General features: G+C 44.8%; 37 protein-coding genes, 1 tRNA gene, 1 other RNA gene and 1 pseudogene. 16 read left to right on the top strand and 24 right to left on the bottom strand.

Translation table 11 applies throughout. The features are described from left to right. Window positions 1-742 precede the first annotated feature (742 nt). Window positions 743-1,300 (top strand): hypothetical protein, encoded by a 558-nt coding sequence (locus EO92_RS03980; protein ID WP_156165724.1) that lies wholly within the window; start codon window positions 743-745, stop codon window positions 1,298-1,300. Window positions 1,301-1,439: 139 nt separating this feature from the next. On the opposite strand, the pseudogene EO92_RS03975 reads toward EO92_RS03980, so the two are convergent. The 9 genes and pseudogenes from EO92_RS03975 to cofD form a co-directional block, all read right to left on the bottom strand. Further along, window positions 1,440-1,706 (bottom strand): annotated as a pseudogene (locus EO92_RS03975) (DUF2148 domain-containing protein); the annotation flags it as partial. A gap of 172 nt (window positions 1,707-1,878) precedes the next feature. Further along, a complete protein-coding gene (gene pscS / locus EO92_RS03970; protein WP_048169473.1) occupies window positions 1,879-3,039 on the bottom strand; it encodes an O-phospho-L-seryl-tRNA:Cys-tRNA synthase in 1,161 nt (386 codons plus the stop codon). Window positions 3,040-3,359: 320 nt separating this feature from the next. Further along, a complete protein-coding gene (locus tag EO92_RS03965; protein WP_048134721.1) occupies window positions 3,360-3,638 on the bottom strand; it encodes a DNA-directed RNA polymerase subunit L in 279 nt (92 codons plus the stop codon). A 116-nt stretch (window positions 3,639-3,754) separates the two neighbouring features. Beyond that, window positions 3,755-4,765 (bottom strand): exosome complex RNA-binding protein Csl4, encoded by a 1,011-nt coding sequence (locus EO92_RS03960; protein WP_048169471.1) that lies wholly within the window; start codon window positions 4,763-4,765, stop codon window positions 3,755-3,757. Between the two features lie 439 nt (window positions 4,766-5,204). Next, on the bottom strand, window positions 5,205-5,798 hold the full coding sequence (locus EO92_RS03955) for an METTL5 family protein (protein WP_048134719.1): 594 nt from the start codon (window positions 5,796-5,798) through the stop codon (window positions 5,205-5,207). 62 nt (window positions 5,799-5,860) lie between these two features. Continuing rightward, the gene (dph2, locus tag EO92_RS03950) at window positions 5,861-6,868 is read right to left on the bottom strand and encodes a diphthamide biosynthesis enzyme Dph2 (RefSeq protein WP_048169469.1); all 1,008 of its coding nucleotides are present in this window, start codon (window positions 6,866-6,868) and stop codon (window positions 5,861-5,863) included. Continuing rightward, complete coding sequence (hpt, locus tag EO92_RS03945; protein ID WP_048161920.1) at window positions 6,849-7,418, bottom strand: hypoxanthine/guanine phosphoribosyltransferase; 570 nt, start codon at window positions 7,416-7,418, stop codon at window positions 6,849-6,851. The genes dph2 and hpt overlap by 20 nt, the downstream gene beginning before the upstream one ends. 506 nt (window positions 7,419-7,924) lie before the next feature. After that, on the bottom strand, window positions 7,925-9,082 hold the full coding sequence (locus tag EO92_RS03940; protein WP_235283171.1) for an FmdE family protein: 1,158 nt from the start codon (window positions 9,080-9,082) through the stop codon (window positions 7,925-7,927). A 334-nt stretch (window positions 9,083-9,416) separates the two neighbouring features. Next, window positions 9,417-10,340 (bottom strand): 2-phospho-L-lactate transferase, encoded by a 924-nt coding sequence (gene cofD / locus EO92_RS03935; protein ID WP_048161890.1) that lies wholly within the window; start codon window positions 10,338-10,340, stop codon window positions 9,417-9,419. A gap of 130 nt (window positions 10,341-10,470) precedes the next feature. Between cofD and EO92_RS03930 the strand changes: the two genes are divergently transcribed. From EO92_RS03930 to EO92_RS03910, 5 genes are all read left to right on the top strand, one after another. Then, window positions 10,471-11,676 carry an HD domain-containing protein gene (locus EO92_RS03930; RefSeq protein WP_048161888.1) on the top strand — a complete coding sequence of 402 codons (1,206 nt, stop codon included), beginning with the start codon at window positions 10,471-10,473 and terminating at the stop codon, window positions 11,674-11,676. 18 nt (window positions 11,677-11,694) lie between these two features. Then, on the top strand, window positions 11,695-12,075 hold the full coding sequence (locus EO92_RS03925; protein WP_048161886.1) for a hypothetical protein: 381 nt from the start codon (window positions 11,695-11,697) through the stop codon (window positions 12,073-12,075). Further along, window positions 12,075-12,626 carry a UbiX family flavin prenyltransferase gene (locus EO92_RS03920; RefSeq protein ID WP_048134714.1) on the top strand — a complete coding sequence of 184 codons (552 nt, stop codon included), beginning with the start codon at window positions 12,075-12,077 and terminating at the stop codon, window positions 12,624-12,626. The genes EO92_RS03925 and EO92_RS03920 overlap by 1 nt, the downstream gene beginning before the upstream one ends. A 152-nt stretch (window positions 12,627-12,778) precedes the next feature. Next, window positions 12,779-12,853 (top strand) — tRNA-Pro (locus EO92_RS03915). Window positions 12,854-13,249: 396 nt separating this feature from the next. Then, window positions 13,250-13,678: a hypothetical protein gene (locus tag EO92_RS03910; RefSeq protein ID WP_048134713.1), complete on the top strand. Its 429-nt coding sequence runs from the start codon at window positions 13,250-13,252 to the stop codon at window positions 13,676-13,678. Between the two features lie 179 nt (window positions 13,679-13,857). Here EO92_RS03910 and EO92_RS03905 read toward each other — a convergent pair whose 3' ends face one another. The 3 genes from EO92_RS03905 to EO92_RS03895 all read right to left on the bottom strand — a co-directional run bounded on the left by EO92_RS03905 (window position 13,858) and on the right by EO92_RS03895 (window position 17,961). After that, the gene (locus EO92_RS03905) at window positions 13,858-15,903 is read right to left on the bottom strand and encodes an ATP-binding protein (RefSeq protein WP_235283170.1); all 2,046 of its coding nucleotides are present in this window, start codon (window positions 15,901-15,903) and stop codon (window positions 13,858-13,860) included. Continuing rightward, entirely contained in the window at window positions 15,893-17,233 is a 1,341-nt protein-coding gene (locus EO92_RS03900) for a DNA double-strand break repair nuclease NurA (protein ID WP_048169484.1), read from the bottom strand. The genes EO92_RS03905 and EO92_RS03900 overlap by 11 nt, the downstream gene beginning before the upstream one ends. 230 nt (window positions 17,234-17,463) lie before the next feature. Then, window positions 17,464-17,961, bottom strand: a complete 498-nt coding sequence (locus tag EO92_RS03895; RefSeq protein WP_048169464.1) for a hypothetical protein — start codon at window positions 17,959-17,961, stop codon at window positions 17,464-17,466. A 564-nt stretch (window positions 17,962-18,525) separates the two neighbouring features. On the opposite strand from EO92_RS03895, the gene EO92_RS03885 reads away from it, so the two are divergent. The 9 genes from EO92_RS03885 (at window position 18,526) to EO92_RS17495 (ending at window position 27,764) form a co-directional block, all read left to right on the top strand. Continuing rightward, complete coding sequence (locus tag EO92_RS03885; protein WP_200896732.1) at window positions 18,526-19,530, top strand: PHP domain-containing protein; 1,005 nt, start codon at window positions 18,526-18,528, stop codon at window positions 19,528-19,530. A gap of 476 nt (window positions 19,531-20,006) precedes the next feature. After that, window positions 20,007-21,791 (top strand): ABC transporter substrate-binding protein, encoded by a 1,785-nt coding sequence (locus EO92_RS03880; RefSeq protein ID WP_048169457.1) that lies wholly within the window; start codon window positions 20,007-20,009, stop codon window positions 21,789-21,791. A 14-nt stretch (window positions 21,792-21,805) separates the two neighbouring features. After that, window positions 21,806-23,455, top strand: coding sequence for an ABC transporter substrate-binding protein (locus tag EO92_RS03875; RefSeq protein ID WP_052734261.1), 1,650 nt, complete (start codon window positions 21,806-21,808; stop codon window positions 23,453-23,455). A gap of 132 nt (window positions 23,456-23,587) precedes the next feature. Then, window positions 23,588-24,535 carry an ABC transporter permease gene (locus EO92_RS03870; RefSeq protein WP_048169450.1) on the top strand — a complete coding sequence of 316 codons (948 nt, stop codon included), beginning with the start codon at window positions 23,588-23,590 and terminating at the stop codon, window positions 24,533-24,535. Then, window positions 24,532-25,446, top strand: coding sequence for an ABC transporter permease (locus tag EO92_RS03865; RefSeq protein ID WP_082107937.1), 915 nt, complete (start codon window positions 24,532-24,534; stop codon window positions 25,444-25,446). Before EO92_RS03870 ends, EO92_RS03865 begins: the two co-directional genes overlap by 4 nt. Beyond that, complete coding sequence (locus EO92_RS03860; protein ID WP_048169449.1) at window positions 25,443-26,495, top strand: ABC transporter ATP-binding protein; 1,053 nt, start codon at window positions 25,443-25,445, stop codon at window positions 26,493-26,495. Before EO92_RS03865 ends, EO92_RS03860 begins: the two co-directional genes overlap by 4 nt. Further along, the gene (locus EO92_RS03855) at window positions 26,486-27,178 is read left to right on the top strand and encodes an ABC transporter ATP-binding protein (RefSeq protein ID WP_235283169.1); all 693 of its coding nucleotides are present in this window, start codon (window positions 26,486-26,488) and stop codon (window positions 27,176-27,178) included. The genes EO92_RS03860 and EO92_RS03855 overlap by 10 nt, the downstream gene beginning before the upstream one ends. A gap of 40 nt (window positions 27,179-27,218) precedes the next feature. After that, entirely contained in the window at window positions 27,219-27,359 is a 141-nt protein-coding gene (locus EO92_RS17500) for a hypothetical protein (protein ID WP_156165723.1), read from the top strand. Between the two features lie 87 nt (window positions 27,360-27,446). Beyond that, the gene (locus EO92_RS17495) at window positions 27,447-27,764 is read left to right on the top strand and encodes a hypothetical protein (RefSeq protein WP_156165722.1); all 318 of its coding nucleotides are present in this window, start codon (window positions 27,447-27,449) and stop codon (window positions 27,762-27,764) included. Here the strand turns inward: EO92_RS17495 and EO92_RS03850 are convergent. The 4 genes from EO92_RS03850 to EO92_RS03835 form a co-directional block, all read right to left on the bottom strand. Then, window positions 27,711-28,430: a dihydromethanopterin reductase (acceptor) gene (locus EO92_RS03850; RefSeq protein WP_048169445.1), complete on the bottom strand. Its 720-nt coding sequence runs from the start codon at window positions 28,428-28,430 to the stop codon at window positions 27,711-27,713. The genes EO92_RS17495 and EO92_RS03850 overlap by 54 nt on opposite strands. Before the next feature lie 111 nt (window positions 28,431-28,541). After that, window positions 28,542-29,171, bottom strand: coding sequence for a DUF447 domain-containing protein (locus tag EO92_RS03845; protein WP_235283168.1), 630 nt, complete (start codon window positions 29,169-29,171; stop codon window positions 28,542-28,544). Next, window positions 29,168-30,214 carry a triphosphoribosyl-dephospho-CoA synthase gene (locus EO92_RS03840; protein WP_048169443.1) on the bottom strand — a complete coding sequence of 349 codons (1,047 nt, stop codon included), beginning with the start codon at window positions 30,212-30,214 and terminating at the stop codon, window positions 29,168-29,170. The genes EO92_RS03845 and EO92_RS03840 overlap by 4 nt, the downstream gene beginning before the upstream one ends. Continuing rightward, a complete protein-coding gene (locus EO92_RS03835; protein ID WP_048169442.1) occupies window positions 30,201-31,340 on the bottom strand; it encodes a methanogenesis marker 9 domain-containing protein in 1,140 nt (379 codons plus the stop codon). The genes EO92_RS03840 and EO92_RS03835 overlap by 14 nt, the downstream gene beginning before the upstream one ends. A gap of 418 nt (window positions 31,341-31,758) precedes the next feature. Between EO92_RS03835 and rnpB the strand changes: the two genes are divergently transcribed. Further along, window positions 31,759-32,119: RNase P RNA component (rnpB, locus tag EO92_RS16625), an RNA gene on the top strand. 202 nt (window positions 32,120-32,321) lie between these two features. Here the strand turns inward: rnpB and EO92_RS03830 are convergent. From EO92_RS03830 to EO92_RS03790, 8 genes are all read right to left on the bottom strand, one after another. Then, the gene (locus EO92_RS03830; RefSeq protein WP_048169440.1) at window positions 32,322-33,491 is read right to left on the bottom strand and encodes a geranylgeranyl reductase family protein; all 1,170 of its coding nucleotides are present in this window, start codon (window positions 33,489-33,491) and stop codon (window positions 32,322-32,324) included. Between the two features lie 530 nt (window positions 33,492-34,021). Continuing rightward, window positions 34,022-35,020, bottom strand: a complete 999-nt coding sequence (locus EO92_RS03825) for an NAD(P)/FAD-dependent oxidoreductase (protein ID WP_048169438.1) — start codon at window positions 35,018-35,020, stop codon at window positions 34,022-34,024. Window positions 35,021-35,670: 650 nt separating this feature from the next. Further along, window positions 35,671-36,294: a DUF116 domain-containing protein gene (locus EO92_RS03815; RefSeq protein ID WP_048169434.1), complete on the bottom strand. Its 624-nt coding sequence runs from the start codon at window positions 36,292-36,294 to the stop codon at window positions 35,671-35,673. Then, window positions 36,287-36,922, bottom strand: coding sequence for a DUF116 domain-containing protein (locus EO92_RS03810; protein ID WP_048135690.1), 636 nt, complete (start codon window positions 36,920-36,922; stop codon window positions 36,287-36,289). Before EO92_RS03810 ends, EO92_RS03815 begins: the two co-directional genes overlap by 8 nt. Before the next feature lie 100 nt (window positions 36,923-37,022). Beyond that, entirely contained in the window at window positions 37,023-38,267 is a 1,245-nt protein-coding gene (gene hdrD / locus EO92_RS03805) for a dihydromethanophenazine:CoB--CoM heterodisulfide reductase subunit HdrD (protein ID WP_048161866.1), read from the bottom strand. Window positions 38,268-38,269: 2 nt separating this feature from the next. Continuing rightward, window positions 38,270-39,052 (bottom strand): dihydromethanophenazine:CoB--CoM heterodisulfide reductase subunit HdrE, encoded by a 783-nt coding sequence (hdrE, locus tag EO92_RS03800; protein WP_048169432.1) that lies wholly within the window; start codon window positions 39,050-39,052, stop codon window positions 38,270-38,272. A gap of 598 nt (window positions 39,053-39,650) precedes the next feature. Beyond that, entirely contained in the window at window positions 39,651-40,328 is a 678-nt protein-coding gene (locus tag EO92_RS03795) for an NAD(P)/FAD-dependent oxidoreductase (RefSeq protein WP_048141966.1), read from the bottom strand. 482 nt (window positions 40,329-40,810) lie between these two features. Next, entirely contained in the window at window positions 40,811-41,194 is a 384-nt protein-coding gene (locus EO92_RS03790; RefSeq protein WP_048135681.1) for a ferritin family protein, read from the bottom strand. Window positions 41,195-41,484: the final 290 nt, after the last annotated feature.

Genomic DNA, 41,484 nt, shown 5'->3' with positions numbered 1-41,484 from the left:
AGAAAGAAGTTTGCAGAATCAATAACAGCAGAACGTGAGGAAGTTGACGCTTATATCCCACGAAGCTGAAGACTTCGGGGTTTTACGCTCCTTCCCATAAATCCGCCTTTGATTTTATTGACCAATATGTCGATGAGGAAGTAATTTATCCTGCCGCAACGGAGCCTGAAAAGACCCCAATGCATCAAGATTTAATCAGTAGCCTGGAACCGATAAATTCCCGTTGTATTTATTCTGTAGCCTAAAATGTTTCCATGCTCCAAAAACCAAATGCTGCAAGGGTAATAGAGTAATTGCTCAAAAATTCAAAGATCCAACGTAAGGGGATTCATACTCATTTAAAGAATTTGGATAAAGGTGAAATACTCTGAAAGTATGGAGCTCAAGAACTCCCGTCTTCTTCTTTAATTTATAATCCAAAATATGCGGCATCATAGTATAAAAGAAAAGAAAAATGATGTCGCCGTTAACTTAAATTGTAGCGAACGTTCTCACTGAAAAATGAAAAATATTATTGGAAGAGGAGCCTGAAGATTACACCAAAAAAATATCAAAAGACGTATTATAAGGAGAATTCCTTCTGAATATAATTTCCAAAATTATATCGTTGGCAGGAATAATTCAAACAACAAAAACGGAATTCAAACAATAAAAACAGTAAATTAGTGAGTGGGAAAACATAGAGGAGGCTAAAATGAAAACTAAAAGAAATATAGCAATTTGTCTTGGATCTTTACTGATTTTGATGGGCATGTTTGCATCTACTGCAGCTGCAGAAGAAATAACATTGGGCCTTTCGGTTTCACCGGAAAATCTGGTGATCGGAACGAATGCCAAATGGACGTCAGTAGTTTTCCATGTGGAAGATTATAACGCGGATTATAAGGCTGGTGACATCAATCCTGGATCCATCACCCTAACAATCACTGACAGCGCAGGTAATTCTAAACCCATCACTGCAGGTGAGTACGATCGGAGTGAGATAACAGATGCGGATGGGGATGGTCTCGAAGAACTTGTTTTGATCTATCTGGCATCAGATCTGCTAGACACAGATTATCTCACTCTTGATGGCAACGGCTTGCAATTTGAAGCAGCTGGATCAGTCGGCGAAGAAGACACCTTCAGGGCAAGTGGTTTTGCCAAAACAATGATGATAGGTGATAAAGCAGGAGAAAAGTCAAAAAGACCTGCTGATAAAGGATCCGGAAGTGGAGGATCTGGAGGTAACGGACCTGGAAGTGGAGGATCTGGAGGTAACGGACCTGGAAGTGGAGGATCCGGAGGTAAAGGAAAGTAAAACTTAAGCCAGAGGAATTTTTCATTTTTGACAAATTTAGGGCAGGATTTGAGAAAATTTTAAGCTCAAGTCCTGCCTCAAAAATATAAAAAACGTATACTTTTTTTATTCAGTTTCGTAGAATTCAGCCCTTTATCGGTCAGGATTTGGCTTTCCTCGTAGACTCCCTGTCAAAGAAAATATTCTTCCCCTTAACGCTCAGCGGGAGCCCCATTGCCACATCCGCATCGATCATCTCAAAATAACAGGCTGCAGCCCCTGCCGAATAGAGGACACGGTTGTCGATGCAGAGGTCTTTTGCTTTTGCGGCAGCCGAGCCCACGGCAATCCCGAGGTCAAGGTACTTGATCATGCACTGAGGACCGAGAAACTCTTTCTGCACCTTTTCGTGTTCAAGCATCTTTTCAGAGAAATCCATCATTCGGAATAAGACCTTTTCAGAGAAATCCATCATTCGGAATGAGAGTCTAATCCCGGTTTCAAAAGGTAGATTCAAAAAAAGTAATCATGATGCCCGGATTTCGGGACAGACTGTCAGATTACTCCCGGGCATCAAAAACGATCTGATTTCGCGGATTTTAAATAGTTTCGTACTTTTTCAGGATATCCTCGAAGGCTTCCGCAACAACACCGAGCTTTTCCTTTCCGACCCCGAAGGTGCTGAGCTTGAAATACTTTGTCAGCCCGGACTTGATGCCGTGGATGTTGCGGCTCTTCAATTCCTTGTATAGGAAGTACCTGCCGTTCTTTACCTTCTGGGATATCTCGTAGAAACCCGGTGCTTCGAAGAACATAAGGTCGTGAGAATGGGGTTTCTGTCCGCGCTGGATAAAGCCCAGATCCTCAAGCTTTGCAGAGAACCAGCGGGCGTTTTCGACTTCCTGGTCCCAGTTCCGGACGCGCTTTACAACTTCGGGGAAAGATGCCATCAGGGTCATAACCGTAGCCCCGCGGGCAGTGCACCCGAGAAGTTCGACTTCCTTTGCCTTATTGTACTCGGACTTCCTGAACACTATCGGAGCATACTCTTCACTTACCCCGAGCACTCCAACCGGCCCGGACGCTGCCATGGACTTGTGCCCGCTGCCCACAATGAAGTCAGCCCCGATTTCTTTTGCGGAAACAGGCATCCTTCCAACACAGTAAGCCCCGTTCAGGAGGAGAGGAACATCGTATTCGTGGCAGACGGACGCTATCTTTCCGGCATCCGGGATGTTTCCGTAGCTCCCGTCAGGATATGTTACAAGGGCAAGAGCTGGAGGTTTTCCACTTTCTTTTATGACTTCTTCAATTGCAGTGCCGTAACCTTCCGGATCCATGCGATATTCGGGGCTGCCTGCATGTGGTACGGCTTTGATATTCAAGCCGGCTCTTTCAGCTGCAACGTAAGAGGAGTAGTGGGCAAGCCCGTCAAGCACGATCCAGTCCCCGGGCTTTCCCATAGAGTGCATAACTGCAAACTTGGACTCTCTTGCCCCGTTTGTGACCCTTGCCTCATCACAACCCAGGAACTCTGGAAGAGCCTGGTGTACGAAATCATGAATAGGGGGTTTTTTGATCTGGTCCAGAACCCCTCCACAGAAGTCGCAGACAGAGTAACCGTCTCCCCATTCAACAAGAGTCTGCCTGGCAGCCTCGGTCAAAAGCCCGCCAGTCTGAAGAGGGTCAATATTTATGCTGCCAAGGGTTTCTCGCTTTATGAAACCAAACTTCTGTAAATATGAGTCGTCAAGTGTCATATTATGTATACCTCAGTGATAACTGTAAATTTATGATTTAACCTGCTTAGAGCTCTACGTACCAGTGGTATTATCACGAATTAATAAAAATGTATTCCAGAAATAGCTATAAAAAGGACAGTGAACTACCGTAGAAGTAAAATTCCGTAGAAGAAGACTGCCATAGAAGTGTTAGGCGAATTTCATTTATATAAAAGCGTAAAATGAAAAAGGAAATACTATCCAAAAACCTTTACCTGAAAGTACAGAGCAGGAAAGGGTTCCTGATAAAGAAAAAGGAGCAAAACGTCTATTAAAGAGACGTCCTGCAGTCATAGGCTTCAGGCATTTACTGCCTTGCCGAAGACCTCAATAAACTCATCGCACTGAGCAACAATTATTGCTGCCGTTTCCTTTAAGATCAGAATCGGGTCCGTACCATCGGTTTTGATGTAAAGGATAGGATCACTGATGCTCACGTGTTTCATATCGTAAAAAGCTGCTTCAACCCTTTCATCTTTAATCAGGAGGTCCTTGAGAAGATTGAGAAGGGTATGAGTTTCGCCTCTGAACTCGACTTCGAGCTCGTTATTTGTTTTGTTAATGATGTTCAGTTCCATTGGTGACCACCTGTAAATGGTGAATAATATAGCCTGCTATAAACAGCCTGCCATAAAATACATAATTTATCATAAAATGTCGAAACCTGCATAAAGTAAGATAGGGAAAGAGAAATTTACCTTATTCCTTTCCCGTACTCGGTTGAAATCTTACGGGTTTCAGTCATATTGCAGACAGGGCATTTAAGCTTTTTCCCTTCCAGCACAAGTTCCCCTCTGCAGTTTGAACAGTAAGCTTTTACAACTCCAAGGGAATCTTCGGCTGTGGTAAGGCGCATTCTGTCAACTTCAATGACTTTGGCTCTTATAAGATCAGACGGTCTGAACTCATCTAACAGTCTCTTGACATAGGCATCCCTTACATTTGAAACGTGGACATCTCCGGGCCTTGAGCTGACAATTTCCCTGTTTTCTTTTCCTTCAATTGCTGCAACTTCCACCATTGCCCCGGACTCGCGGACGTCAGTGATCCTGCCGTAAATTATGTTTCCTACTTTAAGGAGATTTGGAGTAAGAGTATTTGGCTTAACCAGGACCACTCTGGCTTTTCGGTCAATGAGTACATTGCCTGTAGCAGTAGAATAAATATCTCCAGCAATTACCGCTGTTCCTTCGCCTGGTTTGAATTCCTCTGTAGTTCCGACAAGTTCTCCCGGAAGAACAAAACCTCCTTTTTCAAGGTCTTCTTCAGATCTCACGGCTTCTTCGACAGGAGGCCTGGATCCTGACATTTCCTTCCTATCTCGGGGAGTTTTCTTAGGATATGGGAACCTTCTCTTTTTGTTAGGGTCGCCTTTGAACTGATCTGTGGGCTGGTCTCTAGACTGACCCTTGAACTGATCCCTGGGCTGACCTCTGGATTGGCCCCTGGGTTGACCTCTAAACTGGTCCCTTGCCGGACCCTTGAACTGATCCCTGGACTGGGTTCGGGGCTGGCTTTTAAACTTGTCCCGGGACTGCTCCCTTTGAGGGCTCCTTGACGGGTCCCTTGACTGGTCACTTGACTGGTCCCTTGACTGATCCCTGCTTTCTGCAGTTGCAGGGACCGATTTATCAGCAATCGTCTTTCCTTCACCAGGACCTGTTAATTTTTTCCTAGTAGTTTTATTTTTTCGGATTCTAATCATGATCCCTCATTCGAATTATCGCTATTAGTGGATAGATAAGTCGTTTTAATGGTTTTTCAGTAATCTTTAGAGAGTTTTCTTTATAGAGTTTTTGGCGGCAATTGAACTCATAGAGAACTCATCTTCGGGAGGAATAGGAGTAATTTCCTTTCTTAATATCTTCAAGTTAATTCTTCCCTTGCAGCATGGCATACATTTCAATACATACAAATTAGATTATTGTAAAGTACCCCAGCTTATTTATTTCAGATTATCTGTCCCAAAGTATCTGTCTACGCCATGGATTTGTTCTATGTATTACGGATTTATTCTTAACACCATGACCTGTTCTCTATACAATACTCTATACAATAGAGTTATTAATTCCGCCTTTTAAAATGAAATCTGAAGATGTAAAGCTGTAAAACATGAGGCCTTAAATGGCTCCTGAACACAGGCTTTATTCATGAACAGCAACCCTGTAAATCTCTACCTCAATAATTTCTCTTTCTTTTTGATGGAAATCGAAAGTCCTTTTTAGAGGGAATTTCGCAACGTAAGAGTGTGTAATGACCGCAGGCTTAATGAACTTTTGGATAAAAGCAAGGCTTCCGCGGTTGTGGATGGAATATATTACCTCACTTGTTCTTAATGCTGACGAAAGAAAGGGTCTGTCCCTGCCTTTAACTCTTGCCCCGAATGGAGGGTTCATAAGTGTGGTTTTTACATGCCCTGAGACTTCCGTAATATCGGAGCAAACGAACTCCACCTCCACTCCAAGTTTTTCGGCATTTTTTTTTGCAACCTCAAGCGCCTTCGGGTCCGTATCATATCCCACGACCTCCCTGGCTCCCAGAAGTTTTGCCCCTATTGCAAGAATACCGGTACCACAGCCCAGGTCCTGGACTGATTCTTCAAGGTCTCCCTGCATATAAGCAAAATGGAGTATTTCCGCAGCAAGGGGAGAAGGAGTCTGGTATTGTTCCAGATCAAGTTCGGGATCGGAAAAACCTTCGACTTCTTCAAGCAGCATTTCAAGTTTTCTCTGTTTCATATCTTTTGTTTTCTTCTCTGTTTTATATCTGGCAAAAAGTTATACAGGCATTTGGTAAAAGGTTATACAGGTTCCTCGGTAATTTCATCCAGCACAAGCTTTTCCCATTCACGTTCTCCAAGCACGATCTCAAACTCCTGTGGGGTCAGCATAGGGGAAGGAAAACGTCCCACTTCATCCACAGCAAGCCTGGGACAGGCGGTGTTTACGAAAGCGTCTACCTTGAACTGAAGCAGCTGATCAGGAGTTACGAGATCGATAAGGATCAGGTGTGCTTCTTTTCCATGTTTCCTTGCAAGTTCTTTGAGAGAAGAAGCAAGTTCTATCCTCTTCTGCCCATTTTTGCTTGAGACAATGATCCCGAAAACCTGCGCATCCAGAGACTTTGCAATTACCGCACTCCGCTGGCGGAGAACCTTTGAAGGGTTAACCTCGCGGACTTCACCGGAAAAGGGATCAGCTGCAAGGACACGTTTTTTTGTGGAAAGGGATACCCCGAGGGGATGGAAATCCCCACTTCCGATATAAAGGTACTCATCACAATCTTCATCCCTCGCTGCCGAAAAATTGCAGCCGAGCACCTGCCCTGCATAGGCAATCCTGGAGTCACCACGTCCGATAACACAGGTTTTTCCCAGTTTTTCAAGCACACTGCATGCATCCGGAAGCTTATGGACATGCTGGACAGTGGTGATCAGACCTATTCTCTCTCCTTTAAGTTCCCGGACAGCCTTCTCAACAACAGGCCGGACATCAATTGAGGAGCGGGTTTCGATAAAGTACACTTTATCTGAAAGCTTGACATCTTCCAGTTCCGCATGCCCGAAGTGGAAAAGAATATCAACATGATCAAGGAGAGTCCGATCAAGGTCACATGCCCCAAAACAGGGGTCTCCTGAGATGAGAACCTCAGCTCCGGTAGCCTCCTCAACGGCTTTTGCAAGTTTCGGACCTTTGCGTTTCAGCCCTTCAGGAAACTGAAAGCCCACAAGCTTTGCTTTCGTATCCTTAATTACGCTGATTATATAGTCAGGCCTTAAATCGAATGCTTCACTGATCCCCAAAGACATCCTTTATCTCCACGCCTTTCTCACTAACATCAATTGTGACGAGAACCTTGGGTTTAAATCCGAGTTCCTTTAGCTTAAGATAGCCGTCTCCGCGCCCTATAACGGAAATTACATCTTTTACTTCGACGCCCATATTTTGTAACGCTCTTACAAGTGCAAGAAGAGTTCCACCCGTACTGATAACGTCGTCAACGATAATTATTCTGTCTCCCTTTTTGAGCCCATTTATATAGAGGACACCTTTCGAATAGCCTGTGCTCTGGGAGAGTTCCACTTCTCCTTCAAGGAAGTAAGGGCGCTTCCGGACGATGGTAAGAGAGATTCCGGTTTTAAGGGAGAGGGCATTTGCAACCGGGATGCCCATAGCTTCCACAGTCAGGATAGTGTCAACGTTCATATCTGCTATCTCTGCGATGTAATCGGAAATCTCTTCTACCATATGGGGATCGATGGAAGGTACACCATCAGAAATAGGATGGATAAAATAGTTATATTCCCCTCGCTTTATCACAGGGGAGTTAATTAGTGAATCTTTCAGTCTTTCAAGCATGGTTTTAACCTTTTTTGGCTGTCTCAATATTCCGGGAAGTAAAAAACCCTGAAATAATATCCTGCTCCCTTGAGGATACTGCCCCCCGAAGCGGATACGGATATACAAACACGCTACCGGGAAAGATAAATCAATTTCAGGAAACATTGAAGTACTTGATATAACTTTGGTTTTCCAGTTCCATTTACATCCGGGATGCAGGAGAATTTGTAATAAATAGTTATGTCAGTATTAATAAATTTAAGGATAATAAAGGTAAAGAATTCTGGAAAAAATAAGAGAGCTATAAAAAAGAATAGTTTGACTGTGGAAAAACGAAGACGGAAAAAGAAAAAACAAACATGAAATTATTCAAATAACAAGCACAAAGAAAAGAAAGTACCTTTCAAATTACGTATCTTCATACCAAAGAAAAAAAAGCAAAAAAAAAGCAAAAAGAAAAAGGGTTAAAAAACCCGTTAAAAGCTCTCAACTATAAAATATCAGGCTTTCATTCAGGCTTTCATTCAGGCTTTAGATTTATTCATCCATCTGCCGATGCCAGGAAACCCGTTTCTTGAGGGATTGACATTTCCTGCCGGGTTGAGCAGCCCAAGAACAACATAGGGATTGGCACCCGCCTGTTTCATTTCGCTCAGGGTACCCTCATCAATGTCAATGACTGCGATTTCCGTAACAAGTCCTTCCTTATCCCAGTTTTTCCTGTCCATAAGACAGAGATCTCTCAGATATTTAGAAACCCAGGCAGGATCATCTTCTTTTGCCCCACATTCCGCACTCAACGCATCAAAGTCAAACCCGAGTACCACTGCCTGCATAGTTCCGGCGTTTTTATCCGTAACCACGAAGATTCCGGCAGGAGAGCCACCAATGGCTTCTATTTCTTCGGCTGTCAGCGCAGATACCCAGACCCCTCCTTTTCCAGGAGATGCATCCCAGCGCTTTACAAAAACATCTTCTTTACACCAGTTGGGGCAGGAGAAAACCGTATAACTTACCCCTTCTTCAAGCGGGTAATTCTCTTCCATCCAGTTTGCAAGTACATAACCGCTGGAAACCCCGGGACAGAAGTGGTTGTGCAATTCCAGGCACTGCATCAGTTCATAATCTAAACTCCCGGTAGCCCAGCCGTTAGAGATTGTAAGGATGGCAAATTCACGCCCATCAAAAACCTTTGAGCCTACTTTTTCATTCCAGGCTGCTACGGACTCCGGGCTTTCGGAAAGGGCATCAAAGTTTATATTTTCCGTTACCTGGTAGCTGACCTTATTTTCATCTCCATATGAAACCTCGATAAAAGTACAGTCTCCACTGGATTTGTCAAAGAAAGCAAACCAGAGAGGGGCATTCCTTGCGTTCTGGACTATAAGCAGGTTCTTTGTGTACAGTAACTCCCTTCCATAAAACTCCGAATAGAAATCGTCCAGAAAAACATAAGACTCCGCAGGAGAACCGATGTCCGTGATTATAAGGGTGTCTTCAGGTCCGATGTCTCCGAGGCTTTCTTCGGCTGCGGCAAAAACCCGAGTCATCAACTCCTGGTTATCGGCTTCAGCTGCCATCCCTTGAATAGAACCAAGGGAGAAAACAAGTATTGTAAGTAAAACAAAATCTATGATTTTTGTTTTGATTTTCCTGTTAGCAATTACACTTCTTCCAATCATGCTTTTTCCTCTACTACCCGTTAATAAGTTATTTAATCGGGAAAAATAATGGCATTTACCACAGAATTAAACTTAAAAATTAAGACAAAATTCCAATTTTATGTTTTTTAGTGTTACAAAAGAAGAAAAAAGGGTACATAAAACTTTCGAATTATGTTAACATTGAAGACCATATAAGTAGAAAAAAGAGAAAGAAAAGGAATTTGCGGGAAAAAGAAAAGAGAGAAAAAAGTTAAAAAGAAAATTTAGGGGAAAGAAAAGAGAGAAAAAAGTTAAAAAGAAAATTTAGGGGAAAGAAAAGAAAGAAAAAAAGTTAAAATGGAAAATTGAAAAATCAGAATACGGTGTCAAAAAGTCCGACTACGAACTCTGCCAGTTCCCTGCTTTTCTCTGTTGAGGTCATCAGGGTATCAGCACGACAGGCACGGCAGCCAAGTCTCTCGAAAGCGAATTCGTCTGCCCTGTCCCTTTCATCGAAAACAAAGACGTCAAGGAATTCCTGATAGTACTCTGCAACTCCCATGGAAGAGACTTCAAGCCCGCAGGCCTGCATCAGCTTCCCTGCAGGCCCGCTGACAGGAGCATTGCCTATTATAGGGCTGACTGCGACCACCTTTTTCTTTTTCAGCAGTTCCCTCATCCCCGGCAGGGAAATAATAGGACCTATGCTGGTTATGGGGTTGCTCGGGCCTATGAGGACTCTGTCATCCGTCTCAAGGGCTTCCAGGACCTTTTTAGCAACTGAAGCTTCGGAGACGCCTCTTATGTCAACTCCAAGCACATCGGGCTCTCCGTGTTTTCCAACCCAGAAGTCCTGAAAATGCATAACCCCATTCAGGGTCTCGATACAGGTAGAAACCGGGTCATCTGACATAGGTAGAATGCTTGCATCGATCCCTAAAAGGGATGCAAGCTTTACTGTAGCTTCCGTAAGAGATGCCCCATCCCGGATGAGGTTTGAACGGATAATATGGGTTGCACGATCCCGATCCCCGAGCCTCAGGCTTTCTTCAACCCCGAGTTCCTGCATGCGCTCATAAGTCCGGAAGGTATCGTTTTCTATACCCCACCATTTCTTCCGGTCGATCTGGTCTGAGAAGAGATAGAGCACTGTATCGAGGTCTGGAGAGATCAGGTTCCCAGAAACCCACAGGTCTTCGGCAGTGTTTACAACAACGGTCAGTTCCTCCGGCGGGAGGATTTCCTTGAGCCCGTCAAGGAGTTTGGGAGTTCCGGTGCCTCCTGACAATATGATCATGATAATACCTTTTCCCTGATTTTGTTTCAGCCTTCGGGTAGGCAGGTGCTTCTGTAACTTATGCAGTATCAAAGTAATAGCATCAAAGTAATAGATACAGCAATATATAATGACATCTGTCTAAAGAATAATGAAAGTTGTCCTTGATCCCGTACACGGTTACATCGAAATGGATGAAATCGTCCAGGAACTTCTGGCTACCCCACAGATGCAGCGCCTCAGAAGGATCAAGCAGCTTGGCTTTTCAAACCTTGTATATCCGGGAGCAAACCATACCCGTTTTGAACACTCCCTCGGGACCATGCACCTTGCCTCCATGCTGATGAAAAACCTCGACTCTATTGAAGAGGATAAAAAAAAGGAGATAAGAGCTGCCTCCCTTTTGCACGATGTAGGGCATGGGCCTTTTTCCCACGTAACCGAGAATGTTATCGACAAGTATACCCGGCACAGGCATGATGATGTAAAGGAAATTGTAGGGAAAGGGGAAATAAAAGAAGTGCTGAAAAAGCACGGGATTTCCCCCGGAGACCTTGCAAAACACGTCAAAGGCGAGACATCTTTAGGGCAGATCCTCAGCAGTGAGATCGATGTGGACAGGATGGACTACCTTGTCAGGGACGCTCATTACACAGGCGTTGCTTTCGGGGTCGTTGACTACAACCGCCTGATCAACCAGATGCACTTTTACGAAGACAGGCTTGTTGTCGACTACGGAGGATTGAAAGCTGCCGAATCCCTTCTGGTTTCCCGTTTCTGGATGAATACCTCGGTTTACTATCATCACGTGACCAGAATCTCGGAAGCAATGTGCTCAAAAGCCGTGGAGTACATGATCAAAAATAGGGAACTTGACCCGTCCAGGCTCAGGCAGATGGATGACACCGACCTGATAGCAGCAATGCGAAACGCAAGCGGATATGCAGGAGAACTTGCAAGGCGGCTGGATGCGCGCAAACTCTATAAGCGGGCGCTTTATACAGGGCTTGAAGATGCAGGAAAAGGTGTGCTCAAGCACCGTGATAAAATTGAGAGAACTGAAAAGGAGATTGCAGAACTTGCAGGAGTAGACCCACAATTCGTGATTGTGGATATTCCAAAGACTCCTGAAATGCTGGAAATGAAAGCAATGATAAAAGCAGATCACAGGATGATCCCGCTTAATGAAGCTTCACATTTCGTATCAATCCTGCAGGAAGCCCATATGGATAACTGGAGGATGGGAGTATACAGCCCGAAAGAGCACTGCGAAGCCGTGGGAAAAGCTGCAAAGGAATACTTTAACGTGAAAAAAACCACAAAACAATTTAAGCTGAGTGATCTGGAAAAAACTTAAAATACAGGAGTAAAACTTTTGTTTAAAACCACAAGGAAAGTTGGCAGTGTAGAAATCATACTCGAAGCAAAAAAGCTAGGGGAAGACTACCTGCTGACCCTTACCGGCGGAGAGGAGCATGCAGGTGCAGTTGCGGTCGGGCTATTTGATGAAAAAAGCAGGAGAGCCAGCTCTTCTGTGATCACACTGCCCGGACACAGGGAAGAGCAGCTTGCCCTGGACAGCGCAAGGCGGGTAAGCAGGGCAACAGGAAAGACATCGGTATTTGTTGCCGGAATTCATGTGGATAATATCAGCCAGGAAGAGATAGGGGAAATAGTCTCAGCCGCAGAGGAGATGGTTGGAAGCTTCATCGCCTCCTGTGAAAAAAGTGACATGACAGCAAGGAGAAGCGAATAATGGAAATAACTGTAGGAATTAGCGGGGCTTCAGGGGTACAGTATGGGATCCGCCTTCTTGAAGTGCTGGCGGAAAAAGGGATTAAGACCCATCTTGTACTGACTGAAGCTGCAAAACAGATAATCGAGATCGAAACTGATTATTTACCCATTGAAGTGGAAAAACTTGCAACCTGGAATTATTCCCAGAAGGACTTTTCAGCGCCTATCGCAAGTGGTTCCCATAAAACGGCAGGCATGGTTATTGCTCCCTGCAGTATGAAAACTCTCGGGGCAGTTGCAAACGGAATATCTGACACCCTCCTCACAAGGGCTGCAGACGTCTGCCTGAAAGAAGAGAAGAAACTTATCCTGATGACTCGCGAGACCCCTCTTAATCTCATACACCTCGAAAACATGCTGAAGGCTAAAAAAGCAGGGGCAAGTATTCTCCCGGCATGCCCGGGCTTCTATTCCAGACCGAAAACCCTGGATGACCTCATAGACATCATGGCTGGCAGGGCGCTTGACCTTTTAGGAGTGGAAAACGACATCTATCAGCGCTGGGAGTGACGGAAAAAGGCTGAGGATCAGGGGGATCCCAACACAATGGCAAGAATTAATGAAAGTGGGGCTGGAAGTTTTGAGTCGTAAAGTCAGAGTACAGATGCATGTTCTAACGAAAGCTATATAAAGGATAATAACCTTTGAGAGGAAGTACCCTTGGGATAGTAGGGTAGCTTGGTCCATCCTCGAGCGTTTGGGACGCTTGGACCGCGGTTCAAATCCGCGCTATCCCATCATTTTTTATCTTTTTTATAAAATGTTTAATCTTTTAGATAAAATCCTGGATTTTTTAGATAAAATGTTTAATCTTGTAGATAAAATCCTGGAAAGGAAATGTCTGTTTAATAGTTAAATTACTTCAGTTTACAGCATAAAAGATATTATTTTTGAGAATTACAATAAAAAGATATTAATTTTTAGGTTATATCTTTATAAATGACGGGTAATTTTAATACAGAAAACAGATAATCCTGTTTTAGGTGTGAGTTAATAACTCACAGAACTAACTGATTTAGAATCATTTTAATATAGAAAACTTACTACTTATTTTAGGTGTGAATGAACTACTCCCTGGAACTCACCCTTAAAAATAAGACTATGTGAGCCATATTATGTAGGGGTAACATATCATGAAACAGACTCTTGAAACATTAAAAGGAAAGATAGCCGAAAAAACCCTGACATCCGACGACCTCTTTGCATTTACGGAAAGGCTGAAAGAAAGTATGCGAGAAGGAGCCCCGATTGTCAGGAACGTCTCGCCTGCAAACATCGACCTGCTCGAGATATATGCATTTGCCCTGCAGAAGATGGAAATGGCAAACGCAGACAGAGACAGCGGACTGAGGGCTGCGGACTGGAGAGAAAGTATCGATGACTTCAGCAAACTCAAAGCGTTCGTAGACAAACTGCAAGAGAGCGAACTTATCAAAAGAGTTTCCTGGAATGTCGGAGGCATGGCAATTTACGACATCGTCGACTCCGAAGCCTATAGAACTTATGTATACTGGAATATCCAGGCTGTTCTGGACAATATGCTGCTTTTCGAAAAACTCTGAAACGGCAAAAAGAAGATAAAACCTGAAAAAACAAAACCTGAAAGAAAATGCCGGGAATAAAAATTGCCCGGCAGAGAGGAAAAAGTACATGCCTGCCCAGTAAGGGCATGTGCTGACATCCCCTTTCAGGATCAGGTTTTAAACATTTTGGAATTTCCTTTTTTGTGGACTGTATTCTCTTAGCGGTGTCTCACAACGCAGTTTGAAAGCCCGAGGATTTCCACAATATCACTGTTGTCAGGGCTGTGGATTATCATCTGCCCTTTTTTGAGATAGGGAATCCTGCGTTCGTATTCTTTAGGGACTTTTAAGGCTGAGATTGCAGCATCATTATTGAGGTTAAGGATCAGCTTTGTGTTGACCTGCTTGAAGACGGTGTCATCAATATCCTGAGGGTCCTGAGTGATCAAAAAGAGCCCCAATGCTTCTTTTCTTCCCTGGCGGGCTGCATCTGCGAAACGGGAGATGATAAGGCGGGAATGTTCACCGTTTGCACTGGAAAGATAGCGGTGAGCCTCATCAAGTGCCAGGATTATTGGAGTTTCTTTGATCGCTTCTACACCCGAGGTGCTGAGTTTATTGTCAACAATCAGGCTCATGATTGTGAGCACTATGAGGTCCCTGATTCTGGGAGAACTTATGTACTCGGTTGGGAAAACCGAAACCTGCCCTGGCTTGAAGATTTTATCCAGAATTTCGGTGATTGGAGTTGCATCCTGGTCAAAAACCTTTGAGAAAAAGCGGCTTTTTACTCTCCGCACGATCCCGTCATAAGAGGACTCATGCAGTTTTCCACTGTCAACATAGTCGGAACGAGTACCTTCATTTTCAATATGGCTAATGAAGTTCAGGTAGGTATGGGGAACGCTTGATTTAAAAAAGTCCCCGAGGAGCACTTCAAGCCCTATATGCTGAAGTTCGGACATCCCGGCTGCCGCAATCAGCCAGGAGTTGTATTCCACAAGAGAAAAAGGAATTGTAAACTCGACCTGTTCTGCCCTTGACCTATCTCCGGGATATTTCTGCCCTTCGACCTTTGCTACAAAAGCCTTTGTGGACTGAATCCTGCCATAAGTGACATTTTCAGACTCGAACCTGAATTTGTCCTCTTCGGTAAGGGTTTCGTTATCCTCAAAAAACTGAGAATATTCATCCTGAGGGTCCATGATTACCAGGCAGGGATTTTTCTGGGCTTTATCGGGAGAATTCCGCAGCCGATACCTGTTGTCTTCAGTCATGAACTGGCGCAGGATGTTTTTTGAGAGGAAAGTCTTTCCTGTCCCCGTGCTCCCGCAGATCAGCATGTGCCTGAAAATAAGGGGGTCGCCCAGCAAATAGTCGTTTCTAAGGTAATAAGCAACTGTTTCGGGCTCTGAGTGGGTCTTTACAAGTTCTCCTCCAACGCTGAGGTGCCCGAGGAAAACCCCCTCTTCCGGAATGTTCAGGCCCGTCTGGACTTCAAGCCTGTCCGTAACAGGCAGTATGGGAGTGTTCGGACGGGGAATTCTGTCTGCCATCCTGCGCGTGAGTGCACTCTCTGCTTTTTTCCGGTACAGGATGCAAAGGGGGTCAAGGCAAGCAAGGAACTTGTAGTCTGCCTCATTCATAGGGCTTGCCCGGGCATTCAGCATGCGCCTCGAGTGGATTTCAGTTGCATCATCTACGGCAAACTCCTGCCTGTACTGAAGTTTTCCTACCCTTGCAAAGAGTTTATCTCCACCCTCATACGGCACAACAACATATGTCCCGAGCCGGATCTCACTCCTGCGGGCAGAAGCAATGTATCCTGTAATTGTAGCTCCGGAGGGGGTTATTTCAAGAGGTTCTATGCCGGTTGTGACGATCCCGAAAGCTTCATCCAGAGATGGAGTAACTCCGGAGGTTCCGATATCATAGTCATCAAATGCTTCAAATGGAAGTTCGTCTTTTTCGGAAGGCCGGGAAACGGAAGAGCCGTCCGGAAAAAAAGAGTTCTGCGGGTCATCTTCCATGGGAGCCTCAGCTGAAGGAACAGGGAATTCTTCAAAAGCTGGCAGAGAGTCCGGACCGGAGGCTTCCGTAAGCAGATCCTTTTCCAGGCATTTATTTTCCTGGCCTTTCGCCTCATTCTCGGGACTTTCCTTTGATCCTGCATTTTCTTCTGATCCGGTGTCCTTTTCAGGAGCAGAAGTCGGTTTTGACTTGTTAGAAATAAAAGCCAGAATATCGGAATCTTCATATTTCATTGATATTACCCCACCGAGTGTCATTATAAGTGATATCAGGACTCATATTTTCAAAGAATTTATCGATCTCTCCCCTCTCCACTTTCCTGATTTTTGCGAGGTGGTCTGCCTTTGTGAGGGTAAGGGGAAACCCATGCAGAGAAAGGTCAAAGAGCACTTTTTTGGTAATTTGCATGCGCAGGGAATCATCCTTAATAAGCCCATAAGGAGCTTCAACCTTAAAAACCACATCTGTGGAAGGCACGTAAAGCATGAAGAAACAGAGGGCATAATCCTCAGGCGAAAACTTATGCCTGAGCTTTTGCTGGAGCGTGTCCCCGGCTGCAAGAGGGGAAGTCCCATTAAGCAGCTTCTCGTAAAACCTGTTGGGCTGTAAAAACCAGTTGGTGTAAGTAATATAAGTATTTCTGGAACCGTTAAACTTACCGTTTTTCCCGTTATTTTTGGAATTTCTTCCATCATGCCCCTGCCCGGATGGGCTATCAACTTTCTGAGGGGAGAGGAGGTTTCGGAAAAACTGAGCGTCAAGCATCCAGGGCAGGTCAAAAGCTTCCCTTTTCTTCCGGACACCGTCCATGATCTGCTTGTCAGTCGGATTTTTGACAAATCCTATCACAGGTTTCTGCTTTTCCAGGAAATGATCCATAATATCAATGTAATTCTGAAGGATTTTTCGGGCATCATTGTTCTGCCGGACTTGCACTTCCTCGTCGTCCAGCACCATCCAGTACATGAGCTGTTTCGGATAAATAGGCCCGTCAATTATGAAAAAGCTCTCCGGCTCCAGCATGTCCTTCATGAAAAGCATGTGCTCGGATTCTGCCAGGTACATGGCAAAACTATGCACCATGTCAGGAGCCTTTCTTTTCAGCTCGTCCGGAGCAATTGTGACCAGCTTTGCCCTCCCAAGCCCTTCATCAAAAGTTTCCCAGCCTGATGTCGCCTGCATTGCTATCCTCTGCGAAGAGGAATAAGCGGCACAAACAATTGTTCTGCACCTCTGTAGATCAAGATCAGTAGGTGTTGCAGCCAGCCCGCAGTGACAAAAATCCACAAAAAGCCCGCTGTCATAAGTCTTCGGGTTCGTGCTCCCGCTGTCACAGGCATAAGTAATAGGATATGGGTCATCTCCCTGTGCCATCAGTTCGGTCCTGACCATCCCCCGAAAAAGCCTGCCCACGGCCTTCAGGATGACCTTCCCGTCAATCTTCAACTCCTCAAGCAGAGAATAAATATCTACCGCCGTCCTGGTTTCCTCAAACTCAAATGAACGGTCAATCCTCTCTGCAAGCTCCGAGATCTTATGCATATGCACGGGCTCAAGGGTCATGAATAAAAGATACTTTAAGAGTGATATATATTTGTTGAGTGAAAGCCGAAATTGGAGACAGGTTTCCTGAAAAATAACTTTTAATAAAACTTCTGAGATTGAAAATGCCCTAAAGGCTGAAAGAAGAAATCTAAGAACAATATTCATACCTGTTTATCAGACATATTCTTTAAACAATTGAATATGTTGGAGGAAAAAGGGAATTCTTACGCAAATACTAAACAGAAAATTTATTTCAACACCCCATTTTTCCAGAAAAAGTTCTTTTCAGGATTTCGTTCGAACTTTTCAAATACACTCGGATAAAGCGCCGGATACCTTGCTTCTTCAAGGGGAATGCAGAACATTCTTTCCGGATCAGACGGATCTCCACCAAATCCTATAGCAATGAAGAAAGGATGTCTGTTTTCTCTGGCAAAGCCCTGGTAACGTTTTAACTGCTGGGGATTGGACCAGTGAAGTTTTCCTTCATATAAATCTGACCTGAACTTGCACTCCACATAAAAGAGTTCGTTGTTTGGGACATAGCGAATGGTAAGATCAGGCCCCGCATCTGACTCTACAAATTTATCGTGCTTTCGAGTAATGTCTGTACTCCATTGAACTATCGAAAAGTACCTATTATCAAAAAGATCCGCTACATACTTTTCAAAGTCGTTCCCTTTTTCTACAGACTCGTCTTCCGTCAATATCTCAACAACTTTTGCAATCTTACCAAAAAATCCCATGATATAGCCCCAAAACAATAAGTATAAATAAATATTACATTACTACTTTGAAGCTTTTTTGATATTGTGAGGGAGTTTGGGATTTATTTAGAAAAACAGACACATCTGCCAGCGTGATCCACGAATCTGATGTGTTTTCTTGCCATATCCGTGGTCCACTGCACGAGAGAGAATTTTTTCCATCGAAGAGGTCTACTACATATTTTTCGAAATCGTCTCCTTTTTGCTCGGACTCGTTTTCAAAAATTACGCTTAGAATCTTCCTTAGCTTTCTGAATAGACCCATAGTTATACCACTATTACTACTATTGTTTTTGTGAAAAATATCGAGGTATTAAAGTATATTTGTATAAATGTGGTGATTTGGATTGGGTAAAAAGTGTACAAGGTGATAACGCCGGAAAAGTCCCAAAAGAGTTTTTCCATGAGTCAAAAAACTTCCAGATTCTGATATGAGTTTCTCAGAAAAACTTAATCTAAAAAAAGGATAATACTATAGTAGGAGAAATATAAAACTTAATTAAAATAATCTAGACAAAATAATAATCCAGGGATTCTACGCCTATGGGGAGAAGGCCGAAGAATTATCAGGAAAAGCTGATAACACCGGAACGGGCAGCTGAGCTTATGGAGGAAGGCTGGAAACGGGCAGACCTGCATGTGCATACAACCTGTTCTTTTGACGTGCTCCCGGCAAAAGATTTGCGTCCCGAGAGTCTCTATGAAAAAGCCCTCGGGATGGGCATGGATTTTGTCACATTTACGGATCATGATACAATCGAAGCATACGAAATTCTAGGGCGGGACAGGGAAAAACTGGTCTCTGGCGTTGAAATGACCATATATGATCCGAAGTTTGCAGGCCACACCCTGCACGTGAACGTTTTCGAACTTTACCGGGAGGACTTTCTAGAACTTACCGAGATTGCAAAAATAGAACATGACCTGAAGAGTTTTATAGGATATCTCAAGCGCCATAAACTACCTTTTCTCTACAATCACCCCTTCTGGTTTGAGCTTCACGAGGAGCCTGAGCCCTCTGCCGTCCCTGAACTGGCAAAACTCTTTCCTGTACTTGAATATAATATGCATGAGCTAAAGCAGAAAAATGAGCTTACGATCGCCCTTGCGGAAAGATTTGGCAAAGGTATCGCTGCAACAACGGACACACACTCGGGGGGGCTGGGGAAGGTATATACTCTTGCAAAAGGAGAGAGTTTCAGGGAGTATTTCAAAAATATAGAGAGAGGGAAAAGTTACATTGTTCCTGAAGACCTTACAAGGGAAATTCTGATAGAAGAAATGAATACATGGATAGACCTGATATTTGAAAAAAGTCAGAAGACCCGGGATATAAAAAGTTACCTTACAGGAATAAAGTCCCTGGATACAATGGTAAGGATCTCGAGGAGTGCACTTTTAAATTGCTCTCCCAGGTTGAACAGGACAACCATGGGCCTTCTCTACTTGATCTCAAATACAGGGCTTCCGGCTTCACTCTATATTCACTCGAAAAAAGTCTTTGCAAAAGAAATTGAAAAAAAGATTGAGATTGAAAGTCAAAAGTAAAAACGTATATTTTTTTTTATATTTTTCCAGTTAGATTGAAATTTTCCAGTTTGATTGAAATTTTCCAGTTTGATTGAAGTTTTCCAGTTTTATTGAAGTCCAACACTTAAAAAAAATGCTGTGCATGGATCTGTTTTTCAAAAGAATATTAAAAAATCAAAAGGTTTATATTACGAAATTGTTTAGGTAATATAACATAAAAAATAATAAATTAGTATGATTTTTAATTATATAGAGATTTAATCTTAATAAAAGATGCAAATAAAATTAAAAAATAGAGCACATTAAGGTTACCATTATATTTCTTACCCATAATTCACGCATAGCACTGCCTATGCCCTCTATTGATGCAGAGGAGAGAGCAGAAAAACAATTAGTTTATCAAAATAACCGGAACCTTTGGTGCGATTTCTGTAATTCGGGAGAAAAGAAATATCCGGGAGAAAAAAAAACATAAAACAGGAGTAGGTAGCAGGATGAAACAGGAGAAAAATATTACGGGGTCAGGATTAAACAGAGGATTGAAACGGTGGCTGACCTTTGCCACACTCATCTTTATTTTTTGTGCAAACATGTATCCCGCAGTAGCGGCAGGAACTGAGGATTCTGGAGAAAATCTTACGTCCTCGAATGACGGGATTTTTGACCGGGTCATTACATATATTAAAGGCCTGTTTGGAGGAGAAGAAAACCCGCAGGACTTAGGAACCGGCTCCAAAGCAGCAGCAGCAGACGTGCAGCAGTCAGTAGATACCGAAAGATTGGCACTGAAAATCGCAACCCCAAGCGTAATAAAATCTGCATCATTTCTCGGAGATTCAAGTCTTGGGGTTTTTGCCCATCTTTCAAACCCACCCCTCATGAAAATGGACTCTGAAGGGCACCTTACAGGTCAGCTTGCTGAAAGCTATGAGGTTTCGGAAAATAATACCTGCTGGACCTTCTACCTGAAAGACGACCTCTACTGGAGCGACGGAGAGCCGGTGACCCCCGAAGACATTGAGTTTTCAATCCGCTACTACGGGAAAGAGACACCCTGGGCAAGCTGGATAAACGATACCCTGGAAAGTTCGGCTGTTTCTGATGCCGACAATTCCGTAACCTTCAGATTTAACAAGCCTTACACCCGCATTGACCTGGAATTTGCAACCTACAACATCCTGCCCGCCCATGTATGGGAATCTATCGAGAACCCCATGGAATACTTAAACGAAGGCCCATACGTGGGCTGCGGGCCCTATTACCTCAAGCAGATAAACCTTAATGCCGGAAAACTCGTTTTTGAGAAAAACCCATACTGGAAAGGGAAGGCACCGGCATTCGAAAGCGTGGAGGTCCACTTTTACTCCAATATGGACGTAGCCACCCTGGCCCTTGAAAACGGGGATGTTGATACTTATTACAAGTACGCAGGTTCATACCCCTACCCCAACATAGAACAGCTTGAAAAGACCGGGAATTTCGACTTCATGGAAAAGACAAATATCGGGCTTATCTTCCTGGCCCCGAACCTGAAGAAAGCCCCCCTCTCGGACCTGCAATTCAGGGAAGCGCTTTCCTATGCCATAAATTACGAAGAAATCGTCAAGCTCGAGACTCTCGGCTATGGGGATGTTCCGAACCGCGGCTTTGTGCCGCCTTCCATGGAGGCCTTCAAAGAGACCGAAAAACTTGAGTACAACCCTGAAAAAGCCAGGGAAATCCTGAAAAAAGCAGGATATTCGGACAGCAACGGAAACGGTATCCTTGAAAGCAAAGATGGCAAAGACATCAAACTTGAAATCCTGATAAGGCCGGACTATGCCCGTACAGGCGAGCTTCTTAAGGAATACCTGGAACAGGTGGGCCTTGCTGCAGACCTGAGGACTGTGGACGCAGATACCTGGTTCACCCTGAAGGACAACTATGAATATGACCTGACAGTAACCCGCTCAACCCCCTGGGGCATGCTGATGCACGCAAACTGGGGAAGCGGCTATTTTGATTCAAGAAGAACCGGGCAGGGAGTCATGCACAACGTGGACGACCCCGAATTCTTGCAGCTCTGCGATGACATCCTCGCAACCACGGACCCTGAAGAACTTCAGGGCTACGCGTATGAGCTTCAGGACTACTATGCAGGGAACCTGCCTGCAATTCCCCTCTACTGGGATAACGTGGTTACCCCCTTCAACAGGCAGTTCGAAGGCTGGTATGCGGACCCCCTCTATGGGATCTATAACCTTGACAACTTCCTGAATGTGACGAAAACCCCTGCTTAAGGAGAGAGCAGCGTATGAGATGGACAACAAGCAGGGTGTTCTGTATTGCAGCCCTCTCTTTACTATTTTTAGGAGGGATTTACCTGTTAATGCTGCCTTCAGAAAGTGAGGGGTCTTCGGGGATTGAAACTCCGGCTGCGGAAGCGGATGCAGAAGCGGATGCGAACTCTTCTGAGGGACCTGAAAAAGTCCTGAAGATCGCGACCCCTAACGTCATAAAATCCGAATCCCTGATAGGAGACTACTACCTGGGCATCTTTGCACATCTTTCCAATTTCCCACTTATGCAGATGTCCGAAGACGGCAAGATTGTTGGCAGGCTGGCAGACCATTATGAAGTTTCGGAAGACCACAGGGAATGGACATTCTACATCCTGGACGACCTTTACTGGAGTGATGGGGTAAAAGTGACCCCCGAAGACGTACAGTTCAGCATGCTCTACTATGGAGAAAAAAACCCTTCCGGCCGCTGGATCAACGAAACCCTGGAAAGTTCCTCCGTTTCGGAAGCCGACAATTCCGTGACCTTCAAATTTAACAAGCCTTACACCCGCATCGACCTGGAATTTGCAACCTACATGATCATCCCCAGGCATGTATGGGAAAAGATAGACAAACCGATGGAATACTCAAGCAAAGGCCCATATGTGGGCTGCGGGCCCTATTACATAGAATCCGTAGACCTGAACACCGCCCGCCTAATCTTCCGGAAAAACCCTTACTGGAAAGGCAAAAACTGTGCCTTTGATAAGGTCGAGGTGGACTGGTACGCAAGTGAAGATGCTGCCTGCCTGGCCCTTGAGAAGGGAGAAGCCGACACCTACTACAAATACGCCTCCTCCTACCCGTATGCAAACATAGAGCGTCTGGAAAAAACAGGGGACTTCAATTTTGTCGAAAAGGACAGTACAGGGATGTGTTATCTTGGAATTACCTTAAATGAAGCCCCCCGCTCAGACCTGCAATTCAGGGAAGCCCTGGCCTATGCCATCAATTACGAAGAACTCATGCAACTCGATACTCTGGGCTACGGAAGCGTTCCCAACAGGGGGCTGGTCCCCCCGGGCATGGAATACTACAAACCCACGGAGAAATGCATTTATGACCCGGAAAAAGCCAGGGAAATCCTGAAAAAAGCAGGATATGAAGACCGCAATGGGAACGGGATTGTAGAAAACAAAAATGGAAAAGATATCCTCCTGGAACTCATGATCTTGCCGGGCTACGAAAGGGATGCCGAACTTTTGCAGGAGTACTTCCGGGCCGTGGGGATAGACATTGAAATCGAAAACGTTGACCAGAATACCTACATGGACCGAAAGGACACTTCCAGGTACGAGCTTGTCTTTTCGAGGACCACGCCCTGGGGTATGCTGATGCATTCAGGACTTGGTACCGGGTACTTTGATTCCAGACGCTACGGTTATATCGAAGACCCTGAATTTACCGGACTTTGCGATCAGATCCTGAATACGACGGATTCCGAAACCCTGCGTTCCTGTTCGTACTCCCTGCAGGACTATTATGCGGAGGAACTGCCGGTAATTCCGGTTTACTGGAAAAAGGTTGTCACGCCCTATAACAAAAGGTTCGAAGGCTGGCACTACAACAACCTGGATGGGATCTACACCCTTGAAACCTTCCTCGATTTACATGAGGTATGAAGGCAGCTTCCGGATGACAATACTGTCAGCTACTCCTCCCTGTTAGATCCGGTAAACCGGAGCTTCGGAGGGGAGAATCCTGCTCAGGCAGTTGAAAACGATAAACCGATATGAAAACGGCAAGGTGATACAATGAGTGAAATGGTTAAAAAAACGCTCAGGTATGCGGCTTCCTTTTTCCTCATAGTTACCCTCAACTTTGCATTCCCGAGGCTTATGCCAGGGGATCCCGTAAAGAATCTCATAGGGGAGGACGTCTACGTTTCGGAGGCCGTAATGGAGGAGTTGAGGACCAAGATGGGGCTGAACAGGCCGCTTTACGAGCAGTTTACAGCTTACATCGGAGACCTCCTCCGGTTTGACCTGGGTTACTCATATCATCTTCACAGCCCCGTGGCTGAGGTTTTGAGGGAGAGGATTGGCTGGACCCTCCTTTTTGTGGGGGTTTCCGTACTTCTGGGAGCAGTTCTGGGGACCCTGCTCGGGGCATACGCGGGCTGGAAACCTGAAACAAAGGTAAACCGCCTCGTATGCTACGGGTTTATTGCACTCTCCTGCACACCTCCCTATTTCCTTGCCCTGCTTTGCCTGGATATCTTTGCCTTTGAACTGGGGCTTTTTCCATTCAAAGGATTTTATGAAGTCCCGACCCCTGGAAGTGTCATGTACCACATGTTTTTACCGGTAACTGTGATGGCCCTCTTTTCCGCCTCCAGGAACTTCCTGATAATGCGGGGGAGCGTCATACAGGAAAAAGGACAGCTTTATGCCCTCTATGCCCGGGCAAAGGGCCTTTACGATATATCCATTCTTTTCAGGCACGTCATAAAGAATGCCTCCCTTCCCATCATTACCCTGCTGGCCCTTGATTTCGGATTTCTCTTCAGCGGAGCCCTTTTTACAGAGATCGTTTTTTCCTTAAACGGCATGGGGACCCTTATTTATGATGCAATAATAGGAAAAGATTACCCCGTCCTCCAGGGATCTTTTCTGGTAATAGCCCTTGCGGTTTTGCTTGCGAACATGCTCGCAGACCTGCTGTATGCAGTTGCTGACCCAAGAGTCAGGAGGCCGACATGATTCAAAAGGAAGTGTACATACAGGAAAGTGTCCGGCAGTGGAAAGATATTATAGCCCATCATTTAAACCTCGATATTCGGAAATATGAAAGAACCTTAAAAAAATTCAACCGGGGAGGACTTTTTCTCTTCGCCTTTTTCCTTATCCTTGCCCTGTTTCCCTCCCTTTTTGCCCCTTACTCCCCGACTGAGCGTTTCATTTCTTATGAATCCCCCTCGACTGCCCACCTCCTTGGGACAAACGATATAGGAAATGATATACTCTCGGAGCTGGTTTACGGGGCCAGAATCTCGATGATGGTGGGCTTTGCCTCGGCTTCCATCTCAACCTTAATAGGCCTCATGATAGGGCTTTGTTCAGGTTACTTCAGGGGGATGCCGGACGAGCTGCTTATGGGTTTTACCGACGTTGTCCTGACAATTCCGAAGATCCCCCTGATCATAATCATAGGTGCTTTCCTGCACCCGAGCATCTGGACCCTTATCCTTGTCCTTGGGCTTCTTTCCTGGGAGTCCATTGCAAGGGTTGTACGCTCAAAAACCCTGCAGATAAGGGAAGCAGGTTATGTCAAAAGTGCCCGATGCATGGGATTTTCCTCTTTTCACATCATGGTCTCAGACATCTTCCCGAACCTCATCCACATCCTGCTGCCCAAGTTCATGCTGGCAACGGCTTCGGCAATGATTTCCGAAGCCTCGCTCTCTTTCCTGGGACTCGGGGACATAAGCATGAAAAGCTGGGGGATCATGCTGTCCTTTGCCTTTTCCCGGGGCGGTTTTATAAGGGACATGTGGTGGTGGTACCTGCCCCCTGGAATCTGCATCACGCTCTGTGTAATGTCCATTGCACTGATAGGGTTTGGATTCGAAGGAGGGAAAGAAAACGGAAAAAGAGGAGTGGATACGGAATGAACCCCCTGCTGGAAGTAAAAGACCTGAACGTTTCTTTTCAGGGAAATGAAAAAGAAAAAGAAAAAGAAAAAGAAAACGTGACCGCTGTTTTCGGCGTTTCATTTTCTATCAGGGAAAAAGAAACGCTGGCCCTCGTAGGGGAAACAGGCTGTGGGAAATCCGTTGTTGCACATGCGATTATGCGTCTACTCCCCCTGGAATCCAGAGTTAAAGGGACAATAGAATTCGGAGGCAAAAACCTCCTCGAACTGAGCGAAAAAGAGATGACAAAACTCAGGGGAAAAGAAATCTCCATAATTTTCCAGAACCCTTCTCTTGCTTTAAATCCTGTATATTCCATAGGGCACCAGCTTGCAGAACCCCTCCGAATTCATGGACAGGAAAAGAGAAAAGGGAAGGAATTGAAGAAAGAAGAGGAGAGAAAGGAAAAGGGGTGGGAAGAAAAGGAGGAGAAAAATGAGAAGGAGTTGAAGATGAGGAAGAACAACTTCTCAAAAGTTGCAGGAGCCCTTAAGCGAGTGGGTTTTTCAAATCCCCATGAATACATGGGATACTATCCCTCCTGGTGTTCCGGAGGGATGAACCAGCGCTTTTTGATTGCGGCTTCAACAATGCTTAACCCAGTCCTCCTTATAGCAGACGAACCCAGTAAGGGGCTCGACAGGAATCGCGTAGCTGAACTGGAAAACGAACTGGAAGGACTGAAAGAAAAGAGTGAAACCTCCCTGCTTCTCATAAGCCACGACCTCGGCTTCGTGCGGCGGCTTGCAGATAGGGTTGCCGTAATGTATGCCGGAGAAATCGTTGAGATTTCCGACCCCTCGAATCTTTTTGAAAGACCACTACATCCCTACACCAGGGGGCTCCTGAACAGCCTGCCTGAAAGGGGGTTTGTGCCTATACCCGGTTCATCCCCACCCCTCAGCAGCCCGCCTGAAGGCTGCAGGTTCCATCCGAGATGTCCTGTAAAGGAAAAACGCTGCATGCAGGAACGTCCCGAACTCAAAGAAAGCGATGGAAGGGCTGTGAGGTGTTTTTTGTGTCTCTGAAAGCCGAAAACCTCTCCAGGGCGTACGGGTCCGGCCTGCTGGGAAAGGGAAAATACATTTTCCGGGATGTGTCTTTTGAACTTGAACCCGGGAAAACCTTCGGGCTGATGGGCCCCTCGGGAGAAGGAAAAAGCACACTCGGGAGAATAATTGCAGGACTTGAGAGCCCCACAGATGGCGCAGTCCTTTTTAACGGGAATCCACTTTCCAGAATGAAAAAAGCCGAATACTCAACTTTCCGCCGAAGGGTCCAGATGATGTTCCAGGACCCGACAGATGCCTTTAACCCCAGGAAGCGGATTGAAAATTCGATATTCGAAGTCCTGAAACTGCTCGAGATCTCCGGAACCGAGCGTATCCGATGTACAAAAGAAATGCTAAAGACCACAGGCCTCCCGGAAGAAGTGCTTTTCCGCTACCCTTCCCAGCTCTCAGGCGGCCAGCTCCAGCGTCTTGCCCTGGGTCGGATTCTCCTGCTCGATCCGGAATACATTGTACTTGACGAGCCTACCTCTGCTCTTGATGTTTCGGTCCAGGCCCAGATCCTCCACCTGCTGAAAAAGGTGCAAACAGAGCAGGGAATAGGTTACCTCCTTATCTCCCATGATGAAGCTGTGATCCGTTTTATGTCCGATAGCTGCGGAGAGCTTGAAAACGGGAAACTGGGCTTGATTGAATTGTGATACAGGGACTGAGCCCGAAACAGGCAGATTATAAGGAAAAGTGAATAAAAAAGAGCTCTTCGTTGTTTTGTATGGATGTCCTCACAAAAACCAACGTGGTCTTGAATTGAAAATCATCTTATCCATAGAAACTGACGAAGAACCAAAAAAAGTGAATAAGGAAAAGAAAAGGCCGGTTTGAATTTGCACCAAGAAGTAAGATTGGAAATAGAAAGGGAGAAAACTTGGCAAGAGAAGTTGACAAACATAAAGAACATGGGAGCCGGAAATGGAACCCCGGGCAACCACTGAATATAACGAAAAAAAGAAGGCCGGCAGACCCCCTAGAGTAACAGAGATAACAAAACATTTATATACAGAGAAGGGATACAAACCAATAACAAAACAATTTAAGTTGATTTTAAAATCTTTTGCCAGAGGAAATCTCCACAATTTCCACGGAAAAATGGATTATCCAGATAATCCATTTCCTTTTTTATTTTTTTCAAATTTTTCATTGCCTGGACGTTTTTTGGCCGGAAAAATGAAAAACTTAGAAAAGATCCAGAATGGCTTCCGGGCTTTCAAGTACAGTGATTCCCTGTAGCTCTTTTACAATCTCAACATTGCGCATGTCCACATCCCTGACCAGGACTTCAACAGGCCCGCCCTTGATGGCATTATAAGGGCACAATTCCTTGCAGATCCCGCAGCCTTTGCATTTCAGGAGTTCGATCTGGTCTGTGACACCGTTTTTCTCAGTTATTGCTTCGTGGGGGCAGTTTTCCCTCGGGGGACAGTCCTCACAGTGCCGGCACTGTTTTCTGTCAATGTTGTAGGGCATTTCCGATACGATCGAGCCTTCAATGTCCACTGGCACGATATAAACCGGGACCCTTCCCTTAACAGCCTGGGCAACGGCATTGGTTACAAGGGAATCGGCAATCCCATAGGCGATTTTCGAGACTGTATTTGAGGTTGCAGGTGTAACAAAGAGGGCATCGTACCTGTCAAGGAGAAAGCGCCCGACTTTGGGAGAACTTGAACCCTGCTCGCTTTCCCGGAAGATTTCTTCAAGGTAGTCCCCTCCCGAGATTTTCACAAGCTTCTGCTCAAGCCCGTACATCCGGAGCACCTCTTCGGCTGCCCTGGAAATATACGTGTTTACGGAAAGCTCGTGGTCCCTGAGTTTGAGTTCCTTAAAGACCTGGTAGCTGCGGTCCAGGAAATGTCCGGCGCCGGTAATTCCCCATGCGATTCTCTGAAAATTCATGAACAGAAGTCATGCCATAGAGGATAATATAATTTTCTAAAGAAAGCGTGACTTAGAATAGGGAACTGAAACCAGAAAGAATCAGAAAAGGGTATGGAGTTAGAGAGAAATTCAAATCCCCAGAACTTCATAAAGCAGTTTCATAGCTTTCTTTTCACTATCTCCCCCGCATTTGGAAGCAAGGGTCTCATAGTGTCGGATCCATTCAAGGTATTTTTCATCCCCCGAAAGCTGATAGCGGGTTGCATGAACTGTAGCCTCAAGCACGGCATTGAAGCCGCGGTTAGGGGTCGGGATCGCTCTCCTGTTCGCCTCAAAAAAGCCCGCCCCGAGCGGGACGAGGTCGGATATCACAGTCTGTTCCGTATCTTTGAGGTTGGTGCACCTGAAAGCTACCCAGGAAATGGCCGATTTCAGGACAGGAAACTTTTTCCCGCCAATGTCCACAAAATCAAATTCGGAAGATTCAATGTCGAAGAAGGTGGAGCGTACGAGAAGCAGGGGGTCATATACCACGTTTGCTACAAGAACCCCTTCCCGGACCAGGTTTTCCCCTGTATGGCTGCCTTTGAAAATGCGGACAAAAGTCTTCTGGTTTTTCCTGATAATCCCGATAGGAGCCGCATTGGGGTTATCAAGCCCCGTACTTACGATTGTCTCAGAGATACCTTCCAGAATCCCATATTCAGAGAGGTCGATATCTGGTTTACAGATATCTCCGGATTCATCATATTTTTTCAAAAACGTAGTCCTCCAAGAAGGGCAATAAAAAGCCCTGCAATAATGATATCTGCCGTAGAGCCCGGATTGATCCTTTTTTCCAGAAGCTCGGAGTCAAACTCCTGTACTGCAGGAAGGATGGATACAAAGTCCCTGGCTGTTTTCCCTGAAGTTTCCCAGCTTGAAAGGATCTCACCTGCTCTGGAAGAAACATAATCTGCAGTTTCAATATCGAACTTGGTCTGGATGAAGGTATCCCTGTGCCTGGAAAGCAGTTTCAGGAAAGTATACACTACAGCCTCGTTGATTCCTGTGCCCGAACAGCTGGAAACCGAGCCTCCGGTTAAAGCTTCTGCCCTGCAGTTTCGTGCCTGCATGAACTCAAGAATGCTTTTTGCTCCCTCAAGGCAGCGCCCGAAACCTGAGGTCCACTCATTTGCGATCAGGTCATACCCTCTGGCAATTTCCATAAGATCGTAAAGGGTAATGTTCTGTTTCCTGAGATCGGCAGTTGATTCAGAGTCTTCAAGATCGAATTCTTCCACACTATTTACCCTGACTCCTGCATGCCCGAAAGCCCTGTAGAACTCAACAGCGTCTTCGCAGTTCGTTGCGCGGACAAAAGCCTGGGCGTGGGCAGCAAGACTCTCAAATTCCCCGTCTTCAAGCCGGAAATTTGCTTCCCCGGAGTGAGGGGGTTCTCTGGAGATTTTGCCTACAGCCATTGCCAGCGGAATCAGGAGTAAAAAAGCGCCAAAATGTGTATTTCCTCCCTGCTGCCAGGCAGAGCTTTCGCAAACCGCAATCCTGAGAAGTTCCCCTATCCTGTCTTCACTCCTTGCAGCAAGTTCAAAGACAGGATAGACGGCGACTGAAGAAGCTAAAAAATGCTCAAAACACGTATCAGGATAATTATGTTCCCTATCAACGTTCCCTGGTTTTGGAGAAGCTGAGACCTCAAGCAACATAGCAAGCTGTGCACGGCGTGCAATCAGGCTTGAGGTTCTGGAATCCTCCACCAATTCAGGGATCTGACAGGAGAAAGCAGTGTTATTGGGATTCATTTACCGGAATCCTGGCATGATCAAGGACGTGTTTTGCCAGCTGCTCCTTAAGTTTCATGTACTCCGCATCAGAGAGGTTAAGTGTATTCAGTACACCGTTCCTGATCCAGCAGGGCTTTGTAATCTTACAGCACCAGACAAGGCTGCCGAAACAGGTATCCTCCCCGTACTCGAGCATTGTGCCTCTGGCAAATTCCATTTTTGTCCGGGCGAACTCTTCGGCAGTGTATCCCAGTTTTCGGAATTTCGCATGCACAGGGCAGGGTTTTACCGGAAGACAGCAGAAAGCCAGTGCCCTGAAGTCCCCTTCACTGCAAACGTGTTTGGGAGCATTATACCAGCCTATTGACTGCTGGTAAGAACTTACACTCTCTACAAGTTCCTTGACCAGTTCGGGGTTTTCCATGGCGCCTCTCGCAACAGATACCATGTCAGCTCCTCGGGAAAACATGTCCTTTGCCGTTGCAAAGTCAGTAACCGAGTTGTTGCCTATAAGGAAGAGCCTTGTAGCATCCCTGTAGCTTGTGATCGCATCAAGGTCGGCTCCAAAACTTTCGAGCATGGCATCTACGTGGATGATGTCAGCCCCGGCCTTATCAATAAGCCTGGCAAGTTTGACATCATTCACCACATTTGCCCGTACCTTTACGGAAAGCACGACTCCGGTTTCCTTTATTGCCTTTATCCAGGCAGAAAGCTTTGGGAGGTCATGCAAAAGGGCTTCTCCGATGCCTGCCTCAAGCATTTCAGGCTGCTTGCAGTGGGCGTTTAACTCAAGGATTGCCCCTTCTTCCTTTACAATTTTAGCAGCTTCAATTAAAGGCTCAAGGGTGGTGCTTCTGACGTTTACTGCAACAGCACTGCCCGAGTTTACTGCCCGGATTTCCTTTTTTATAAGCTCCAGAGGTTCATCGGAGATGAACTCTTTTCTACCCCTGGCTACGAGCTCTGATGCAACTGCAATAGATCCTTCATCAAGATTGAAGGCTCCAAGCACTACCAGCCCGGCATCACCTGCATACTGGTTGGCAAAAGCGCTGTCGACAATTCCTGCCATTGGCGCCAGTGCAATGGGATTTCTAAAACGGACATATCCAATATGCAAATCAAATAGACAATCACTCATGTTTTACCTCTAAAAAATAAGACTGTAAACTGAACACAAAAATGATAGTTATAGTCACATATTAAGCTAACGAATCTTTTTAATCTGAATTGAATATTTTTTAAGAGATTTAGGAAATGGAAAATCCATTTCATTTTCTCGATTACAATACATATATATTAATATTTGGGCATATCCCTAACAAGTAAAAGTTATATAGACCGCATGGAAGGAATCCCCTCGTTCATCCAGAACCGGGAAAGAATTAAAATCAGCCAGAAAAATCAGCCAGAAAAATCAGCCAGAAAAATCAGCTAGCGGTCACTGAAGACAATTTTACTCAGGAGTCCTCTTTAACCAGTCTCTTTTTGCAGAAATATCATCCCATAAATATATATACGATCGAAAAATAGGTAGGGCAAGTTAATCAGCAATATGCGAGAGAGGCTGGGCGGCTGCCGGACCTTCTGGTCTGAGGAAAGTCTCCCCACCGCTCCGGACACACGAACATCTGTAAAGGATGTCGGGCGAGAGCCCGGGCCCTGGCACAGAAACGATAACCATCCCCTGCAAATGCGATGATGCCATAAGCTGAGGTCGCAGGGAGAGTGGATGAAACGGCGAATCCTCGTGGGTGCAAGTTGGAAATCGGGAATAACGAGCAGTTCGGACTCGCCCGATTGGTTTTGGTAACGCTTAGCCGAATGCCGTCGATGCAAGAGTCCTCAGGGATCATTTCTTCCACTGATGAGGTGGCAGGAATTTTTGCATGAACAGAAGGGAGCTTACATGCCTCACTCGCATACAATGATTATCTTCAGGTTTATTTTCAATCTTTGCTCAGAAGTTCTTTGTTTTCTTTTGGATTCGCACTTTCGATCAGTTTCTTTTACCTGCTCTTAGGACCCCGAAGCTGTTCTTTCATTGCCCTTAGCTATTACACCCCACTTTTTTTCCATTAATCCCTACTCTTATTTGTTAGCTCTTGCTTTATAGAAACCCTTACCGATTTCGTTCAGTTGTAGACTTAATTTTGGAGGAGGGCTCAGCCAGACTGAAATTGAGCAATAACCACCTGACATAGTCTTTGTGGCTTCTACTGAATACAACTTCATCCAGATATTTATCCAATATTTCCTTCCTGCTGAGAACAAGTTTGAAAGAGGTCTCGGGAAAACGATGCATAACCTTTTCCAGTTTAAGGGAACTGCCAAGGAAGTTTCCAAACTCCTGCCTGCACCTGGATTCATACTCTTTAAGGGCGCTCAATTTCCGGTCATAAAGCACAAGATCAGCTACGTTCTCCGCTGCAAGCTGCCCTGACCGGATGGCATATGCAATACCTTCCCCTATGAAGGCGTCCACGAAACCTGCGGCATCCCCGCTCAGAAGGACCCTTGAACCTATGGTTTTTCGTTTTATCCCTCCTACCGGGATAATATGGGAACTGACCTGCAATTCTCCTGAAAAACCGTTTGCCCGCAAAAAATCCCGCATTACCTTCTTCGGATGCTTCAGATATTCAGCTGTTCCCGTGACCCCCACGGAATAGTACCCTGCGTGAGGGAAAATCCAGCCGTACCCCCCAGGTGCAGTCCCGAAATGAATGTCTATTACACCGGGAAACCGATTCCTTATCACCTCGTCATCTTCAGGAACTTCCGAAACAAGGGCAAGCCCATATTCTGTTCTCTGGTCTCTCTGCGGCCTTACTTTATACTTAAGCATGCCTCCGGAGCCTTCCGCAATAAGGACAAACTTGGCAAGGTAAGTGTTCTGCAAAGTCTTAACCTCAACGTATTCTTCTCTTTCCTCGCAGTCCAGCACCTTTTCCCCGAAGTGGACCTCAATTCCAGTCTCCCTGGCTTTATCAAGCAGGAAATTGTCAAAGACATTTCTGGAGACCAGCAAAGCTAACCTGGAACTACTTTGCCTTTCAGTACAGTGCTCCCTGAAATGAATCCTTATCTTTGAAATATCCCTCTCGACTACGGACTCAGGGAGTTTGAAATCCAGGCAGGATAATGCATAAGGGGATAGAGCCCCTCCGCAGGGCTTATACCTCGGGAAATTTTCTTTTTCAAGCAGGAGGGTTGAGATTCCTGCTCTTCCAGCTACCCTTCCGGCAGAAGCTCCCGAAGGCCCTCCGCCCACTATAATCAGATCATACATACTCAAGCCCCCAGCTTATTGATAAGAGACGGGCCGTGAACATACAGCCTCAAATGAATTGTTTACCCCATAAAGTAGATTGATGCTCGAACAATAAAAAGATAGAGGAAAAAGAGAAAACGAAGGGGTCCCTGATAAAATCCTGGAGTGCCTTTAAAAATTCCGGCTTATTTTTGAAAATCCCCTATATTACCTGAGCTTAAAATTCAGAAGGGACCAGCGAAGATAATCCTTTAATTAATACTGAAATCCACAACTTCAAGATCTTTATCAACCATTTTTTCACTTGAAGTAAAGATTTTAAATGATTGGTTAGGGAAACGATGTATTATCCTGGAAAACATAAGCGAATAATTAAGGTGAATTCCAAATTCAGCCTGAAAGAGGGACTCGTGTCTGCTCAAATCTTTGAGATTCCTACCACCCGTGGAAAGTCTCTAAGGTAAGGTTCTTTGAGGAACAGGGTAATCAACGGTACTCTTTCTTACGGGTTATTTCATGGTATTTTATCAAGTTGATTTACGATTTCATCATCTATATACCATGTTCAAAAGTTTGAGAGGGTTTTTGCTGACAGCAAGTGAATAGTACGCGCAGGGATAAGCCAGAGGGCCCAGAGTTTCAAAAATAAACCTGTTTCTTTCCGAATGCTCCATTTTCTTAATCAAATGTTTCTTTATCAAATCGTTATAGGATTCACTTCGAGTTATGCTTCTTGCAGCAAAATTAGCGCTCTGGATTGCGTACCTCATCCCGAATCCCCAGAAGTAGTCCTGAAAACCGCCTGCTTCCCCTATGAGCATTGCCCCATTATCATCATACAAATTTTTCTTTATTTCGAAATGCCCGTGACCACCGAATTTTTTCCCTGAAGCTAGCTCCCTTTTATCAAGAAAACCTGAAAAATATTCCACAGTATTTTGGAGGAACTCATCGGAGCAGTGGGCCAGTTTGCGGTTAAAAACAGTTGCAATTGTTCCATGGCCGTTTTTGACCAACAGGTAAGAGTAAAATCCTGTGGCTATTTCACTTCCAAAAGCCATATGATAGCCATTCTCACAGTTCGTTTTGAACTTTATTCCTTTTACAAAAGCAGTTGCATTTTTCGGGCCTGTAGCGTTTACTTTTATAGGAACTTCCTTTTCCGGCACGGAAGCGAAGTGGATGTTTACCCCCAGTTCTTCAGCCTGCTCAAGTAAACATGTATCCAGGCAACCTTTACTGCCCCCTCTTCTAACCAGATAACAGCCATTTTTCACTTTGATTGTCTTTATTTTTCCGGAATAATGAATAGTTAATTCGGATATCGGCTCGTAATCAAAAGACAGGTCAATCCCGTATGATTCTATCTGTTTCAGGACATCAATTTTCTCTGACCAGTTCTCAATACCCTGCCAGTCATCATTGAATCTTGTACCAACATAATTCTTTTTTTCATAAACATTAACGCTATACCCATTTTTCCGAAGAATTATCGCACATGCAAGGCCACTTATCCCTCCACCCATAATATTAATTTCTTCGTTCAAATAAACACCTGCAGTGACTGGAATTCCCAAATATTTATACTTTTCTTTTTAACCAGGCAGTCTACAAAAATTAATTGGAAGATGTCGATTTTACGTAATAAACAAGTTTAATCACTACTCAAAGAAGGATGGAGAAACGTGATCAATAGCCAAAAGTTAAAGAAAATTAGCTCATGAAATTTGCGAATTGGATCTTAATAAAGAACACGATAAATATTGTTTTACTTAGGCTGAATAGTCATTTTAATCAAATAATTTATGATACGATTTTGCAAAAATATCGCATGATACCGACTCATGCGCTTAAACTTAAGCACATTAGATGCAAGGTAAAAGATATAAACCGAAATCTTCTTACTTCATAGATTTGTGGAAAAGCATATATGTGCCTAAAAAAACGAAGTTAGGTACACCTTTTACTGCAGAGTAAATTTCTTCTTAAGTAATGAAAAATTTGAAAACATTCGTAAACTATGACGTAGTCACGTTCTTCGTAAATAAAAATAACTGAGGGAACAATTTTAAACCCCCTCCCACAAAATGGAGTACATGTGAACTACCCCTCCCTGCTTTCTGATGAAAGCGAGGAAGGGGACTTCCCGCCTTAAAGTTAAAAATAATACAAAACAATTAAAAAAAATAAGATAGTGTTAGAAAGTTTTAAAATCATCAAACACTTTAAGCACCTTCTTGTAATTCACTTCTGTCCCGAAACAGCCATCGTTTTCCATAGTAATTCCGTAGGTTATCACTTTTTTGCCTTTGAGGGCACGCATAACTTTATTGATTTCATAATCGCAGGCAATTAGAAGGATACCATCGGCGGCTTCCATTTTGAGTATGTTCTTCACATATGAAGAGCCAGTCAGGATGAAAACCTTATACCCGTATTTTTCAGCATCTTTCTTTAACTGAGTAAAAACGCATTTCCCACAGGACTTACACTGGATTCCTGTCTGTGTAGAATGGGCAGGGCAGTCAAGAGCTCGCATGCAGTGGGGAGCAAGAATAATCCTTTTTTTTGTTTTTGCAAAGGCAGAAGCATGGGCTCTGATTTTCAGAGATGACATCCATTTGTCCAGAACACGGGTATCGGAAAACTTGAGAAAAATATGTCTCAGAGGCAAATAAAAGAAGTCGAGCACACTTGCAAAAAACCCTGCCAGCAAGACATTTTGTGTGAGGCTCTTGCGGCTGACAGCCAGGGCTACGGCTGAAAGGACAAGGGATAGGATGGTGACAAAAAACAGTGCCTTTCCAATGTAGTTATACATCGCACATCTCCATTTTATGAATTATTTCCTCAACGTTTGCTTCCGTATTGAAGCACCCGTCCTTGAGGAGAAGGACTCCCTGAGTGGGGACAAACGAAACAGCCTGCATGTTCTCAGCAAGTTCATTATAGCAGGCAACCCCTAGACAGGCTTCCGGCTTATATTTCTTGAAGATCTTTTTTACAAAGCTGCCCCCAGGGACTACAAAAACCCTGAAACCATACTTTTCAGCAGCTTCGTAGAGTTTTGAAATGTCACAGAGCCCGCAGCGCTTACACTCATACCCGTAGACCGGGTCGCAGCGGGCCTTACAGTTAGGGTGACGCAGGCACTGCGGAAGAAGCAAAATTTTCTTGCCTTTGGTGTGCAGGAAATCATCGTGCATAACAGCGTTCCGGACATCAATGAGAATATCGTCAACAAGGGTATCCCTTATCCGGAAAACTCTGCAGATCCATTTTGCAGGAGAATAGAAAAGGTAGAGTGTGAACAGTACGAAACTCGGAAAAATGATCCTGTGTTTTTTGAACGAGTAGACCCCTATGAGAAGGGCAAGCTCGGTACCTACAAGAGCAAGGAGCATCAGGTACACGAATACTTTTCCGAGAAATTCGTAAGGGATATGCATATTCAAGGGGAGGTAGGTATCGGTATTTAAGTTTTACTATAAAAAGTAAGACACCGGATCAAGAAAAAGAGAAATAAAGAAAGCTGGAAAAAACCAGCCTTCAAGCCTTTTTGGGTTCTTCTACACTGAGACCGAGGGCCTGTGCAACCAGTACAATTACGTCCTCAACCTCGATGTCGGCTTTGAGGGAGTCACGGCCATCCATGAGGTTCCTCTTACAGAAGGGACATGAGCTTGAGAGGATGTCTGCATTGGTTTCAAGGGCATCCTTAACGCGGGATTCGGCAACACCGAGGGCAAGATCGGGGAGACCTGCCTTCACACCACCGCCAGCTCCACAGCAGCGCTGGAATTCCTTGACCCTGTCCATTTCTACAAACTTAACACCCGGGATGTGTTCAAGCACAAACCTGGGAGCATCGTAGACGCCTACGTGGCGGCCAAGGTGGCAGGGGTCGTGGTATGTAATGGTCTTGTCAATGGACTTTTCCCATTTAACTTTGTCCTTCTTGATCAGATCTGCAAGGAACTCTGTGATGTGGACTACCTCAAAAGGCAGTTCTTCTCCGAGAAGCCTCGGCCAGTCGACCTTGGAGGCACGGAAGCAGCCTGCACATGCATAGAGAACCTTTGTGGCACCCTTTGCCTTAATGGCTTCTACATTGTGCCTTGCAGTTTCCCTGGCCACGTCATTGACATGGACCTGTCCGGTCCTGATAAGAGCGGAGCCGCAGCACCATTCTTCTTCCCCGAGCATGGCGAACTCGATGCCCAGCTTATTCAGCACACGGGAGGTGGCAAAAGCCAGAGCGAGCTGCTTGTATCCTGCAGTACAGCCGGTGAAGTAGACGATGTTTGCTTTGTCTGCAATCTTAACGTCTTCGGGGACCCAGGCAAGCCTGTCTTTCTGGTCAAGGAGGTAAGGGTTGTGGTACTGCCCGATAAGTTTAGGGAACATGCCCTGCTTTCCGAAGGGACCGATGCCTTTCTTGACAAGGTTTGTCCTCATGGATTCCCAGAGTTCCACAGTGTTGATACCTGATTCACAAACAGTTGCACAGATACCACAGGTGGTACAGCCGTGTACATCGTCTTTGAATTCTTCAAGTTCGGACTGGGGGATTTCCGTAGGGCCGAACAGCTTTGCTTTAAGCCCGTAGGACTTGTTCATGAACTGTCTCCAGCGCAGGATCTTGTCCCTGGGAGCTAACCCGGGCTTCTCGCCGGAAGCAGCGTAAGTTGGACACCATTTTACACATTCACCGCAACGGGTGCAGGAGTCGAGCTCCATGAGCTGGACTGCTGTAAGGTTCTTGGTGTCAATTGATGGAGTTTTTTTTGACATTTTTATTCTCCTCCCTTGTTTGCAAGGATTGCAAGCGGGGTGGCGATTACGTGTATGTACTTGCTGTACGGGATGTATGCGATACAGAAGAGCAGGGAAATTATGGAGTGGAAGAGAGCTGCAGGGGGTGCGGTTGAGGGGTCAAGCCCAAAGCTCCAGATAAATCCGGTCCTTATACCATCGGCAACAAAACCGGAAATCGTGACTAAGAAGACTCCTCCGAGAAGGACCCAGTCATACATTATGGAAGCTTTCCTTGCATCCGAGACAAAGATTCTCCTGACTACTGCAATCATGACTCCGATAAGCAGGACATACCCGAAAATATAGTTCGGGAGTGCGAGGAAATCTCTGAATTCGGCGGGGGTGAATGGAAGCTCGATTCCGAATTTTTCGATCATTTCCACTGCAAACATGAGCCCTGACAGAGCGAAAAGGGCCATCCAGCCTGCAACAATTGTGAAGTGCATGAACCAGCGCAACGGGCTTCTCTTGAGAATTCTCCTCTGGAACATAATGTCGAGGATCAGAACCTCAAGAATCGGTTTTCCGTGTCCGTGGTGAGACTCTTCTACTACCTGTTCCCACCAGGTCTTTAAAAATCTGATCGCACTTCCCTTGCTTCCTGGCTGAGGTTCAAGGGCATAGCCTGTGACGCCTGCACCCCATTTCTGGAAGTTAAGGATCATACCGTATAAGAAAATCACAATGGCTATTGTGCTGAATATCATTATCTGGACAAACGTAAGTCTGAGTGCATCCGAGAGCCCAGAGAAGTATGCCATCTCACTGCTAATAGTTTATTCCTCCTATATATGGGTAAAAACTGAAAACTGATACTGCTTCAAAATTATCATTGATGTTATAGAATATCAATAACAGTAAAGACAGAGCAAGAACCGTAGCAACTGTCTGTATAAGGTTTGAATAGTCTGTTAGTCTTTGTATCTATTATATTTAAACGTTATCTTTAACATACAATACATCGAAAAGCTCGCAAGAGGCGCGAAAATAGGGTCGCATTAAAGCAGTCTAACGGGGAAAGAAAAAGGGAAACTGGAAAATTGGGGTAGAATTATAACATAAAAATTATAAAACATTCTTATTAAAATTCTTCCTTGATGTAAATGAAAATAAGATTTCAGAGAGATCAGGAAATCGCTGAAAAAGATAAAATGGACTCAGAAAAAGCCGAAAACGATAGGGTGGAAAAAGCTGGGAAAGAGGGACTTCCGGATTAAAATTCCTGTAAGATGCTTAAAAAAACCTTTTAATCTGAAGAAAACCTACCCAGCATTCTTCCTGAGATTAACTAATAATTAGTCTTCCTGAGATTAACTAATAATTAGTCTTCCTGAGATTAACTAATAATTAGAGATCTGCTTACAGCCCTACCCCTTCTTTGAATTTCTCAATCCCTATTTCATCCAGTACTTCTCCGATCCTTCTTGCCTTTCCATATCCTTTATAGAAGTTAATTATCCTGTCAACAAGATCCAGAACCTGTTCTTCGGAAAGGTCCTTTGCCATCACGCTCCCGAGCCTTGGACGAGGCCCTGCGCTCCCCCCGACGCTAAGAGTATAGCCTTTTGCCGTGCCCATGATTCCTATGTCTTTTATGCTCGGCTCGGAACAGGAATTCTGACAGCCGGAAACAGCCATTTTGAATTTAGAAGGAAGCTGCATGCCGTGGTATTTTTCATCAAGTTTCAAGCCAAGCCCGACGGCATCCTGTTTGCCTCTCTTGCAAAATGTAGTTCCAGGGCAGATTTTGACGCTCCTGACGCAGAGCCCGATGGCAGCTCCGGGTTTCATACCCAGTTCAGCCCATGCTGCATCCAGGTCTTCCTCCTTGAGCCCTACAATCGCAATTCTCTGGGCTGAAGTAATTTTCAGAGCCGCAGCCCCATATTTGTCTGCGATGTCTGCTATCTTTCTGAGAGTTTCGGGATATACGATCCCTCCGGGAATGTGTGGAGCAATTGCATAAGTTTCCCCGTCTCTTTGCAAGATTGCAGCTTTCTCAGGAAGGTCTCCCTTAACATATTCCTTGCTTACCATATTTTACACTCTCCTAATTTAATAGATTCAGGTTTGTTTCAGGATCTAATAATCAGTTTGCTTGAGACCGACGTCCAGACATCAGAGCAAAAACTGAGTTGATAAACAGGCTGAAGTTCCCGAAAAATACCTTTGACCCTTAAATAAACGGATCTGAAAACCTGTTTTAGCCCCCGGAAATTAGACCCCTTACATAACTACAGAACCTCGATAATCCGACACCCTTCCGGATTAGAGGAATTAAACTTCTGGACTCGTAAAAAAGAGCACCAGACCAGATAATATATTGCTCGAGACAATATAAATTGTATGTGCCCACACCGACCTGTTTCAGGGAGTGAATTAATTATCAGAACCAAATACATGAACCTGTAAGGTTTTTATGTGTCATACTATTAAGAACAGAAAGGAAGTAAAAGAATACAAATTAAGTAAGGTTTCAAAACAATAGAAGAACGGATCAGGAGATCCGTTTGCAGTTTTTACTGCTGCTTTTTAATCCTTTCCAGAAAGCCCTTGAGACCTGCTTTATGCCTGGCTTCGTCAAGGGACGCCCTCTCAAAGAAAAGAGCAGCTCTGGTATTGCCTTCCTTTCTGGCAAGTTCTGCAGCTTCGGCTTTTTCGACCTCGGCTTTACTTTCCCCTTCAAGCATCATTTCAAGGTTTTCAATTGTCGTGCTTTTTACGAGCCCCATAATTTCAGCCACTTCTGTGGCATGCCAGGCTTCGTCCATTGCTATCTGGCGGAGGTAGACTGCAACATCTGCAAGCCCTTCCTGTTCAGCAATCTTAGACATTGCCAGGTACCATCCAACTTCAGTGGTCTCTCCTCTAAAGGTATCTTTCAGAATTTTTTCAAGAGTCATAAAATCACCATGTTTTATTTAAAATAATCTTACTTATAAATAAAACGCATGATCGAATTTAGAACTAAAGTTTCTTTCTGTTCAGGTAAATATAAATCTCTGGCTGCATTTAACCCCTGCATTAGACCCTTCTATGTTAAATCCTGCAAAATTTAAATCCTATAAAGTTTAAATCCTGCAAAGTTTAACACTAATATTGAGGGGAATAAATAAGAGTTCTGCATATTCGTAAAGATAAAAAAGATTGCAACAGGTAAAGAATACAAATAAAAAACAGATAATAATAATAA

It is taken from the genome of Methanosarcina sp. 2.H.A.1B.4 (assembly GCF_000979385.1).
Taxonomy (GTDB): domain Archaea; phylum Halobacteriota; class Methanosarcinia; order Methanosarcinales; family Methanosarcinaceae; genus Methanosarcina.
Note: the sequence above shows the minus strand (reverse complement) of the source record. Positions and strands in the feature narration are given on the sequence as shown.

What these genes read in the sequence shown, in the direction of transcription:
- pscS (WP_048169473.1), bottom strand. Translation starts at nt 3,039, where the DNA reads ATGACACTTGACGACTCATATTTACAGAAGTTTGGTTTCATAAAGCGA.
- EO92_RS03965 (WP_048134721.1), bottom strand. Translation starts at nt 3,638, where the DNA reads ATGGAACTGAACATCATTAACAAAACAAATAACGAGCTCGAAGTCGAG.
- EO92_RS03960 (WP_048169471.1), bottom strand. Translation starts at nt 4,765, where the DNA reads ATGATTAGAATCCGAAAAAATAAAACTACTAGGAAAAAATTAACAGGT.
- EO92_RS03955 (WP_048134719.1), bottom strand. Translation starts at nt 5,798, where the DNA reads ATGAAACAGAGAAAACTTGAAATGCTGCTTGAAGAAGTCGAAGGTTTT.
- dph2 (WP_048169469.1), bottom strand. Translation starts at nt 6,868, where the DNA reads ATGTCTTTGGGGATCAGTGAAGCATTCGATTTAAGGCCTGACTATATA.
- hpt (WP_048161920.1), bottom strand. Translation starts at nt 7,418, where the DNA reads ATGCTTGAAAGACTGAAAGATTCACTAATTAACTCCCCTGTGATAAAG.
- EO92_RS03940 (WP_235283171.1), bottom strand. Translation starts at nt 9,082, where the DNA reads ATGATTGGAAGAAGTGTAATTGCTAACAGGAAAATCAAAACAAAAATC.
- cofD (WP_048161890.1), bottom strand. Translation starts at nt 10,340, where the DNA reads ATGATCATATTGTCAGGAGGCACCGGAACTCCCAAACTCCTTGACGGG.
- EO92_RS03930 (WP_048161888.1), top strand. Translation starts at nt 10,471, where the DNA reads ATGAAAGTTGTCCTTGATCCCGTACACGGTTACATCGAAATGGATGAA.
- EO92_RS03920 (WP_048134714.1), top strand. Translation starts at nt 12,075, where the DNA reads ATGGAAATAACTGTAGGAATTAGCGGGGCTTCAGGGGTACAGTATGGG.
- EO92_RS03910 (WP_048134713.1), top strand. Translation starts at nt 13,250, where the DNA reads ATGAAACAGACTCTTGAAACATTAAAAGGAAAGATAGCCGAAAAAACC.
- EO92_RS03905 (WP_235283170.1), bottom strand. Translation starts at nt 15,903, where the DNA reads ATGAAATATGAAGATTCCGATATTCTGGCTTTTATTTCTAACAAGTCA.
- EO92_RS03900 (WP_048169484.1), bottom strand. Translation starts at nt 17,233, where the DNA reads ATGACCCTTGAGCCCGTGCATATGCATAAGATCTCGGAGCTTGCAGAG.
- EO92_RS03895 (WP_048169464.1), bottom strand. Translation starts at nt 17,961, where the DNA reads ATGGGATTTTTTGGTAAGATTGCAAAAGTTGTTGAGATATTGACGGAA.
- EO92_RS03885 (WP_200896732.1), top strand. Translation starts at nt 18,526, where the DNA reads ATGGGGAGAAGGCCGAAGAATTATCAGGAAAAGCTGATAACACCGGAA.
- EO92_RS03880 (WP_048169457.1), top strand. Translation starts at nt 20,007, where the DNA reads ATGAAACAGGAGAAAAATATTACGGGGTCAGGATTAAACAGAGGATTG.
- EO92_RS03875 (WP_052734261.1), top strand. Translation starts at nt 21,806, where the DNA reads ATGAGATGGACAACAAGCAGGGTGTTCTGTATTGCAGCCCTCTCTTTA.
- EO92_RS03870 (WP_048169450.1), top strand. Translation starts at nt 23,588, where the DNA reads ATGAGTGAAATGGTTAAAAAAACGCTCAGGTATGCGGCTTCCTTTTTC.
- EO92_RS03865 (WP_082107937.1), top strand. Translation starts at nt 24,532, where the DNA reads ATGATTCAAAAGGAAGTGTACATACAGGAAAGTGTCCGGCAGTGGAAA.
- EO92_RS03860 (WP_048169449.1), top strand. Translation starts at nt 25,443, where the DNA reads ATGAACCCCCTGCTGGAAGTAAAAGACCTGAACGTTTCTTTTCAGGGA.
- EO92_RS17495 (WP_156165722.1), top strand. Translation starts at nt 27,447, where the DNA reads ATGGAACCCCGGGCAACCACTGAATATAACGAAAAAAAGAAGGCCGGC.
- EO92_RS03850 (WP_048169445.1), bottom strand. Translation starts at nt 28,430, where the DNA reads ATGAATTTTCAGAGAATCGCATGGGGAATTACCGGCGCCGGACATTTC.
- EO92_RS03840 (WP_048169443.1), bottom strand. Translation starts at nt 30,214, where the DNA reads ATGAATCCCAATAACACTGCTTTCTCCTGTCAGATCCCTGAATTGGTG.
- EO92_RS03835 (WP_048169442.1), bottom strand. Translation starts at nt 31,340, where the DNA reads ATGAGTGATTGTCTATTTGATTTGCATATTGGATATGTCCGTTTTAGA.
- EO92_RS03830 (WP_048169440.1), bottom strand. Translation starts at nt 33,491, where the DNA reads ATGTATGATCTGATTATAGTGGGCGGAGGGCCTTCGGGAGCTTCTGCC.
- EO92_RS03815 (WP_048169434.1), bottom strand. Translation starts at nt 36,294, where the DNA reads ATGTATAACTACATTGGAAAGGCACTGTTTTTTGTCACCATCCTATCC.
- EO92_RS03810 (WP_048135690.1), bottom strand. Translation starts at nt 36,922, where the DNA reads ATGCATATCCCTTACGAATTTCTCGGAAAAGTATTCGTGTACCTGATG.
- hdrD (WP_048161866.1), bottom strand. Translation starts at nt 38,267, where the DNA reads ATGTCAAAAAAAACTCCATCAATTGACACCAAGAACCTTACAGCAGTC.
- hdrE (WP_048169432.1), bottom strand. Translation starts at nt 39,052, where the DNA reads ATGGCATACTTCTCTGGGCTCTCGGATGCACTCAGACTTACGTTTGTC.
- EO92_RS03795 (WP_048141966.1), bottom strand. Translation starts at nt 40,328, where the DNA reads ATGGTAAGCAAGGAATATGTTAAGGGAGACCTTCCTGAGAAAGCTGCA.
- EO92_RS03790 (WP_048135681.1), bottom strand. Translation starts at nt 41,194, where the DNA reads ATGACTCTTGAAAAAATTCTGAAAGATACCTTTAGAGGAGAGACCACT.